The organism is Streptomyces sp. NPDC002403 (assembly GCF_053593015.1).
Window position 1 is genome coordinate 1 of sequence record NZ_JBSFBQ010000035.1, and the last position, 57,671, is coordinate 57,671.

General features: G+C 69.8%; 47 protein-coding genes, 2 tRNA genes and 2 pseudogenes (1 of these 51 running past the window's edge). 29 read left to right on the top strand and 22 right to left on the bottom strand.

Features of this window, described 5'->3' with window-relative positions; genetic code table 11:
• Positions 1 to 224: 224 nt before the first annotated feature.
• Positions 225 to 539 (bottom strand): annotated as a pseudogene (locus tag ACWCPY_RS29870) (IS701 family transposase); the annotation flags it as partial.
• 388 nt (positions 540 to 927) lie between these two features.
• Between ACWCPY_RS29870 and ACWCPY_RS29875 the strand changes: the two are divergent.
• Entirely contained in the window at positions 928 to 1,539 is a 612-nt protein-coding gene (locus tag ACWCPY_RS29875; RefSeq protein WP_451270116.1) for a tetratricopeptide repeat protein, read from the top strand.
• Between the two features lie 138 nt (positions 1,540 to 1,677).
• Entirely contained in the window at positions 1,678 to 1,968 is a 291-nt protein-coding gene (locus ACWCPY_RS29880; protein ID WP_451270230.1) for a hypothetical protein, read from the top strand.
• 5 nt (positions 1,969 to 1,973) lie between these two features.
• On the opposite strand, the gene ACWCPY_RS29885 is transcribed toward ACWCPY_RS29880, so the two are convergent.
• The 3 genes from ACWCPY_RS29885 to ACWCPY_RS29895 form a co-directional block, all read right to left on the bottom strand.
• On the bottom strand, positions 1,974 to 3,563 hold the full coding sequence (locus tag ACWCPY_RS29885) for an ABC transporter substrate-binding protein (protein ID WP_451270117.1): 1,590 nt from the start codon (positions 3,561 to 3,563) through the stop codon (positions 1,974 to 1,976).
• Between the two features lie 761 nt (positions 3,564 to 4,324).
• Positions 4,325 to 4,411 (bottom strand) — tRNA-Ser (locus ACWCPY_RS29890).
• Positions 4,412 to 4,537: 126 nt separating this feature from the next.
• Complete coding sequence (locus tag ACWCPY_RS29895; protein WP_451270119.1) at positions 4,538 to 6,016, bottom strand: S1C family serine protease; 1,479 nt, start codon at positions 6,014 to 6,016, stop codon at positions 4,538 to 4,540.
• 278 nt (positions 6,017 to 6,294) lie between these two features.
• Between ACWCPY_RS29895 and ACWCPY_RS29900 the strand changes: the two genes are divergently transcribed.
• The 3 genes from ACWCPY_RS29900 to ACWCPY_RS29910 all read left to right on the top strand — a co-directional run bounded on the left by ACWCPY_RS29900 (position 6,295) and on the right by ACWCPY_RS29910 (position 9,070).
• A complete protein-coding gene (locus ACWCPY_RS29900; protein ID WP_451270121.1) occupies positions 6,295 to 7,128 on the top strand; it encodes a glycerophosphodiester phosphodiesterase in 834 nt (277 codons plus the stop codon).
• Between the two features lie 53 nt (positions 7,129 to 7,181).
• Positions 7,182 to 7,862: an ATP-binding protein gene (locus tag ACWCPY_RS29905; RefSeq protein WP_451270123.1), complete on the top strand. Its 681-nt coding sequence runs from the start codon at positions 7,182 to 7,184 to the stop codon at positions 7,860 to 7,862.
• 242 nt (positions 7,863 to 8,104) lie between these two features.
• Complete coding sequence (locus ACWCPY_RS29910) at positions 8,105 to 9,070, top strand: DUF5926 family protein (RefSeq protein ID WP_451270125.1); 966 nt, start codon at positions 8,105 to 8,107, stop codon at positions 9,068 to 9,070.
• Positions 9,071 to 9,839: 769 nt separating this feature from the next.
• Here ACWCPY_RS29910 and ACWCPY_RS29915 read toward each other — a convergent pair.
• Positions 9,840 to 10,562: a bifunctional DNA primase/polymerase gene (locus ACWCPY_RS29915; protein WP_451270127.1), complete on the bottom strand. Its 723-nt coding sequence runs from the start codon at positions 10,560 to 10,562 to the stop codon at positions 9,840 to 9,842.
• Between the two features lie 631 nt (positions 10,563 to 11,193).
• Here ACWCPY_RS29915 and ACWCPY_RS29920 point away from each other — a divergent pair.
• Positions 11,194 to 12,564: a PP2C family protein-serine/threonine phosphatase gene (locus ACWCPY_RS29920; RefSeq protein WP_451270129.1), complete on the top strand. Its 1,371-nt coding sequence runs from the start codon at positions 11,194 to 11,196 to the stop codon at positions 12,562 to 12,564.
• 111 nt (positions 12,565 to 12,675) lie between these two features.
• Complete coding sequence (locus ACWCPY_RS29925; protein ID WP_451270131.1) at positions 12,676 to 14,139, top strand: aminopeptidase P family protein; 1,464 nt, start codon at positions 12,676 to 12,678, stop codon at positions 14,137 to 14,139.
• Between the two features lie 27 nt (positions 14,140 to 14,166).
• Here the strand turns inward: ACWCPY_RS29925 and ACWCPY_RS29930 are convergent, their stop codons facing one another.
• Positions 14,167 to 14,703 (bottom strand): ATP-binding protein, encoded by a 537-nt coding sequence (locus ACWCPY_RS29930; RefSeq protein WP_451270133.1) that lies wholly within the window; start codon positions 14,701 to 14,703, stop codon positions 14,167 to 14,169.
• 212 nt (positions 14,704 to 14,915) lie between these two features.
• Between ACWCPY_RS29930 and ACWCPY_RS29935 the strand changes: the two genes are divergently transcribed.
• From ACWCPY_RS29935 to ACWCPY_RS29975, 9 genes are all read left to right on the top strand, one after another.
• Entirely contained in the window at positions 14,916 to 15,716 is an 801-nt protein-coding gene (locus ACWCPY_RS29935) for a hypothetical protein (protein WP_451270135.1), read from the top strand.
• 149 nt (positions 15,717 to 15,865) lie between these two features.
• On the top strand, positions 15,866 to 16,603 hold the full coding sequence (locus tag ACWCPY_RS29940) for a YcnI family copper-binding membrane protein (protein ID WP_451270137.1): 738 nt from the start codon (positions 15,866 to 15,868) through the stop codon (positions 16,601 to 16,603).
• Positions 16,604 to 16,648: 45 nt separating this feature from the next.
• Complete coding sequence (locus tag ACWCPY_RS29945) at positions 16,649 to 17,302, top strand: SCO family protein (RefSeq protein ID WP_451270139.1); 654 nt, start codon at positions 16,649 to 16,651, stop codon at positions 17,300 to 17,302.
• A complete protein-coding gene (locus ACWCPY_RS29950) occupies positions 17,299 to 17,748 on the top strand; it encodes a copper chaperone PCu(A)C (RefSeq protein WP_451270141.1) in 450 nt (149 codons plus the stop codon). Before ACWCPY_RS29945 ends, ACWCPY_RS29950 begins: the two co-directional genes overlap by 4 nt.
• A gap of 14 nt (positions 17,749 to 17,762) precedes the next feature.
• The gene (locus ACWCPY_RS29955; protein WP_451270143.1) at positions 17,763 to 19,706 is read left to right on the top strand and encodes a copper resistance CopC/CopD family protein; all 1,944 of its coding nucleotides are present in this window, start codon (positions 17,763 to 17,765) and stop codon (positions 19,704 to 19,706) included.
• 8 nt (positions 19,707 to 19,714) lie between these two features.
• Positions 19,715 to 21,025 carry an iron uptake transporter deferrochelatase/peroxidase subunit gene (gene efeB / locus ACWCPY_RS29960; RefSeq protein WP_451270145.1) on the top strand — a complete coding sequence of 437 codons (1,311 nt, stop codon included), beginning with the start codon at positions 19,715 to 19,717 and terminating at the stop codon, positions 21,023 to 21,025.
• Positions 21,026 to 21,052: 27 nt separating this feature from the next.
• Positions 21,053 to 21,988, top strand: coding sequence for a prephenate dehydratase (gene pheA / locus ACWCPY_RS29965; RefSeq protein ID WP_362441482.1), 936 nt, complete (start codon positions 21,053 to 21,055; stop codon positions 21,986 to 21,988).
• Between the two features lie 653 nt (positions 21,989 to 22,641).
• Positions 22,642 to 23,931 (top strand): serine--tRNA ligase, encoded by a 1,290-nt coding sequence (gene serS, locus ACWCPY_RS29970; protein ID WP_451270147.1) that lies wholly within the window; start codon positions 22,642 to 22,644, stop codon positions 23,929 to 23,931.
• Entirely contained in the window at positions 23,928 to 24,731 is an 804-nt protein-coding gene (locus tag ACWCPY_RS29975) for an HAD family hydrolase (protein WP_451270149.1), read from the top strand. The genes serS and ACWCPY_RS29975 overlap by 4 nt, the downstream gene beginning before the upstream one ends.
• 45 nt (positions 24,732 to 24,776) lie before the next feature.
• Here the strand turns inward: ACWCPY_RS29975 and ACWCPY_RS29980 are convergent.
• From ACWCPY_RS29980 to ACWCPY_RS30005, 6 genes and pseudogenes are all read right to left on the bottom strand, one after another.
• Positions 24,777 to 24,864 (bottom strand) — tRNA-Ser (locus tag ACWCPY_RS29980).
• A 289-nt stretch (positions 24,865 to 25,153) separates the two neighbouring features.
• On the bottom strand, positions 25,154 to 25,852 hold the full coding sequence (locus ACWCPY_RS29985) for a hypothetical protein (RefSeq protein WP_451270232.1): 699 nt from the start codon (positions 25,850 to 25,852) through the stop codon (positions 25,154 to 25,156).
• A 324-nt stretch (positions 25,853 to 26,176) separates the two neighbouring features.
• Entirely contained in the window at positions 26,177 to 26,896 is a 720-nt protein-coding gene (locus ACWCPY_RS29990; protein WP_451270151.1) for an ABC transporter permease, read from the bottom strand.
• Between the two features lie 30 nt (positions 26,897 to 26,926).
• A complete protein-coding gene (locus ACWCPY_RS29995) occupies positions 26,927 to 27,838 on the bottom strand; it encodes an ABC transporter ATP-binding protein (protein ID WP_451270234.1) in 912 nt (303 codons plus the stop codon).
• Positions 27,835 to 28,743 carry an ABC transporter permease gene (locus ACWCPY_RS30000; RefSeq protein ID WP_451270153.1) on the bottom strand — a complete coding sequence of 303 codons (909 nt, stop codon included), beginning with the start codon at positions 28,741 to 28,743 and terminating at the stop codon, positions 27,835 to 27,837. The genes ACWCPY_RS29995 and ACWCPY_RS30000 overlap by 4 nt, the downstream gene beginning before the upstream one ends.
• Positions 28,736 to 29,723 (bottom strand): annotated as a pseudogene (locus ACWCPY_RS30005) (ABC transporter ATP-binding protein); the annotation flags it as partial. The gene ACWCPY_RS30000 and the pseudogene ACWCPY_RS30005, both read right to left, overlap by 8 nt.
• A 289-nt stretch (positions 29,724 to 30,012) precedes the next feature.
• On the opposite strand from ACWCPY_RS30005, the gene ACWCPY_RS30010 reads away from it, so the two are divergent.
• The 6 genes from ACWCPY_RS30010 to ACWCPY_RS30035 all read left to right on the top strand — a co-directional run bounded on the left by ACWCPY_RS30010 (position 30,013) and on the right by ACWCPY_RS30035 (position 36,332).
• The gene (locus ACWCPY_RS30010) at positions 30,013 to 30,864 is read left to right on the top strand and encodes a M24 family metallopeptidase (RefSeq protein WP_451270155.1); all 852 of its coding nucleotides are present in this window, start codon (positions 30,013 to 30,015) and stop codon (positions 30,862 to 30,864) included.
• Between the two features lie 5 nt (positions 30,865 to 30,869).
• Positions 30,870 to 32,642 (top strand): SDR family oxidoreductase, encoded by a 1,773-nt coding sequence (locus ACWCPY_RS30015; RefSeq protein ID WP_451270236.1) that lies wholly within the window; start codon positions 30,870 to 30,872, stop codon positions 32,640 to 32,642.
• A complete protein-coding gene (locus tag ACWCPY_RS30020; protein ID WP_451270157.1) occupies positions 32,639 to 33,616 on the top strand; it encodes a MerR family transcriptional regulator in 978 nt (325 codons plus the stop codon). Before ACWCPY_RS30015 ends, ACWCPY_RS30020 begins: the two co-directional genes overlap by 4 nt.
• 148 nt (positions 33,617 to 33,764) lie before the next feature.
• Complete coding sequence (locus tag ACWCPY_RS30025) at positions 33,765 to 34,307, top strand: RNA 2'-phosphotransferase (RefSeq protein ID WP_451270159.1); 543 nt, start codon at positions 33,765 to 33,767, stop codon at positions 34,305 to 34,307.
• Between the two features lie 137 nt (positions 34,308 to 34,444).
• A complete protein-coding gene (locus ACWCPY_RS30030) occupies positions 34,445 to 35,344 on the top strand; it encodes an LLM class flavin-dependent oxidoreductase (protein WP_451270161.1) in 900 nt (299 codons plus the stop codon).
• A 121-nt stretch (positions 35,345 to 35,465) separates the two neighbouring features.
• The gene (locus tag ACWCPY_RS30035) at positions 35,466 to 36,332 is read left to right on the top strand and encodes a Cof-type HAD-IIB family hydrolase (RefSeq protein WP_451270163.1); all 867 of its coding nucleotides are present in this window, start codon (positions 35,466 to 35,468) and stop codon (positions 36,330 to 36,332) included.
• A gap of 44 nt (positions 36,333 to 36,376) precedes the next feature.
• Here the strand turns inward: ACWCPY_RS30035 and ACWCPY_RS30040 are convergent, their stop codons facing one another.
• The 5 genes from ACWCPY_RS30040 to hisC form a co-directional block, all read right to left on the bottom strand.
• Entirely contained in the window at positions 36,377 to 38,080 is a 1,704-nt protein-coding gene (locus ACWCPY_RS30040) for a sensor histidine kinase (protein ID WP_451270165.1), read from the bottom strand.
• A gap of 147 nt (positions 38,081 to 38,227) precedes the next feature.
• On the bottom strand, positions 38,228 to 41,785 hold the full coding sequence (gene cydD, locus ACWCPY_RS30045) for a thiol reductant ABC exporter subunit CydD (RefSeq protein WP_451270167.1): 3,558 nt from the start codon (positions 41,783 to 41,785) through the stop codon (positions 38,228 to 38,230).
• Positions 41,786 to 41,892: 107 nt separating this feature from the next.
• Positions 41,893 to 42,894 (bottom strand): cytochrome d ubiquinol oxidase subunit II, encoded by a 1,002-nt coding sequence (gene cydB, locus ACWCPY_RS30050; protein ID WP_451270169.1) that lies wholly within the window; start codon positions 42,892 to 42,894, stop codon positions 41,893 to 41,895.
• 18 nt (positions 42,895 to 42,912) lie between these two features.
• Positions 42,913 to 44,421, bottom strand: a complete 1,509-nt coding sequence (locus ACWCPY_RS30055) for a cytochrome ubiquinol oxidase subunit I (protein ID WP_451270171.1) — start codon at positions 44,419 to 44,421, stop codon at positions 42,913 to 42,915.
• A 292-nt stretch (positions 44,422 to 44,713) separates the two neighbouring features.
• Positions 44,714 to 45,793: a histidinol-phosphate transaminase gene (gene hisC / locus ACWCPY_RS30060; protein WP_451270173.1), complete on the bottom strand. Its 1,080-nt coding sequence runs from the start codon at positions 45,791 to 45,793 to the stop codon at positions 44,714 to 44,716.
• A gap of 373 nt (positions 45,794 to 46,166) precedes the next feature.
• Between hisC and ACWCPY_RS30065 the strand changes: the two genes are divergently transcribed.
• From ACWCPY_RS30065 to ACWCPY_RS30075, 3 genes are all read left to right on the top strand, one after another.
• On the top strand, positions 46,167 to 47,279 hold the full coding sequence (locus ACWCPY_RS30065) for a LacI family DNA-binding transcriptional regulator (RefSeq protein WP_451270175.1): 1,113 nt from the start codon (positions 46,167 to 46,169) through the stop codon (positions 47,277 to 47,279).
• A 173-nt stretch (positions 47,280 to 47,452) separates the two neighbouring features.
• A complete protein-coding gene (locus ACWCPY_RS30070) occupies positions 47,453 to 48,511 on the top strand; it encodes a metallophosphoesterase (RefSeq protein ID WP_451270177.1) in 1,059 nt (352 codons plus the stop codon).
• Between the two features lie 182 nt (positions 48,512 to 48,693).
• A complete protein-coding gene (locus ACWCPY_RS30075; protein WP_451270179.1) occupies positions 48,694 to 49,518 on the top strand; it encodes a hypothetical protein in 825 nt (274 codons plus the stop codon).
• 110 nt (positions 49,519 to 49,628) lie between these two features.
• Here ACWCPY_RS30075 and thiC read toward each other — a convergent pair whose 3' ends face one another.
• Positions 49,629 to 51,404, bottom strand: a complete 1,776-nt coding sequence (gene thiC / locus ACWCPY_RS30080; RefSeq protein WP_451270181.1) for a phosphomethylpyrimidine synthase ThiC — start codon at positions 51,402 to 51,404, stop codon at positions 49,629 to 49,631.
• 196 nt (positions 51,405 to 51,600) lie between these two features.
• Between thiC and ACWCPY_RS30085 the strand changes: the two genes are divergently transcribed.
• On the top strand, positions 51,601 to 52,923 hold the full coding sequence (locus tag ACWCPY_RS30085; protein WP_451270183.1) for a YibE/F family protein: 1,323 nt from the start codon (positions 51,601 to 51,603) through the stop codon (positions 52,921 to 52,923).
• Positions 52,924 to 53,004: 81 nt separating this feature from the next.
• Here the strand turns inward: ACWCPY_RS30085 and ACWCPY_RS30090 are convergent, their stop codons facing one another.
• The 4 genes from ACWCPY_RS30090 to ACWCPY_RS30105 form a co-directional block, all read right to left on the bottom strand.
• Positions 53,005 to 53,442: an SsgA family sporulation/cell division regulator gene (locus ACWCPY_RS30090; protein ID WP_072488197.1), complete on the bottom strand. Its 438-nt coding sequence runs from the start codon at positions 53,440 to 53,442 to the stop codon at positions 53,005 to 53,007.
• Positions 53,443 to 53,543: 101 nt separating this feature from the next.
• Positions 53,544 to 54,314 (bottom strand): IclR family transcriptional regulator, encoded by a 771-nt coding sequence (locus ACWCPY_RS30095; protein ID WP_451270185.1) that lies wholly within the window; start codon positions 54,312 to 54,314, stop codon positions 53,544 to 53,546.
• 243 nt (positions 54,315 to 54,557) lie between these two features.
• Positions 54,558 to 54,770 carry a DUF5326 family protein gene (locus tag ACWCPY_RS30100; protein WP_072488273.1) on the bottom strand — a complete coding sequence of 71 codons (213 nt, stop codon included), beginning with the start codon at positions 54,768 to 54,770 and terminating at the stop codon, positions 54,558 to 54,560.
• Between the two features lie 168 nt (positions 54,771 to 54,938).
• Positions 54,939 to 55,256 carry a cupin domain-containing protein gene (locus tag ACWCPY_RS30105; RefSeq protein WP_072488196.1) on the bottom strand — a complete coding sequence of 106 codons (318 nt, stop codon included), beginning with the start codon at positions 55,254 to 55,256 and terminating at the stop codon, positions 54,939 to 54,941.
• A 68-nt stretch (positions 55,257 to 55,324) separates the two neighbouring features.
• On the opposite strand from ACWCPY_RS30105, the gene ACWCPY_RS30110 reads away from it, so the two are divergent.
• The 3 genes from ACWCPY_RS30110 to ACWCPY_RS30120 form a co-directional block, all read left to right on the top strand.
• Positions 55,325 to 55,702, top strand: coding sequence for a phage holin family protein (locus ACWCPY_RS30110; RefSeq protein WP_451270187.1), 378 nt, complete (start codon positions 55,325 to 55,327; stop codon positions 55,700 to 55,702).
• Positions 55,703 to 55,769: 67 nt separating this feature from the next.
• Positions 55,770 to 57,002, top strand: a complete 1,233-nt coding sequence (locus ACWCPY_RS30115) for a cystathionine gamma-lyase (protein ID WP_451270189.1) — start codon at positions 55,770 to 55,772, stop codon at positions 57,000 to 57,002.
• A gap of 100 nt (positions 57,003 to 57,102) precedes the next feature.
• A protein-coding gene (locus ACWCPY_RS30120) for a LysR family transcriptional regulator (RefSeq protein WP_451270191.1) crosses the window boundary here: on the top strand, positions 57,103 to 57,671 show its 5' portion. Its footprint extends 328 nt past the window's final position; 569 of the gene's 897 nt are visible here — the first part of the coding sequence; it begins with the start codon at positions 57,103 to 57,105; the stop codon falls past the right edge of the window.

The following is a 57,671-nucleotide window of genomic DNA, read 5'->3' on the forward strand; positions in this document are numbered from 1 at the left end:
CCGAACGAGACCCACACCGTGAGCCTGGAGTGGCCCGCGGGCGCGGGAGACATCAAGGGCGCCTACACCGACGTCCAGGTCTACCCCACACACACCACCGACTAGTAGCGCTTCGTCAGGTTCTGGGTCCGGGTCCGTTGCGGGGCAGGGTCGGTCGCAGATGGTGCAGGTGCCGGTCCAACTCCTCAACAGGTCCTTGAGGAGGTCGGGAACCTGGTGCAGGGTCAGGCCGGCGTGTGGACTTTCGGGTCGAGCCGCCTGAGGGTGAGGAATGCCCGGGCGGCGGTGACGAGGGTGACGTGACGGTGCCGGCCGCGCCAGGTGCGGCCTTCGAAGTGGTCCAGGCCGAGGCCGTGTTCGGGCTCGCGGTAGTCGTGTTCGATGCGCCGGCGCTTCTTCGCCCACCGCACCGGCTCGGCGGTCGGAGCCCCGGGCGGCAGGTTCGACATCCAGCAGCCCGTCGGGGTGTCCCGGCCGGCCGAGCGCTCGACCGGCTCCGTCGAAGCGGGCGGGACGTCGTTCCACCGGTTGCGTCCGCCGCGTGCCGCTTCAAGCGGGTCACCGGCCACGAACCCCTCGCTCCCGCCCTCGATGACGTCGTCCTGGTGACGCCCAAACGGTGTCACCGGCCGCGCCCACGCGGAACACTGCGCCGGAACATGCCATCCGTAGGACAAGGGAAGCATGAGGGCAACGGCGCGTGGCCTCACGGGAGCCACTACTGAGGGGAAGGGCCGCGACATGCAGGGATGGCCGATCTACCTGGCTCTGCTTCTAGTCATCTCCCTGTGGGCAGGCCGCCAGTGGTCGGAGCGGCGACAGGTGCGTCAGCTCACGGGAGAAGTGACCGCCGAGCCGCCCGTTCCCACACCTGACCGGCCTGAGCCGGTGCTGCGCGCAGCGGCGGCACGGGGGGAGGCACGGGCCATGCTCGAACTCGGCGACCTGGGCCTGCTCGCGCGAGACGCGCCCCAGGCGCTGTCATGGTGGACGAAGGCATTGGAGGCGGGCGACGATCTGGCGGCCTACCGCCTTGCCGATCTCCACCAGGCACTCGGTGACACAGAGAAGGCCTCGCTCCACTTCCGGCGCGCCGTCGAGGCCGGAGTGCCCGGAGCCGCGAACGACTACGCCATGTTCCTGATCGGTCAAGGCGACGACGCCGGCCATGGACAACTGCTGCGCGCCGCCGAGGAAGGCGACGCGTCGGCCATGTACAACCTCGCCTACCTGGCGGCTGAACGCGGCGACCAGACCGAGAACGAGCGATGGAGTCGAGCCTGTGCCGAGGCCGGACACCCCGGCGGAGCATTCTCCCTGGGCCTCCTCGCCTACGAGCGCGGTGACCTGGAGGCGGCGGAGACCTGGTACCGCAAAGCAGCCGGGGCACAGCACTCGGATGCCATGTTCAACCTCGGAAACCTTCTGCGCGAGCGGGGAGACCTCGTCGGCGCGGAACACTGGTACGTTCGCGCCGCTGCGGCAGGCATTGCGGAAGCCGCCGAAAACCTCGTCCTCCTGCGCCGCACCAGCGGCTGACCGCACAGTGCCACCGGGGTCCGCACATGGCCGAGAGCGGCGCGGGCCCCGTCGTCGTCTCGCCGAACGGCGCCTCTTGGGGTGCTGCTCGTAGACATTGAGGCCGACCTGGTCATCCGGGGCGGTCACCACGTGGTGATGGCGGAGAAATTGTTCCCCGTGGCTGAACTAGCGCGTGCCCTGGCGGGCTGGCTGGACGGCGACCGCGATGACTTCGAGTTCGACTCGATGTCCTGCGCGGAATCGGGCGAGGTGCGGGATCGCGGGACCTGCCGAGGGATGGCGAGTCGGCTCCGTCTCCGCGCCAGGCGTGTGGACCTCGCCGGTTGGCTGGGATGTGCTCGTGGCGGAGATCGCACAATTCGTGAAGGCCGTCCGCAAGGACATGATCGAGCCGTCAGTGCAACGGTGTTCGCACCCCTCAGGTGATCACCTCAGTCGGCGGTGCTGAGTTCCCAGAACCGGAAGACGGTCGAGGTGTCCAGACAGTTCTGCAGGCCCCGGACGTTGTCCTTGGCGACCGCGTACTGCTTGCCCTGCCAGAGCGGCAGGAGCGGCAGCTGACGCGCCACGATGTCCTGGAGCTTGATGAACGGCGTCCGGGTGTTCGACCGGTCGGTCATGGACGAGGTCTGCGGGATGATCTGCTTGGTGATGTCGTTGTTCTCGTAATTGTTCGACAGGACATTTCCGTCGCCGAAGAACGGCTGGGTGAAGTTGTCGGGGTCGGGATAGTCCGGCACCCATCCCTTCACGTAGACGCCGTACTTGCCCTCGGCGATTCCCTTCTCGTACTCGTTGAAGGGGACGGACCTCATGCTGGCGTCGAAGAGCCCGCTCTCGTTCAGCTGGTCGGCGATGGTCTGGAGTTCGTCGTCGGTGGCGGGACCGTATCGGCTCGGCGTGGACCAGAGGGTGATGCGCACCTTGTCGGTGATTCCGGAGTCCCTCAGGACTTCCTTCGCCTTCTGCGGCTGCGGGCTGTCCCCGTACGTATTGAAGAAGGAGTTGCCGTGCCCGGTGATACCGACCGGGACGATCGAGTAGAGCGGGGTCGCCGTGGACTGGTAGACCTTGCTGACCAGGGCGTACCGGTCGACGAGATAGGCCATCGCCTTGCGCACGGCGAGCTTGCCGACCACCGGGTCGGAAACGTTGAAGACCATGTGCTGGACTTCCGCGCTGCTGCCCTGGACGACGTCGAGGCCGTCCTTCTCGGCGGTGGGCGAGGTGTCCAGGGCGGCTATCGTCTTGGCGGTGAGACCGCGGTACGCGATATCGACGTCGCCCTTCTCCAGGGCTGACTTGAGCGCCTGCTGATCACCCTGGAAAAGCTTCATCGTCACGCCGGAGTTCTTCACCTCGGCGGTGCCGTGATAGCCGGAGTAGACCGAGAACTCGGCCTCCGACTTGTCTATGGAGTCCAGCTTGTAAGGACCGGAGCCAACCGTTTTGCCGCCCTTGAGCAGACTGTCCTTGGGATACACCCGGCGGTCCACGATGGAGCCGGCACCCGATGCGATCTTGCTGGGAAAAGTCGCGTCGGGCACCTTGAGCCGGAACACGACGGTCTTGTCGTCCGGGGTGCTGATCGACGAGATGGTGGAGAGCAGCGGCGCGGGGCCCGCCGGGTCGTTGATCTTGATCGCCCGGTCGAAGGAGTACTTGACGTCCGCCGAGGTGAGGCTGTGGCCGTTGCTGAACTTCAGCCCGTCGCGCAGGGTGCAGGTGTAGGTCTTGCTGCCGTCCGAGAATCCGCACTCGTCGGCGGCCTCCGGCACCGGTATGGAACCCCCGGGCGGGAAGCTCAGCAGCGACTGGAAGACGTTGTTGAACAGCAGCCAGGAGCCAGGGTCGTACCCCGCGGCCGGATCCGTCGCCAGGATGCCGTCGGACATGCCGACGACCATCGTGTCCTTGCTCTCGAACGGCCAGATCTGGTCTTCGGAGCCGCAACCCGCCAACAGCACCGCCGCCAGTCCCCCGGAGATCAAGGTGGCCGACCGCCTCGTACGAACCTTCACAGAACGTGCCTCATACTCTCGGCCGGGAACGTGGGGGTCCCCGGACAACCGGATCAGGTCAGGAACAACTGCGAACGTCGCGGCCGTCCAGCACTGTCAGCCCGGCCGTGCGCGGTGGTGCGGTCCGACAGCCTGCCTGGACATGGTGTTCACCAGGGTTCTTCGTAGTGACTGACTACCAAATGGCAGTTGATGAACGATGGAGCGCAAATCATGATCGGTCTCGTGGTGCTTTGACAATCTAGTAGGACGGGCGCCACGTGGTGCCACATCCCGCGACAAAAATCGTCACCCACAGCCCGTGCCACCGGCGTGAATGGCTGGTATCGATCCGTGCCGATCGACCGGCCGCACCGGCCGTCACCGCTGCACCCCTGGTCAGCGAACGGCCCTCGGATAAACGGGACTTGGGTCACACCTCCACGGGGCCCCCGATCTCCTCCAGTCCGTCCGGAACCTTGCGTACCGCAGCGGCGCCCGTACACAGGAAACGCACAGCGGAACGTCCCCGGCCGGCCTTCCGGTCGGGGACGTCCATCTGCGGTGCGTGGCGGAACGGCTCGGCCCGCGGTTCGGACGGGTCGGCCCTCGGCCACGGCCGCGCAGCACCCCCAGGAGCACTCCCGGCACGAACGACCGGACCAGAGCGCCGATGGGGATCCCGCCGACCAGGTACCGGACGGGTGCCTCCACACCCCCGCCCCGGCCCGGAACGCGAGAGCCTCCGACCGATGCTGCTGGTCGGAGGCTCTCAACCACTGCGGTGGGTGTGGGATTTGAACCCACGGTGACATCGCTGCCACGACGGTTTTCAAGACCGTTCCCTTAGGCCGCTCGGGCAACCCACCCCTGCTCCGTCCACCTGTGACGGAGCGCCTACAGCGTACCGGTAGTCGGCCGTCGTCCGGATGCGTGGGAGGGCCCAGGGGTGCGGGGCCCTCCCGGTACCGGGTGCGGTGGCCGATCGGGGCCGGTCAGTTGTCGCCGCTGCGCTCCCCGAGGGTGACCTCGGCCGTCGCCGTCCGGCCGTCGCGCTGGTAGGTCAGCGTCACGCGGTCGCCGGGCTTGTGGGTCCAGATCTCGCCGATCAGGGTCGGGCCGCTGTCGATCACGGTGTCGTTGAACTTCGTGATGACATCGCCCGCCCTGAGGCCGGCCCGGTCCGCGGGGCCGTCCTTCGACACCGCCTCCGTACCGCCCGCGCCCCGGTCGGAGATGACCGCGCCGCCGGTCTTCTCGTCCATGGTGACCGTGGCGCCGATCACCGGGTAGACCGGCTTGCCGGTCTTGATCAGCTGCTGGGCGACGTTGGTCGCCTGGTTGATCGGGATCGCGAAGCCCAGGCCGATGGAGCCCGCCTGGGTCTGGCCGACGCTGCTGCCGGTCGACTGGATGGCGGAGTTGATGCCGATGACCGCGCCGCGCGCATCGAGCAGCGGACCGCCGGAGTTGCCCGGGTTGATCGAGGCGTCGGTCTGCAGGGCGCTCATGTACGAGTTGCTGCCGCCGGAACCGTCGCCGGAGGCGACCGGGCGGTTCTTCGCGCTGATGATGCCCGTGGTGACCGTGTTGGACAGGCCGAACGGGGCGCCGATCGCGATCGTGGAATCTCCGACCGCGACCTGGTCCGAATTGCCGAGGGACAGCGGGGTGAGCCCCGACGGCGGGTTCTTCAGCTTCAGCACGGCGACGTCGTAGCCCTGCGCCCGGCCGACGACCTCGGCACCGTACTTCTTGCCGTTGGAGAACGTCGCCGTGAGCTGGCCGCTGTCCGCCGCGGAGGCCACCACGTGGTTGTTGGTGAGGATGTGGCCCTCCTTGTCGTACACGAAGCCGGTGCCCGTACCGCCCTCGCCGTCGCCGCCCTGCGCGTCGATGGTGACCACGCTGGGCAGCGCCCTGGCCGCCACGCCGGCGACCGTGCCGGGATCGCGCTTGAGGTCCTGCGGGTTGCCGGAGGCCGAGACCGTGGTCGAGCCGGAGGTGTTGCGGTCGGCCGCCCAGTAGCCGAGGGCGCCGCCGATGCCGCCGGCGACCAGCGCCGCGGCGGCCACCGCCGCCACCAGGCCGCCCATGCCCCGCTTGCGTCGCGGGGCCTCGGGACCGTACGGCTGGGGCGGGGGCGGGGCGCCCCAGACCGGACCGCCACCGCCGCCGCTCGCACCGTGGGAGGCGTACGCGGGCACTGCGGGAGGCGGCGGCCAGTTGGCCTCGGCGGCCGACTGCGGTCCGTGGGGTGCCTGGGGTGCGTGCGGAGTGTGGGGAGGCGTCGCCGGGACGGAGGCCATGGGCGTGGTGGCCTGGGCCGTCGGTTCCTCGGCCGGGGCGGGGGCCGGCGCGGGCGTGCTCCCGGGGGACCCCTGAGGAGCGTCGGCCGGCACGGGAGGTACGGACGGAACGGACGGAGCGGCCTCGGCCGCAGTGCCCTCGTTGCCCTCGTTCTCTGTGCTCACAGCTCTTTACTCCTCGGTTCCACATCAATATTCGGCAAGAGATCCGCTGTGTACGTGTCCGGTGACAGCTTTTCCCAAGGCACGTCAGGCCACTGTAAGCAGGACCTGTGCATCTGCACACCAATCTTTACATCGGGCAAAACGATCCCCCGGTGCAAGACGCACCGCAGCACGCGGCGCAGTCCCGGCCCGGACGCGGCACACGCACGGCGCAGGGGTACGCGGATCCGTCCCGCGACGTGTGCACAGTGGCCGCCCGGCGGTGACACGATGAATCGGTGACCCACGCACGACAGCAATCCACGCACCGTCCGGCCCAGGTCGTCGCACACCGGGGCGCGTCCGACGACGCCCCCGAGCACACCCTGGCCGCGTACCGGAAGGCGATCGAGGACGGCGCCGACGCCCTGGAGTGCGACGTACGGCTCACCGCCGACGGCCACCTCGTATGCGTACACGACCGCCGGGTGAACCGCACCTCCAACGGCCGCGGCGCCGTCTCCGCCCTGGAGCTCTCCGCGCTCGCCGCCCTCGACTTCGGCTCCTGGAAGGACCGCGAGGAGTCGGAGTCCCCGGACTGGGATCCGGTGCCGGGCGAGCTCACCTCCGTACTCACCCTGGAACGGCTGCTCGAACTCGTCGTCGAGACCCGGGCCGCCGGGCGCCCGCTCCAGCTGGCCATCGAGACCAAGCACCCCACCCGCTGGGCGGGCCAGGTGGAGGAGCGGCTGCTGCATCTGCTCAAACAGTTCGAGCTCGACGCCCCGCCCGTCGGCGGCCCGTCACCGGTACGCATCATGAGCTTCTCGGCGCGCTCCCTGCACCGCGTCCAGGCAGCGGCCCCCACCCTGCCCACCGTGTATCTGATGCAGTTCGTCTCGCCACGGCTGCGCGACGGGCGGCTGCCGGCCGGGTCGCGGATCGCGGGGCCGGGGATGCGGATCGTACGCAACCACCCCGGATACATCGAACGGCTGCACCGCGCGGGGCACCGTGTCCATGTCTGGACGGTGAACGAACCGGAGGACGTCCAGCTCTGCGTCGACCTGGGGGTCGAAGCAATCATCACGAACCGCCCGAAACAGGTTCTGTCACAACTGGGACGCTCTTAACATCAGTTACACGGAGTACACCGGCGCATTCGAACCGTATTCGATCGTTACGAGTGCGTCACCGGCAGTCCATTGGCCGGTTTCCGGTCCAGTCCAGGAGGGCATCCACTCCGTGGCGTGGGGCAAAGGAGGTCTCGGGGGTGGCGTTGGTGGTGGCACAGGAAGTGCCCACGTCGTCGAGCATGGCCGTTCCCCATGGCCCTGCGGGCGTGGGCCAGGCGCGGCACCGGATGCGCGAGCAGTTGCGCAGCCACGGGGTGTCGGATTCGGTCGTCGACGATGCAGTACTGATTCTTTCCGAACTGCTCAGCAACGCCTGCCGGCACGGCAGGCCGCTGGGCCGGCACACCGATGTGGGTGACGGCGATGTCCGCGCCGCATGGCGGGTCGACAGGAAGGGCGGGCTGACGGTCGAAGTGACGGACGGCGGCGGTCCGACCCGTCCGGTTCCGGCCACACCGTCGGTGACGGCGCGCGGCGGTCGCGGGCTCAACATCATCAACGCGCTCGCCGACGAGTGGGGCGTGCGCGACAGCTCGTCAGGTGAAGTGACCGTCTGGGTCCTCGTCAACGAGGGGCACGGGCAGGTGTCCGGGGTGCCGGGCAGACCGGCCGCGCCGGCCGTTTCGAGATCGGCCGTTTCGAGACCGGCCGTGTCCGGGGCGGGCGTGTCCGGGGCGGGCGTGTCGCTCGACGGGCTCGGCTTCGCGGACGCCTTCGACGACGTGAGCTGACCTTCCGGCACGGACACCGGCAGCGGTGGCGGCGGGGCAACGGTCACGGTCACCGTCACGGCATCGTCGGGGCATCGGTCATCGGCCACCGGTCAGCGCCGGGACATCGGGGCGTGTGCGCACGGAGCGGTGCGTTCCGCACTCCGTACCGCCGGACGTGCGGGCGCGTGTGTCCCACACGCGACAGGGGCGGCTAGGCTCGCGGCCCAGACCGCACTGTCGCAAACGGGAGAAAGCCCACCATGGCCAAGAAGCGCCCTCAGACCAAGGCCGGGAAGCAGCAACTCAAGGATGGCGAGATCCCGGTGGTCGGGGCTCGCGAGCCCTGCCCGTGCGGTTCGGGCCGCCGCTACAAGGCATGCCACGGCCGCGCCGCCGCCCACGCCGTGACCGAGCTCGTCCACCGCCCCTTCGAGGGTCTGGCCGGCGAGTGCGACTGGGTCGCGCTGCGCGAACTGGTGCCCGCCGCCACGGTCGAGCTGACACTGAAGGGCGGGCTGCCCGAGGGCGTGCCCTCGGTGACGCTCGCGACCGTCCTGCCGATGGCCTGGCCGGCGCTGCGCCGCGACGACGGTTCGGTGCTGCTCGCCCTGCAGAACGACACCCCCTCCGGTGACCTCAGCCGGGACCTCGCGGACATCCTGCGGCGGGCGCTGGAGGCCGAGCCCGGTTCGCCGGTGGCGGCGCAGCGCGTGCCGGCCGACGCTCCGCGGCTGCAGGATGTGCTCGACCCCGACGCGGCGTTCGAGCCCGTCGTCCACTCCGGCTTCGAGTTCTGGGTCCCGGACGCGGAGAACGCCACGCCCGAGGTGTCCGCCTCCCTGGAGCGCGCGAACGAGGCGGCGATCCCGACGACGCGGCTCGCCGGTGTGGACGCCGCCTACTGGTGCGAGACGCCGGAGAAGAACCACCTCCGCTGGGTCATGCCGCACGCCGAGGAGCAGCTCCTCGACGCGCTCGCCCGGCTGCACGCCGCCGGCACCTCCTCGCTGGGCGAAGGGACCAGGCTGGTCGGCTCCTTCCGGGCGCACGGGCTGATGGTCCCGGTCTGGGACCTGCCGAGCGGAATGGGTGCCGAGGAGTGCGAAAAGCCCGCGGCCGAATTCGCGGAGCGGCTGGCCGAGGCACTCGCCTCGGACGCACCGCTCACCGCGGAGGAACGGCGGGCCCGCGGCGGTCTCACCAACCGCCAGGTGACACTCAGCTGACCGTGACAACCCCCGGGTCCATCGGACCCATCGGGTGACTCGCGTCACAACTCGCGGTACTCGCAGGTAAATCCCTGTCCGAATACGCGAGATCGAATTTGCGAACGGCAGATCTCTTGTTACCGTTCTAGAAGCCCGGTCGCTGGTGCATCCCCCGTCGCCAGCGATCGGGCATCCTCATTTCCGGATACGGCGCACAGCGCGCAACGCGGCGCACGCGCCCGCGCACGAGCCCCTCGCCGGTACGCCCCCGCCTCATCGAGCACTGCGGGCCGGTGACCGCCCCGCCGCCACCGGCACCTTCATATGGCCCCCGACCACCACCGGAGCCCCTACGCCCGCCGCGCCGGCGAGCCGGGGCGGGGCCCGACCGGCCCCGGACAGATGCCGGAATCCGGAAGATCTCCACGGAATATCCCGCCCCGAACCCACTCGAATACATATTCGATAAACCCGTCCCGGGCACTCCGGAAAGGCCATCAGAAAGCCTTACGCCGCCGGACTTTGCAGCGGCAGGCTTTGCATTGCGCGACATGGGCCGGGATCACATAAGGATCACATCCGGATCACAGCCGAAGCCCGTACCCGCCACCCGGATAACGAACGCCGGATATCGATCACCCGGCCCATCACGCGGCCCCGCCCGTCGGCTTCGCATGCGTTTCTGACGGTCCGCCGGACATTCCGGTGGAATGCGGGGCCGGACGGCTCATCCCATTACTCCGATGGCGGGCACGATGCGCGCCCGCCATCACCGACCACCGCGCCGTCAGTACGCCAGCCGGCTGCCGCCGTCCGGGGCGCCGCTGCTCGCCTCGACCAGCGCTTCCAGTACCGCGCCCACATCCGGCAGCCATGGCGCGGTGGGCACCGCAGCCGGGCCCCTTCCGCGCGGACGCGGCCCGGGCTCCGGCGAAGGAGCCCGCTCCCAGCGCACCTGCCCCGCCCCCACCTCGGACGGCGGAAGGACGAGATAGCCGCCCTCGCCGTGGAAACGCAACGAACTGGGCACCCAGTCCTGGGCGTACAGCAGCTCACCGAGCCGTTCGAGGTCGTACGGGGCGACCAGCAGGGACCACCGGGTGGGCGTCGCCACCACGGGTCCGAGCCGTACGCCCATCCGGTCCAGCTCGACGAGCGCCCGGGCGGCGGCCACGGCCGGCAGGCTCAGCGCGCACGGGGCACGCCCGCCGGTGGCCAGGAGGATCGGGGCGGTGGGCCGGTTGGCCCACCACCAGCGCACCATGCGCTCGTCGGTGGTCGCCGCGAGGAGACCGGGGTCGAAGGGGTGTGCGCCGGGCACGGCGCACTCGGGATCGGGACAGGCGCAGCCACGGCCGCGGCCCCCGCGGCCTCCGGCCGCCTCCGATCCCACTCCGGGAAGCACGGGCCACTGCCATGCGGTGGCACAGGTCAGGGCCGCATCGAGCCGAGCGGGCCTTCCCCTGCGCCGGAACCGGAGCCTGCGTCGCCTTCCGAGGATCTCGCGCATGAGCGCTCGTTCCTTTCCGTTGAACGCCGAGGGTCCACATCACACCACGTGTGAGTTGCTGTACGTGTGCATCACTTCACTGTGCGTACATGCTCTTCAAGTCTGCGGTACGGGTGGGTCGTCGGTACCGAGCATGGGCCTGGCCGGGTCGAGCGGTGCGAGACGGGTCCGGACGAGCAGGTCCGGACCAGCATGGCGGGGAGCGGCGCAGGGATCGCGCCTGCCGTCCCGAGGTGCAATCCCCGCCACTCAGGGGTGGGGGTGCGGCCGTCACAAGAGAGGACGTCCGGGCCGCCTGCCGGGTTCCGGGGCGATCAGAACTGCCCCCGGCCTTCATCGATTACGTACCCAGCATGCCCGAAATGACGCTCTCTTGAGGACTTCACCCCGAGAACACCCCCTGTCGAGCACGCCCAGTCGACCGCAAATACCCGTCGCAGGGTGCAATTTTTGGCCAACTTGACGGTCTCTTGGACACCACATTTACCGTGGGGACAATGCTGGACATCGCCTCACTTGTGCGTGTACATGTGGTGCACGTGTACATGCGGATGCACTGATAGCGGCGCAGAATGACATGGGGGTTTGCGATGCTATTCGACAGAAAGCACTGGTCGGAAAGCCGACGACCATGAGCGCCCCACACCTGCCGAAAGTGGCTGGAATCAATCCCACAGTTCCGGTTTCAGATCACACTGCCGGGTCCCTGCCCGAAGTGACGTCCGCCCCGGGAGCCTTCATCCAGGACCGGCTCGCCGGCTGGGTCTCCGACCTCACCACGCTGCACGAACTCACCGAGCGGCTGGCCGGAACCGGCACGCTCGACGACGCGCTCCATGAGTTCCTGGACGCCGGAGCCACCCTGGTCGGCGCCCGCCGCGGCCTGGTCGTCCTCGAACCGTCCGACCGCCGCGGCCCCGTCAGCACCACCGGCCTCGGGCTCGCCCACGCCGAGCTCGGACTGATCGAGACGGTGCCGCGCACCGCCACTTCCTACGGCCGGATCCTGGAAGGGCTCCCGGACACCGAAGGAGCGCTGACCACCCCCGACCTGCCCGGCGACACCGGCCTGGACCCCCGCCGCCGCGAAGTCGCCGCCCGGCTCGGATACGCCGCCAGCTACGCCGTACCGATCACCGCCGAGGCGACCGGCAGGCTCGGCGCCGCCGTCTGGCTGTACGACGAACCCGCCGAACCACTGGAACGCCAGCGCCATCTCGCCGGCCTCTACACCGGGTACGCCGGTGAACACCTGGCCAGGCTGCTGGAGCTGGAGCGGGCCAGGGCCGATGTCGCCACCATCACGGAGGAACTGCTGCCCAGCCGGCTGCCCCGGGTCGCCGGTGTCCAGCTGGCCGCCCGCCACCGCCGGGCGCCGCAGGGCGGCGGCGACTGGTACGACGCGCTGGCACTGCCGGAGGGCGCGCTCGGTCTCGCCGTGGGCTCGGTGAACGGCTCCGGGCCGAGCGCCCTGGCCGCCATGGGACGGCTGCGGGCCGGGCTGCGGGCGTACGCGGTGATGGAGGGCGAGGACCCGGTCGCTGTGCTCTCGGATCTGGAACTGCTGCTGCGGCTCACCGAACCGGCCCGCACGGCGACCGCGCTGTTCGCCTACTGCGAGCCGGCCGAGCGCAAGATCCTGCTGGCCGGCGCGGGCCACACTCCGCCACTGCTGATCGGCGACCGGCGGACCGAGTTCGTCGAGACCTCGGTCTCCGCGCCGCTGGGCATGCTCGCCTGCTGGGAGGCGCCCAGCGTGGAGATCGTCCCGGCGCCCGGAGAGACCGTACTCTTCTGCACCGACGGACTGCTGCGCCGTACCGGCGACTCGACGGACCGGGCGTTCGCCCGGCTCCACTCCGCGGCCGCCTCCGTGCCCAAGGCGGTGCGCCAGGACGCCGGAGCCGTGGCCGACCATGTGCTGCGCACCGTCCTGCCGGACGGACTCGACCGCGGCAAGGACGCGGAGGACGTCGTCGTCCTGGCCGCGCGTTTCGACTGACGCCCCGCGCGATTCCCCGGCCCGGCCGTGTAACAGGTCTTCCGGCCCTGTGCCCCCTTCCGTACGCCCGTACGATGGACGGGGTCCAGTGTCGTATCAAGGAGACAAATCGTGGCTGAGGAGCTCACCCCGGAGAACCCGGAGACCGAGGAAGAAGAAACGGTCAAGCAGCGGAAGAACGGCCTGTACCCGGGCGTCTCCGATGAACTCGCCGCGAACATGAAGTCCGGTTGGGCCGATACCGAGCTGCACGGCCTCGAACCGATCGCCCAGGCCGCACACACGGCCGCCCGCCGCGCCGCGCTCTCCGCGCGCTTTCCCGGCGAACGGCTGGTCGTCCCCGCGGGCAACCTGAAGACCCGCTCCAATGACACCGAGTACGCCTTCCGCGCCTCCACCGAGTACGCGTACCTCACCGGCGACCAGACCCAGGACGGCGTCCTCGTCCTGGAGCCGACCGAGGACGGTCACGAGGCGACCATCCACCTGCTGCCGCGCTCCAACCGCGAGAACGGCGAGTTCTGGCTCGACGGCCAGGGCGAGCTGTGGGTCGGCCGCCGCCACTCCCTCGCCGAGGCCGAGCAGCTGCTGGGCATCCCGGCGAAGGACGTGCGCGAGCTCCCCGCCGCGCTGACCGAGGCCACCGGCCCGGTCCGCAACGTCCGCGGCCACGACGCCGGCATCGAGGCCGCGCTGACCGACAAGGTCACCGCGGAGCGCGACGAGGAGCTGCGCGTCTTCCTCTCCGAGGCCCGCCTGGTCAAGGACGCCTTCGAGATCTCCGAGCTGGAGAAGGCCTGCGACGCCACCGCGCGCGGCTTCGAGGACGTCGTGAAGGTCCTCGACAGGGCCGAGGCGACGAGCGAGCGCTACATCGAGGGCACCTTCTTCCTCCGCGCCCGCATCGAGGGCAACGACATCGGCTACGGCTCGATCTGCGCGGCCGGCCCGCACGCCACCACCCTGCACTGGGTGCGCAACGACGGCCCGGTCCGCTCCGGCGAGCTGCTGCTGCTCGACGCCGGCGTGGAGACCAACGACCTCTACACCGCCGACGTGACCCGCACCCTTCCGATCAACGGCACGTTCACGCCGCTCCAGCGGAAGATCTACGACGCCGTGTACGAGGCCCAGGAGGCGGGCATCGCCGCCGTCAGGCCCGGTGCCGACTACCGCGACTTCCACGACGCCGCGCAGCGGGTGCTCACCGAGAAGCTCGTCGAGTGGGGCCTGCTGGGCGACCTGTCCGTGGACAAGGTCCTGGAGCTGGGGCTCCAGCGCCGCTGGACCCTGCACGGCACCGGTCACATGCTCGGCATGGACGTCCACGACTGCGCCGCCGCGCGCACCGAGACGTACGTCAACGGAACGCTGGAGCCCGGTGTCTGCCTCACGGTCGAGCCCGGTCTGTACTTCCAGACCGACGACCTGACCGTGCCCGAGGAGTACCGGGGCATCGGCGTCCGGATCGAGGACGACATCCTCGTCACCGAGGACGGCAACCGGAACCTCTCCGACAAGCTGCCGCGTCGGGCCGACGAGGTCGAGGAGTGGATGGCCCGGCTCAAGGGCTGATCCGGAACGCGCCGGAGGGCGCCCTGCTCAGGACACCATGAGCAGGGCGTCCTTCCGCCATTTCAGGACCTTGTCGAAGCTGACGACGGCACCGCTGCCGGGGCGGTTGCCGAAGTGCACATGGTCGGCGAGCTGCTCGATCAGACACAGCCCCCGCCCGTCCTCGGCCGTGAGCGGCGGGTACTGCTGGGGTCCGTGCTGCCGCGCCGCGGCGCGAAGGGGGCCCCGGGCGGGAAAGCCGGGGCCCGAGTCGGCGACCTCGATGCGGCACTTCTCGCCGTCCAGGTAGGCGGTGACCCGGTACTGCCCGGAGGCGGCCCCGGGCAGCTCGTCCCACACGTCCCACGGGTCCTGCGGAACACCCTGGTCGGCCCAGTCGTCCCCGGCCCTGTGATCACCGCCGTGCTCGACGGCGTTCGCGCAGGCCTCGCTGAGCGCGACCGACAGATCGAAGGAGATGTCCGGGTCCACGCCCGCGGTCTCCATGGTGCCCAGCAGAAAGCGGCGGGCCAGCGGAACGCTCGCAGCCTCGCGCCGCAGATGGAGGGACCACCAGATGCTCATGCTCCAGCCTCCTGGCCGCGGCTCGACATACCGATACCTATTGCCGCCCGGCGCCACGAGTAAGCACAGACCGGATGTGAGACCGCTCATTCGGCGGATACCAGCTCTCCGTACACCCGTGTATGTCCGCCCGGCCGGCCCCGCCGGACGAATGGCGACCTTCCGGACCTGCCGTACCGGGCCCGGGGACTCGGTGCGATGATGGCCCCGCCATGTCTATGCCTGTCGCACGCGCCGGAGCCGGTCTGCGGCTCCTGAGGGCCGCGGTGTTCACCGCGGTCTGCGTCGCGCTGTCCGCGGCAGGTCACTCCCTGGCTTCCTGCGCGGCCGTCCCCTGGTGGACCCTGCTCGCGGGATTCCTGGGGACGTTCGCGGCGGTGGCACCGTTCGCCGGACGCGAGCGTTCGCTGCCGTCCATCGCCGCCGCGCTGGCCGGCGGACAGATCGCCCTGCACGCCCTGTTCGGCATGGGCACGCACGGCACCCCGGTGAACACCGCGACGGGCGACGACTCGCTGATCCGGTTCGCGGCGAGCCTCGTGTGCGGGGCCGGACCGGCGCAGCTGAGCGCCGCCGAGGCACACCGCATCGTCACCACCGCGGGCATCGACCCGGCGTCGGTGACGGCCGGCGACCACCACGTGGCCGCCGCGTCCGGCACGGATCCGGCCGCTCTCGCCGCCCTGCTGCCCGACCTGCCCATGCTGCTCGGCCACCTGCTGGCCGCGGCGGCCACCGGCTGGCTGCTGCGGCGCGGCGAGATCGCCCTGTTCCGGCTGGTCCGGCTGTCCGCGCACGGCGCCCAGCAGATCGCGGCCGGGGCCCGGCTGCGCGCGCTGCGCGCGGCGCTCGCTCTCGTCACCGCCCTGCGCGCCGGGCTTCCCGGCAACCCGACGACCGGGCCGCTCACCCTCCGTACGGCGGTCGACGCCCCGCCCCCCGCCACCGGGGACCCCCTGCAGCACCAGGTGATCAGGCGCGGTCCGCCATCCGCGTACGCGCTCGCGGCCTGACGCGACACCCTCCACCCGGTGTACGGACCACTCCGTGCGCTGCCCGGTCGGCACATGCACGCCGTTCGGGGGGAAGAGGTGTCGTGATGCCGGCGCGCACCCGCGCGCCGGACCACCTTTCCTTCGTGCTTCGTGGAGTGATCCCTGTCATGAACGTTTCCCGCATCGCCCTCGCCGGCGGCCTCGCCGCGTCCACCGTCCTGCTCCTCGCCGGTACGGCCTCCGCACACGTCAGCGTGCAGCCGCAGGGCGAGGCCGCCAAGGGCGGTTACGCCACCGTCAACTTCAAGGTCCCCAACGAGCGCGACGACGCCTCGACGACCAAGCTCGAAGTCAGCTTCCCGACCGACCACCCGCTGGCCTCCGTCATGCCGCAGGCCGTACCCGGCTGGGACATCGAGGTCACCAAGAGCAAGCTCGCCAAGCCGATGGAGATGCACGGCCAGAAGATCAACGAGGCCGTCTCCAAGGTCACCTGGACCGCCACCGGCGACAAGGACGCGCGCGGCATCCGCCCCGGTGACTTCCAGCAGTTCCCGCTCTCCATCGGCCAGCTCCCCGAGGACGCCGACCAGTTGGTGTTCAAGGCCATCCAGACGTACGACAACAAGGAAGTCGTCCGCTGGATCGAGGAGCAGAAAGCCGGCGCCGACGAGCCCGAGAGCCCGGCGCCCGTCCTCGCACTGACCGCGCCGGCCACCGGCGAGCACGGCTCGGCCGCCGACGCCAAGGGCGCCGGCGCCGAGGCGGCGGACAAGCAGACGACAGCCGCCTCGGACGCGTCCTCCAGCGACACCACGGCCCGCGTCCTCGGCATCGTCGGCATCGTCATCGGCGTGGCCGGGGTGGCCTTCGGCGTTCTCGCCGGCCGCCGCCGCACCGCGTGAACCACAGCTCCACCCGTCCCACCGACCCTCAGGAACCAGTGCTCCATGCCTAAGAAAACGGTGCTGGCCGCGGCGTTCGTCGCCGCGGCCGCGCTCACCCTGTCCGCCTGCGGCAGCAGCGACGACAGCGCCAAGAAGCCCATCGCCGACGTTTCGGTCGAGGCGAAGACCAAGGCGGCGACCGTCCTGGACCAGCCGTTCACCAAGCCTGCTCTCGTCCTCACCGACACTCACGGCAAGAAGTACGACCTCCGGGAGCAGACCAAGGGCAAGCCGACCCTGATCTACTTCGGCTACACCAACTGCCCCGATGTCTGTCCGCTCATCATGAGCAACATCGCCATCGCCAAGAAGTCGCTGCCCAAGGCCGACCAGGACAAGCTCCAGGTCGTCTTCGTGACCACCGACCCCGAGCGGGACACCCCGTCCTCGCTCGGCAGCTGGCTCAAGTCCCAGGACGCCTCCTTCATAGGCCTCACCGGCGACTTCCCCACCATCCAGGCGGGCGCACGCCAGATCGGCATCGGCATCGACGCTCCGAAGAAGGAGAAGGACGGCACGGTCGTCTCGATGCACGGGTCCCAGGTCATCGCGTTCTCCCCGAAGACCGACAAGGGCTACCTCGTCTACAGCGAGGACACCTCCCCCGACGACTACACCAAGGACCTCCCCAAGATCCTCAAGGGGGAGAACCCGTGAACCGCCGCACCGCCCTCGCCGGTGTCGTCGCCCTCACCGCGGGGCTGACGCTGGCAGGTTGCTCGTCCTCGGACAGCAAGCCTGAGCTGAAGGTGACCGGCGCGTTCATGCCGCAGCCCGTCAGCGACATGGCGGCCGGATTCCTCGTCGTGAAGAACAGCGGCGGGGCGTCCGACCGGCTCACCTCCGTCACCAGCACGCTCTCCGACGACGTCACGATCCACGAGACGAAGAACCAGACCATGCGCATGGTGACGTCCTTCGACATACCCGCGGGCGGCGAGCTGGATCTGCAGCGCGGCGGTAGCCACATCATGTTCATGAAACTCAAGCAGCGGCCCGAGCAGGGCGAGAAGGTGTCCGTGGAACTGCACTTCGAGAAGGCCGACCCGATAAAGGTCGACCTTCCCGTGAAGGAGACCACCTACAACCCGAAGAAGCAGTGAGGGACTGACTCGTCATGACAGCCACCGCCCCGCACTTCGGACCGCCCCCGTCCCCTCCCACGACACGCCGTCCACTCGCCGCGGCCGCGCTCCTCGCCGTCCTCGTCGGCCTGGTGTTCGGCGTGTTGCTGGGAGGCGCGGGCCCCGCGTCCGCGCATGCCGCACTGACCGGGAGCGATCCGCAGGACGGGGCGGTGGTCGCCACCGCCCCCAAGGAGGTCACGCTCACCTTCTCCGAGCAGGTCGCCCTCGGCGACGACTCCATCCGGATCCTGGACCCCGCCGGCAAACGCGCCGACACCGGCGCCGCACCACGTGATCTGCAGAGCGGCTCCACGGTGAAGTACGGCGTATCGCTGCACTCCGGCCTGCCCGACGGGACGTACACCGTCGCCTGGCAGGCCGTCTCGGCGGACAGCCACCCCGTGTCCGGCGCCTTCACCTTCTCCGTCGGAGCACCCTCGAAGACCGCCGTGGCGCTCCCGGCGGAGCAGGCCGGTGGCGGCCTCGTCGGCACGCTGTACGACATCGCGCGCTACGCCGCGTACGCCGGTTTCATCCTGCTGGCGGGCGGCTCCGCCTTCGTACTGGCCTGCTGGCAGCGCGGTGCCGGAGCCCGTCCGCTCCAGCGCCTGGTGGCACGCGGCTGGATGACCCTCACCGTCGCCACCCTGGCCATGCTGCTCCTGCGCAACCCGTACACCGGATCCGGGAAGCTCGCGGACGCCTTCGACCTCGACGGGCTGAAGGCCGTGCTCGACACCAAGCCCGGCGCCGCACTGGTCTCCCGGCTGCTGCTGCTCGGCGCCTCCGCGCTCTTCGTCGCCGTGCTCTTCGGGGCCTACGCCAAGCGCGAGGACGAGCGCGAGAAGAGGGACCTCACCTTCGGACTGGCCATCGGCGGCACGGTGATCGCGGCCGGGATCGCCGGGACATGGGCGCTCGCCGAGCACGCCTCGACCGGAATCCAGCCCGGCATCGCCATGCCGGTCGACGTGCTCCACCTGCTGGCCGTCGCCGCCTGGCTCGGTGGTCTCACGGCCCTGCTGGTCGCGCTCTACCGGACCCCCGACATCGATGCGACGGCGGTACGGCGCTTCTCCGGCATCGCGTTCGGCAGCGTGATCGTGCTCGCCGCGACCGGCATCTACCAGTCCTGGCGCCAGGTCGGCACCTGGTCCGCGCTCACCGGCACCGGATACGGGCAGCTGCTGCTCGTGAAGGTGGGGCTGGTCGCCGTCCTGATCGTGATCGCCTGGTTCTCGCGGCGCTGGACGGCTCGCCTGGTCACGGGCGGGGGCAGCGCGGCAGCGGAGTCCGGGAACGAGGACGAGGACGGAAAGCGGTCTTCTGCACAGGCGCCGGAGAAGGCCGAGGACGACCCCGCGCGGGCGGCCCAACTCGCCCGGCAGCGGGCCGCCGTGGCCACCGCCGAGAAGAAGCGGATCCGCGATGCCGACCCCGACCGGTCCGGGCTGCGCCGGTCGGTGCTGGCCGAAGTGGGCGTCGCCGTGGCGCTGCTGGCGGTGACGACCGTACTGACCTCGACCGAGCCGGCGCGTACCGAGGAAGAAGCGGCCCGCGCGTCCACGGCGGTGGCCGCCCCCGCGAACGAAGGCCCGGTCAGCCTGAAGCTGCCCTTCGACACGGGCGGCGAGAAGGGCAGGGGAACGGTGCGGATGGAGATCACCCCCGCCCGTCCCGGAGCCAACGAACTCCATATCTGGATCGACGGTGCCGACGGAAAGGCCATGGACGTCCCCGAGGTGAAGGTCGCCTTCACCCTGGAGTCCAAGGACATCGGCCCGCTGCCCGTGCTCCCCGCCCGGCTGACCGAGGGCCACTGGACCGCCGAGGGCGTCCAGATCCCGATGGCGGGCAACTGGAAGGTCGCCGTGACCGTACGTACGTCGGACATCGATCAGACGACCATCGACAAGAACGTGAAGATCGGTTGAGCAGGATCGTGAGCGCAGACAACGACAGGAAAGCATCCGGCAGCGGGGACGACGGTGTCCGCGGCAACGCGGGCATCTCCCGGCGCCGGCTGATCGGCAGCGCGGGCGCGGCCGGTGCGACCGGGCTGATGCTGGGCGCGGCGGGCGGCGCCACCGGCTTCGCCGCGACCCGGCCCGCCGAGCCCGCCGCGCTGACCGCGGTCGGCTCCACCCGGGTGATGTTTCACGGGAAACATCAACCGGGGATCACCACTCCGCTTCAGGCACGCGGCCATCTCGTCGCCTTCGACCTGGTGCCCGGTGCCGGACGCAAGGAGGCCATCGCCCTGATGCGCCGGTGGTCGGCCACGGCCGAGCACCTGATGGCCGGCGAGCCCGCCGGGAGCGGCGCGGCGGACGGACCGGACCACGACACCGGGATCGCGCTGGACGCCGGACCGTCCTCGCTGACCGTCACCTTCGGCTTCGGCCGGACCTTCTTCGCACGCACGGGCCTGACCGACCGCCGCCCGCCGGGGCTCGACCCGCTGCCGCCCTTCTCCTCCGACCGCCTCGACGCGGAGCGCTCCAACGGTGACCTCTGGGTCCAGATCGGCGCGGACGACGCCCTTGTCGCCTTCCACGCACTGCGTGCCGTGCAGAAGGAGGCCGCCCCGGCGGCCAGGGTCCGCTGGCAGATGAACGGCTTCAACCGCGCCCCCGGCGCCACGGCCCAGCCGATGACCGCCCGCAATCTGATGGGCCAGGTCGACGGCACCAACAACCCGAAGCCGGCCGAGAGCGACTTCGAGCGCCGCGTCTTCGTCCCGGGCGGAACCGAGGCGGCGTACGACTGGCTCGCGGGCGGCTCGTACGCGGTCGTGCGCCGGATCAGGATGCTGCTCGACGACTGGGAGAAGCTCCCGGTGTCACGGCAGGAGCAGGTCATAGGGCGCCGGAAGAAGGACGGCGCTCCGCTGAGCGGCGGCACCGAGACCACCGCGATGGACCTCGACCGGGCGGGCTCCGACGGCAAGCTCCTGATCCCGGACAACGCCCACGCCCGGATCTCGTCCCCCGAGAAGAACAGTGGTGCGGCCATGCTGCGGCGCCCCTTCTCGTACCACGACGGCATCTCGGCGGACGGCATCCCGGACGCCGGTCTGCTGTTCATCTGCTGGCAGGCGGATCCGCTGCGCGGGTTCGTTCCGGTGCAGCGCAAGCTGGACCGGGGCGACGCCCTGTCGCCGTTCATCCGGCACGAGGCGAGCGGCCTGTTCGCGGTACCGGGCGGTGCGGCGGACGGCGAGTACGTGGGGCAGCGGCTACTGGAGTCCTGAGCCACCGGGGCGCATTAGGGTGACGGTATGTCCGCCACGCGCTACGCATATCTCGGCCCCGAAGGCACCTTCACCGAGGTCGCCCTCCGTACGCTCCCGGAAGCCGCCACCCGCGAACTCGTCCCGATGGTCTCCGTACCGGCGGCTCTGGACGCGGTACGGAGCGGGGCCGCCGCGGCGGCCCTCGTACCGATCGAGAACTCCGTCGAGGGCGGCATCACCGCGACGCTCGACGAGCTGACCACCGGCGAACCGCTGATGATCTACCGCGAGGTGCTGCTCTCCATCACCTTCGCGCTGCTGGTGCGGCCCGGCACGAAGCTGTCCGACATCAAGTCGGTCACCGCGCACCCGGCCGCACAGCCGCAGGTGCGCAACTGGATGGCCGCCCATCTCCCGGACGCCGTGTGGGAGTCGGCGGCCTCCAACGCGGACGGGGCCCGGCTGGTGCAGGAGGGCCGGTACGACGCCGCCTTCGCCGGCGAGTTCGCGGCGGCGACCTACGGCCTCGAACCGCTGGTGACCGAGATCCACGACGCGGTGAACGCGCAGACCCGCTTCGTCCTGGTGGGACGCCCGGCCCGGCCCGCGGCGCCGACGGGCGCGGACAAGACCTCGGTGGTGATCTGGCTGGGCGAGGACCACCCCGGTGCGCTGCTCGAACTGCTCCAGGAGTTCGCCGTGCGCGGGGTGAACCTGATGCTGATCCAGTCGCGGCCGACGGGAGCCGGCATTGGGAACTATTGCTTCGCGGTGGACGCCGAGGGGCACATCGCGGACCGCCGGGTCGGCGAGGCGTTGATGGGGCTGAAGCGGATCTGCCCGAAGGTGCGGTTCCTGGGTTCGTACCCGCGGGCAGGGGTGGCGTTGCAGGACGTACGGCCGCTGCGCGCGGGGACGTCGGACACGGAGTTCACGGAGGCCTCCGACTGGCTGGCCAGGAACCTGGACGGCCGGGGCTGACGGACGGAGCCGGGGAGACCGGGCCCGCCGGAGGCCGACGGAGTCGGTCAGGAGCCGGGCCCGCCGGGAGTTTCTGGTCTCGGCACGCCCTCGTCGCTGGTCCTATCTCCCGATCTTCGGTATCCACAGAGTTATCCACAGGTGCGGTTCTCGACCTGGGGACAAGTCGACACCCTCGTGCGACATGGTCGACATATTGGTCCAGTCGGCCCAGATGCATCCACAGGCCGGCAGGCCACCCGGGCCACCCCGTCTCACCCCAATTCCATTGATCAACTCTTTAGGACGGTAAATTCCCACCCGAACGAGCGTCTGAAGCGGGTTTGAACGGGAAATCCGCGAGCCATCGGGCGGCTTTCGGAATGACCTCTTCCGGCATCCACAGAACTTCCTCACAGCCTGTGGATAAGTTTCGGAAGCCCAGGGGCCTGTGGACAAGTAACGATCAACTGCCGCCCGGAGCAAGGGGGATACGTCAAGACGAGTGAAGCCATCTGCCCCATTTAGGCGAGTAGGCTCTTTTTATTGACGATCGGGATCCACCCCGGCCGCACAATCTCCCTCAGCATTGCCAATTCAGGCAATTAGGGCAAAGTGACACGCTCGGCAATATCGGTTCGAGCGGAGTAAGTGCACACCGGTAGCCTGGAGGGGTGATTGACCTTCGCCTGCTCCGTGAGGACCCCGACCGTGTTCGCGCCTCCCAGCGCGCCCGTGGAGAGGACGTCGAGCTCGTCGACGCCCTTCTCTCCGCCGACGAGCGGCGCAGGTCGTCCGGTGTCCGCTTCGACGAACTCCGCTCCGAGCAGAAATCGCTCGGCAAACTCATCCCCAAGGCCTCGCCCGACGAGCGCGCCGAGCTGCTCAAGCGGGCCGAGCAGCTGAAGGCCGACGTCAAGGCCGCCGACGCCGCACAGGACGAGGCCGACGCCGAGGCCAAGAGCCTGATGCTCCGGATCGGCAACATCGTCCACGAGGACGTGCCGGTCGGCGGCGAGGAGGACTTCGTCGTCCTGGAGACGCACGGCACGATCCGTGACTTCGGGGCCGAGGGCTTCGAGCCCAAGGACCACCTGGAGCTCGGCGAGAAGCTCGGCGCCATCGACATGGAGCGCGGCGCCAAGGTCTCCGGCTCGCGCTTCTACTACCTGACGGGCGTCGGCGCGCTGCTGGAGCTGGCCCTGGTCAACGCGGCGATCGCACAGGCCACCGAGGCCGGCTTCGTCCCGATGCTGACGCCGGCGCTGGTCCGCCCGCGTGCCATGGAGGGCACCGGATTCCTCGGCCAGGCCGCGGAGAACGTGTACCACCTGGAGAAGGACGACTACTACCTGGTCGGCACCTCCGAGGTCCCGCTCGCCGCGTACCACATGGACGAGATCATCGACGCCGAGAAGCTGCCGCTGCGCTATGCGGGCTTCTCGCCCTGCTACCGCCGCGAGGCCGGCACGTACGGCAAGGACACCCGGGGCATCTTCCGGGTGCACCAGTTCGACAAGGTCGAGATGTTCTCGTACGTCGACCCGGCGGACGCCGAGGCGGAGCACCGCAGGCTCCTCGACTGGGAGAAGCAGTGGCTCACCGCTCTTGAGCTGCCGTTCCAGGTGATCGATGTCGCCACCGGCGACCTGGGCGCATCGGCCTCCCGGAAGTTCGACTGCGAGGCGTGGATCCCGACGCAGGGCAAGTACCGCGAGCTGACGTCGGCGTCGAACTGCAACGGATTCCAGGCCCGCCGCCTGTCCGTCCGGATGCGTGACACCCGCGACGGCAAGAAGGTCCTCCAGCCGCTGTCCACGCTGAACGGCACGCTCTGCGCCGTACCGCGCACGATCGTGGCGATTCTGGAGAACCACCAGCTGGCCGACGGTTCGGTGCGGGTGCCCGAGGTGCTCCGGCCGTACCTGGGCGGGCGCGAGGTTCTGGAGCCGGTCGCCAAGTGACCTTTCCGTACAGGCTCGTCGCGACCGATCTCGACGGCACACTGCTGCGTGGCGACGACACGGTCTCCGAGCGCACCCGTGAGGCACTGGCCGCGGTCACCGCGGCCGGTGCCGCGCACATCGTCGTCACCGGCCGGTCGGTCCCCTGGACCCGCCACATCCTGGACGACCTCGGCTACGAGGGGCTCGCCGTCTGCGGCCAGGGCGCGCAGGTCTACCACGCGGGCGAGCGCAAGCTGCTGACCTCGCTGACGCTGGACCGGCAGCTGGCCGGTCTCGCGCTGTCCAAGGTCGAGGCCGAGGTCGGCCCGCTGGCCCTGGCGGCGAGCCGCGACGGGCTCGACGGCGAGGTGATGGTCGGCCCCGGCTACCGGGTGCAGGAAGGTCCGCTTCCGGCCGTCTTCGTGGAGGACCCGGCCGAGCTGTGGTCCGCGCCCCTGAACAAGGTCTACCTCCAGCATCCCGACCTGGACGACGACGCACTGGCGAAGGCCGCGCGCGCTGCCGTCGGCAATCTCGTGGACGTGGTCATGGCCGGTCCGGGAGTGGTGGAGATCCTGCCGCTGGGGCTGAGCAAGGCGACCGGGCTCTCGCTGGCCGCGCGCCGGCTGGGCATGAAGGCCGCGGACACCCTGGCCTTCGGCGACATGCCGAACGACATCCCGATGTTCGCCTGGGCGCGGCGGGGCGTGGCGATGGCCAACGCGCACGAGGACCTGAAGGCCGTGGCCCAGGAGATCACCGCGTCCAACGAGGACGACGGCATCGCCGTGGTGCTGGAGCAGCTGCTCCGGTCGTAGAAGTGCGGACACGGGGTCGCGTGCCGGCGCGCGGCCCTGCTGCGGCGGAGGATGCGCGGATCGAACGCGCGCGGGGTCAACGGCCCCGACGACGGCTTAGCAAGCCGCTGCCTTACCACTCGGCCAATCCTCCGGGTGGGCGGCCGCGCGATGCGCGCAGAAGCCGCCCCGGGCGTTCTGCTCCGAGCGCGGCACGGTGGAGTCGTCGGTGACTACTCCGGCGCCTGCTCGGGTCCGCCCTGCGGGGAACTCGACGGACTCGGACTCCTGGTCATCGTCGCGCTCCTCTCCCGGTCTGTGGCGTGCCTGTCGGCGTGTGCTGTTCCTGTCGGCGTGTGCCGCACCGACAACTGTGCCGGGGGCAGCTCTTCGGCGCCACCCGTTTTCCGGGCCGTGCCGAAGAGCCGCGAACTCCTGCCGGATCAGCGTTGTTCGGTGTTGCGGCGGCTCAGATCCTTCAGTGTGCGGGCGAGTTCATCCGTCCTGCCGTCGATACGGACGATGTCCTCGGACATGTGGCCCAGCCGCACGCTCATGGCTCCGACGACCTGATGCGTGACGTCCAGCCTCCGGTCGAGGCTGTCGAGCCGGTGCGACATCCGGTTGAGGACGGGGCCGAGCTCCTGGAGCGCGGTGCCGACTCCGGCCAGGCAGCTCTCCACCCGGGTGACGCGGTGTTCGAGCGAGGCGTAGCCCGCGCGCAGGTCCTGCTCGGCGTCGAGCAGATATGTACGGACGCATCGGGCGATGTCGCTGTCGCGAAGAAGCATCGCGACGTTGAGGACGGTCCTGCGGGTGTAGAGGGTGAGCCGCGTGGCAGCCTGTGGATAACTTTCGCCCTCTGCACCACCCCATAGGGACAACATGTCCCTATGGAATTCCCGCAGTTCAGAGCCGCGCAGTAGCCTGAGCCCGTTCCCTTCGACCTCGACCCGGTGCCGCTGGGTGATCTTCTTGACGACCTCTGTGGATACTTCGAAGTACCGGGCCACATCCTCTGTGCGAAGGTGAATTCCGTCCGGGAGCATGACAAGGCTCTTGACCTTGTCGAGGACATCGACGCGCTCCATCTGCTCCACGCGCAGCGCGCGCGATTCGAGCAGGGCGACTTCTGTGGGCATGGGCATGCCTTCCGATCGTGAAACGACGACGGGCAGCCCTGTCCCGGGCCGGAGGGGCGGAGGACGCTCACGGTTGCCACTCACTCAATGACCGACCCGGCGGGTACTCCCTCGCCGGCATCGGCAATCCCTGTTTCACGAAAGCCACGACGCCACAGATCCCAGTTGCCTCCACGCACCCTGCTCAACGAACCGATAACCGTACAGTTACGCGTACGACTGTTCGAAATGCGTCAACCCCCGTCCGGAGGACGAGGGTTGACGGGTGCCGGAGCGGTCAGGAACGGGCCGCTCGGGAGGACGGGCCGGGAGGCGGACCCCCGGTCACTCCTCGCCGGCCAGCTTCAGCGTGCGCAGCTTCTGGCCCGCGTACCAGGTCGCCACCACCGTGACGGCCGCCAGCAGGACCGTCGCGGTCGGCAGCCCGACGTCGGAGGTGATCGCGCCCGCCCCGCCGACCTTCTCGGCGACCGCGAGGGACCACTGCTGGACGCTGAGCGTGCGTGCTCCGGGCACCAGGGTGCCGAACAGGGCCTCCCACACCAGCGCGTAGACGAGGCCGAAGACGACCGCGTGCCGGCTGACGGTGCCCAGCAGCAGGAACAGCGCGCTGTACGCGATCGAGGCGACCAGTGCCGCGATGGTGTAGGCCACCGCGATCTGCTGGCCGTTGCCGTTGAGGATCAGGCCCGCGATCAGCGTGGGGAGCGCGGAGAAGACCATCGTCACGGCGATGGCGACGATCAGCTTGGTGAAGATGATCGTCGGCCGCTTCACCGGCTTGGCCAGCAGATAGACGATCGAGCCGTCGTCGATCTCGGGACCGATGGCCCCGGTTCCGGCGATCACTCCGATCAGCGGCACCATCGTGGCGATGGCGAAGCCGCCCAGCACGTCCGAGGCCACCTGGTCGTCGGACCCGGTGAGCACCCGTACCGCGAAGGCGATGGCCACCAGCAGTGCGGGCAGGGCGAACAGGATGGCGGCCCGGCGCCGGCCGAGCAGGGCCCGGTAGGTGAGCCGGGCGACTGTGGGGTCGTACATGACGCTTCACAGCTCCTTTCAGGCCACTACTCAGGCCGCTACGAGATAGGAAAAGACCGATTCGAGGGACTCGTCGGACGGCGAAACGGTCAGAAGACGAATTCCGTGTTCCCGCGCGACCTTCGGCAGCAGTTCGGTGAAGCGTCCGAAGTCGACCGCCTGGATCCGCAGGGCCTGTTCGCCCAGGTCCACCTCGATGCCGGCCGTCGACGGGTCGGCGATCAGCGCGGCGGCGAGGGCGCGGTCGTCGCTGGAACGTACGAGATAGCGGTGCGGGCGGTCCGTCATCAACCGGCGGATCTTGCGGAAGTCGCCGGACGCCGCGTGCCGTCCCGCCACGATCACCTCGATGTGGGAGGCGAGTTGCTCGACCTCTTCGAGGATGTGGGAGGAGAAGAGCACCGTACGGCCCTGTTCCCCCATCTGCCGCAGCAGCTCCATCAGCTGCATCCGCTGGCGCGGGTCCATTCCGTTGAACGGCTCGTCGAGCAGCAGCACCGACGGTTCGTGGACCAGGGCGGACGCCATCTTCACGCGCTGGCGCATGCCCTTGCTGTACGTCGAGATCTTGCGGTCCTGCGCGTACTCCATCTCGACCGTGGCCAGCGCCTTCCGCGCCTCCGCTTCGCCGAGCCCCTGGAGCTCGGCGTTGGCGACGACGAACTCGTAGCCGGTCAGGAAGTCGTACATGGCCTCCCGCTCCGGCACGATCCCGATCTGCCTGTACACGGCTTCGTTGCGCCAGATCGCCCGGCCGTCCAGCGTGACCGTGCCCGTCGACGGGGCGAGGAAGCCGGCCATCATGTTGATCAGCGTGGACTTTCCCGCACCGTTGGGGCCGAGCAGACCGGTGACTCCCGGGCCCACCGTCATGCTCACGTCGTTGACGGCGACCACATTGCCGAACCAGCGCGAGGTGTGGTCGATCTCGATGGTGGTCACAGCCCGACCCTCCGGTAGCGGCGCATCAGTACGGCGTACGAGCCGGCGACGAGCGCGAGAACAACGATCAGATAGACCAGGCCGGCCCCGACTCCCGGGCCTTCCCCTCCGGGGAAGGCCGAACCGGCCCCGAGGAACGCGGTCTGCACTCCGTCGATCAGCGTGATGGGGGAGAAGAGCCCCAGCCACTCGATGGCCCCGGAGGAGCCCGTCTGCCAGGCGATGGCCTGGACCGTGGAGACCGCGCCGTAGGTGATGGTCAGTACGGCGATCACCGCGGCGACGCCGAAGCCGCGGCGCGGTGTCAGCGCGGCCATCACCAGGCCGAGTGCGGCGAAGAGCACCGAGAGCAGCGCCACCGATACCAACCCCTGTCCGAATCCCTTGGTCTGGTCGGCGAAGTCGAACTTCCCGAGCAGCGCGCCCGCATAGAGGATGAGGAGCGGTGTACCGGTGAGAATGAAGAGCGCGGACGCCATGGCCGCCAGCTTGGCCAGGACGTAGTCGACCCGCTCGATCGGCCGCGAGAAGTACAGCGGCACACTCTTGAACCGCAGGTCCCTGGAGACCGACTGCGGTGCCTGTGCGGCGAGGAAGAGGCCGATCAGAGCCTGGAGATAGATGGCGAACGAGGTGTACTTGATCGGCAGGGCCGTCGTTCCGGGGGCGGCGATGGCGACGGCGACGATGATCGCCGCGATCATGCACATCACGCCGAAGAGCAGCATCGGCAGCACCTTGGACTTGGCGGAACGGCCGAGTCCGAACGCACCTCGCAGGGACTGCGAGTAGAGCGAGCGCCGCGCATAGCCGCGGCCCAGCCGCGGGCCGTCGTAGGAGCGGTACCCGATGTTGTGGATGCGGGAGGTCTCGCTCCCGGCCACGGTCCCGGTCTCGGTACTCATCACGACCGCTCCCCTTCTGCTGTGCTGCGTTCCGCGGACGCGGACGCGTTCTGCGCCACGGCTGCGGACGCGGACGCCCCGTCGGTACGGAAGACCTCGGCGATGTGGTGGCGCCGCTGTTCCATCCGTACGAGGCCGAGTCCGAGCCCGGCGACACTGTCGCGCACGATGTCGTACGTCTCCTCGCCGGTCGCCTCGACCAGCAGGATGTGGCCCGCGCCGGGCAGCCCCTGTGCGTCGAGCCCGTCCTGGCCGATGAACTTCACGCCGGCCCGGCTGAGGACCTGGCGCAGCGCGTCGGTGCCGTCCGGGTGGGTGTCGCTGTCGGTGACCTCGACCGCGAGGGTCGCAGTGGTCTGTGTGAAGTCGCTGGTGGAGCTGGAGCGCAGGAGTGTGCCGCCGTCGATGACGACGACATGGTCGCAGGTGCGTTCCAGCTCGCCCAGGAGGTGCGAGGTCACCAGGACCGAGATGCCGAAGTCGGTGTGGACGCGGCGGATCAGTCCGAGCATCTCGTCGCGGCCGACGGGGTCGAGGCCGTTGGTCGGCTCGTCGAGCAGGACCAGCTGCGGGTCGTGGACCAGCGCCTGTGCCAGCTTCACTCGCTGCTTCATGCCGGTCGAGTAGCCGCCGATGGGGCGGTAGCGCTCCTCGTAGAGGCCGACGTGCCGGAGCGTGTCGGCGGTACGTTCACGCGCCGCCGTCGGCGGCAGCCCGGACATCCGCGCCATGTGGACGACGAACTCGGTGGCCGAGACGTCCGGCGGCAGGCAGTCGTGCTCAGGCATGTAGCCGACCCGTTCCCGGATGGCGGCACCACTGGTGGCGACGTCGAGCCCGAGCACGGCGGCCCGGCCTTCGGTGGCGGGGGACAGACCCAGCAGGATCTTGATCAATGTGGACTTGCCGGCTCCGTTGGAACCCACCAGGCCGGTCACACCGGGGCCGATGTCCAGGGAGAGCCGGTCAAGTGCGGTCACCCGGGGGAACCGCTTGCTCAGGCTTTCGGTCGCGATCACAGTCACAGTCCGAAGGTAGTGGCGCGGGCCACATCAGTCGTCAGCCCTGGCGGCTGGATCGGCCTCCGACTCCAGATGTACGGACCCGTAGGGGGCCACCACGGGGTATGACATCCACGGCCGGGGAGGGGGTCCGGCCGAGTTGTCCACAGGTCTCCGCACACCCCTTGACGTAGCCGTCGGACATTGTCACATTCATCAGTGTCACGTTACGGGCACGTACCGCACACGGCAGGGAACGGACGGTGGCATGGCTTCGGCAGTGAAGGACGAAAGGGCCCCGGATCTGCGGGGGTTCAGAGAAGTGCAGAGCCTCGCCTACGCCTGCGCGGAAGCGGTCGCGGGTCGGCTGCGGCCGGGGGTGACCGAGCGCGAGGCGGCCCGTATGCAGCGCGACTGGCTGCGTGAGCGCGGGGTGCGGGACTGGTTCCACCTCCCCTTCGCCTGGTTCGGGGACCGCACGGCGTTCGCCGGCTTCAGGATTCCCCTGCAGTTCTTCCCGACCGACCGGAAGCTGGAGCCGGGGATGCCCTTCATCCTCGACATGGCTCCGGTGTACAAGGGCTTCACGGCCGACATCGGCTACTCCGGCTGTCTGGGGCTCAACCCCCTGCACGACAAGCTGCTGGCCGACCTGGAGGCCCACCGCGAGCTGATACTGCGCGAGGTACGCGAGCGGCGTTCACTGCGCGAGATATACGAGGACGTCGACCGCCTGATGATCAGGCAGGGCTACGCCAACAGGCATCGCGCCTATCCCTTCGGCGTCATCGCCCACAAGGTCGACCGCGTTGCCGAACGCCGTTGGTCCCCACACGTGTTCGGCTTCGGCACCCAGTCCCTCAAGGGGCTGATGAGCGACGCGCTGCACGGGCACCGGGACGGCTGGTCGCCGCTGTGGAGTCCGTACCACTTCTCCGACCATCCGCCGCAGCCCGGCCTGTGGGCGGTCGAGCCGCATCTCGGATTCCGGGGCACGGGGGCCAAGTTCGAGGAGATCCTGGTGGTCACCGACTCCAAGGACCCCGAAGAGAGCGCCTTCTGGCTGGACGACGATCTGCCGCATGTGCGGCGCTGGGCCGAGGAAAGGGTGGCGGCATGAGTCTGCTGGATCTGCCGGGGGCGCGCGAGCGCCGGGTGCGTACGGGCGGAATCGAGCTGTGTGTCGCCGAGTTGGGCGAGGAGGGGCGGCCGACGGTCGTTCTGGTGCACGGCTATCCGGACAGCAAGGAGGTCTGGACGGAGGTGGCGAGCCGACTGGCCGACCAGTGGCACGTCGTGCTGTACGACGTGCGCGGTCATGGCCGGTCCACGGTCCCGAAGCCACTGCGCGGCGGCTTCACCCTGGAGAAGCTCACCGATGACTTCCTGGCCGTCGTCGACGCGGTGAGCCCGGACCGGCCGGTGCATCTCGTCGGGCACGACTGGGGTTCGGTGCAGTCCTGGGAGTTCGTCACGGTCAAGCGGACCGAGGGGCGGATCGCCTCGTTCACCTCGATGTCCGGCCCCTCGCTGGACCACTTCGGGCACTGGATCAAGCAGCGGATGACCCGGCCCACCCCGCGCCGGGTCGGCCAGCTGCTCGGCCAGGGCGCCAAGTCCTGGTACGTCTACATGCTGCATACGCCGGTCCTGCCCGAGCTCGCCTGGCGCGGCCCGCTGGGCAAGCGGTGGCCGCGGATGCTCCAGCGGCTGGAGAAGGTACCGGCGGGCGACTACCCGACGCCCTCGCTGCCCGACGACGCGGCACACGGCGCCTGGCTCTACCGCGACAACGTCCGCGCCCGGCTGAGCCGGCCGCGCACCGACGCCTACGCGCATGTGCCGGTCCAGCTGATCACGCCGACCGGTGACGTCTTCCTCTCGGAGAAGCTCTACGACCAGCTGGAGCTGTGGGCACCGCAGTTGGTGCGCCGGTCACTGGACGGCAAGCACTGGGTGCCGCGCACCAGGCCGGACCAGCTCGCCGCCTGGATCAGCGAGTTCGTCGCCGCGAACGAGGCCGCGAAGGAGAACGGCGGCCCGGTGCAGGACATCGCCCCGACCGGGGCGTACGCGGACAGGTTCGGCGGCCGGCTCGTCCTGGTGACGGGCGCGGCAGGAGGCATCGGCCGGGCCACCGCCTTCGCGTTCGCCGAGGCGGGTGCCCGGGTGGTGGCCGTGGACCGGGACGCGGAGGGAGCGGCCAGGACGGCCGAGATGGCCCGGCTGATCGGCTCCCCGGCCGCCTGGGGCGAAGCGGTCGACGTCAGTGACGAACAGGCGATGGAGAAGCTCGCCGAGAAGGTCGCCGCCGAGTACGGAATCGTCGACGTCCTGGTCAACAACGCCGGGATCGGTCTGTCCGGCTCCTTCCTGGACACCACGAGCGAGGACTGGAAGAACGTCCTCGACGTGAATCTGTGGGGGGTCATCCACGGCTGCCGGATCTTCGGCAGGCAGATGGCCGAGCGCGGCCAGGGCGGCCATATCGTCAACACGGCTTCCGCCGCGGCCTATCAGCCGTCCCGGGCGCTGCCCGCGTACAGCACCTCCAAGGCGGCCGTGCTGATGCTCAGCGAATGTCTGCGGGCCGAGCTCGCCGAGCGGTCGATCGGGGTCAGCGCCATCTGCCCCGGCATCGTCAACACGAACATCACCGCGACGACGCGCTTCGCCGGTGCCGACGCCGCGGAGGAGAAGCGCCTGCGGAAGCGGACCGGCCGGCTGTACGGCCTGCGCAACTACCCGCCGGAGCGGGTCGCCGACGCGATCCTCAAGGCGGTGGTGCGCAACCAGGCCGTGGTGCCGGTGACCCCGGAGGCCCGCGGTGCCCGGCTGCTGTCCCGGTTCAGTCCCGGCGCGCTGCGCGGGATCGCCCGGCTGAAGCCGCCGCTGTGAGCGGCCCCGGGCGGTCGTCGGCGGCGGACCGGCAGGCCGCCGCCGAGTACCGGATCGAGGACCTGGCGCACGCGAGCGGGGCCACGGTCCGCACGATCCGCGCCTACCAGGACCGCGGTCTGCTGCCGACACCGGAGCGGCGCGGCCGGGCCAATGTGTACCGGGACACCCATCTCGCCCGGCTCCGGCAGATCGCCGATCTGCTGGACCGCGGCTACACCCTGGCCAGCATCAAGGAGCTCCTGGACGCCTGGGACACCGGCCGCGGACTGGGCGGGGTGCTCGGGCTGGTCGCCGAGGTGCACGGCCCCTGGACGGACGAACAGGCCGACCGGATCACCCGGGACGAGCTGGATCTGAAGTTCGGCGGCACGTCGGACGACGAGGCGGTCGCCGAGGCGGTGGAGCTCGGTGTGCTCGAACCGGTGCCGGGCAGGGACGGGGAGTTCCTGGTGCCGAGCCCCCAGGAACTGGCCGTGGCGGTCGAGTTGCATGCGGCGGGTGTGCCTCTGGGAGCAATCTCCGGACATCTGAGGGAACTTCGCGGCCAGGTCGAGCAGATCGCCTCCCGCTTCCTGGAGTTCACCACCGAACACGTCTTCGCGCGCTATCTGGGCCATCGGCCGCCGAACGACTCGGACGCGGCCGAGGCGGCTGCCATGGTGCGCAGGCTGCGTCCGCTCGCCCAGCAGACCGTGGATGCCGAACTGGCCCGTGCGATGAGGACGTTCGCCACCCTCCATCTGCACCACCATCTCGGCGCCGGCACCCCGCTCAGTGCGGATTCCCCGTCACTCGCGCCGCAGAGAGTAGATCTTCCGCCGGAGACAATCCGGGCCGTTCAACAGCTGGTTGGGCCGGAGAACGTCTCGGCCTTCGTCGCGGCGGCGGCGGAACGCGAAGTCCAAGCAAGGACATTGGACTCACTTGTTTCATCTAACGTCATTCCGGGGCAAGTTGGTCAAAACAGTTGATTTTGCCTTGACTTGTCCACAGAATCGCCAATTAGCCTGTGGATAAGTCAAACTGACTGTGGATCAAACCTCTGGACGAAAATTACTTCGGCACATCGTGAGCGAAACCCGGATGCACCGGGGAGGCCCTCGCGGGCACCCTGGCGGCATGGATGAAAGACGCACCGTCAAGGTGTCCAAGTACCTTTCGAAGCACCTGCGCCATCAGCCGGAGCGGATCGGCATCACGCTCGATGCCAACGGCTGGGTGCCGATCGACACGCTGCTGCGCGCCACGGCCCGCAACAACTTCCCCCTCACCCGGGCCGAGCTCGACCATGTCGTCGCTGTCAACGACAAGCAGCGCTTCGCCGTCGAGAACGGCCGGATCCGCGCGAGCCAGGGTCATACGGTCCCGGTGGATCTCGCCCTGCCGCCGGCCGAACCGCCCGCGTACCTCTACCACGGCACGGTGGGCCACGCGCTGGGCTCGATCCGGGGCGAGGGCCTGCGGCCCATGAACCGCACGCACGTCCACCTCTCGCCCGACCGCGAAACGGCGACCAGGGTCGGCGCCCGGCGCGGCCGCCCCGTCGTCCTGTCCGTGGACGCGGGAGCGATGCACCGCGCGGGCCACGTCTTCCACGTCAGCGCCAACGGCGTCTGGCTCACTGCCGCCGTGCCACCCGAGTTCCTGCGCTTCCGCGACTGACCCGCGGCACCCTGGCCCGGCATCCTGTCCGGCGCCCCGTGCCGCGCGCTGTCGCGCGCCCGTGCCCTGCCGCGCCGGAACATCGCACATACGCACGAACCGACCCCGGCGCTTTCCGGCCCCGTATGGTCGTATCCATGCGTCTGAGCACTGTGATTCTGCCGATCCACCGCTGGAGCGAGGGCCAGAAGCTCTGGCAGCGCGCCGAGGAACTGGGGTTCCACGCCGCCTACACCTACGACCACCTCGCCTGGCGGACCTTCCGCGACGGCCCCTGGTTCGGCGCCCTGCCGACCCTCACCGCCGCCGCCACGGCGACCGAGCACCTCCGTCTGGGCACCCTCGTCACCTCCCCCAACTTCCGGCACCCCGTCACGCTCGCCAAGGAACTCATCACGCTCGACGATGTCTCCGGCGGGCGCCTCACCCTCGGCATCGGCGCCGGCGGCAACGGTTTCGACGCCACGACCCTGCGCCGCGGCGACGAGGAGCCGTGGACGCCGCGCGAGCGGGCCGACCACTTCGACGAGTTCGTACCGCTGCTCGACCGGCTGCTCCGTGAGCCCTCGGTGTCGTACGAGGGCACGTTCTACTCGGCGAACGAGGCCCGGAACATCCCCGGCTGCGTGCAGCGGCCCCGGCTGCCGTTCGCGGTGGCGGCGACCGGCCCGCGCGGGATGAAGCTCGCCGCCCGGTACGGCCAGGCCTGGGTCACCACGGGCGACCCGAAGCTGTACGAGACGGGGACCCCCGCGCAGTCCGTGGAGGCCATCCGGGGACAGCTCACCAAGCTGGACACGGCCTGCGAGTCGATCGGCCGGGATGCCGCCGAGCTGGACAAGGTCCTTCTCACCGGCTTCACCCCGGACCGCCCGCTGCAGTCCTTCGACGCCTTCGTCGACTTCGCGGGCACCCACTTCGCGCTCGGCTTCACCGAGATCGTCATCCACCTGCCGATCCCCGACTCCGACTTCGCGGCGGACGAGAAGGTCTTCGAGCGCATCGCCACCGAGGGCCTGGCCCAGCTCGGACACTGACCGACCCGTCCCGGGAACCCGCTGGCATATGCACCAGGCATGTTCACCTGGTCAGGGGCGTGCATCCTCAGATGTGCGCCCCTCCGCACGCCCGTGCACTCTCGTGCGCGAGAATGGGCGGGTGACCTCAGCTACCGACTCGCCTTCGCCTGCCGCAATCCGGCTGATCGCCACCGACCTGGACGGCACCCTGCTCCGTGACGACAAGACGGTCTCCGACCGTACGGTCGCCGCGCTGGCCGCTGCCGAGGAGGCCGGTATCGAGGTCTTCTTCGTCACCGGACGCCCGGCCCGCTGGATGGATGTCGTCAGCGACCATGTGCACGGCCACGGCCTGGCGATCTGCGCCAACGGCGCGGCGGTCGCGGATCTGCACGCCGGCGGCGAGCTGGTCAAGGTCCGCCCGCTGGAACGCCCCATCGCCCTCGATGTGGTCCACTCGCTGCGCGCCGCCGCTCCCGGCACCACCTTCGCCGTCGAGCTGGCCACCGGCATCCACTACGAACCGGACTACCCGCCCTTCCACCTGGACCCGTGCGCCTCGATCGCCGCCGCCGAGAAGCTGCTGCACGAGGAGGCGCCCGGCACCGGCGTCCCGGTGCTCAAGGTCCTCGCCCACCACTCCGAACTGACCCCGGACGACTTCCTCGACCTGGCCCGTACGGCGGCAGCGGACCGGGCCTCCATCACCCGGTCCAGCCCCACGGCCCTGCTGGAGATCAGCGGTCCCGGGGTCTCCAAGGCCAGCACGCTGGAGCTCTGCTGCGCCGAGCGCGGCATCTCGCCCGCCGAGGTCGTCGCCTTCGGGGACATGCCCAACGACGTGGAGATGCTGAGCTGGGCGGGCACCTCGTACGCGATGGGCAACGCCCACCCGGCCGCGTTCGCTGCCGCCACCGGCCGGACCGGCACCAACGGCGAGGACGGCGTCGCGGTCGTCATCGAGCGGATCATCGCCGAGCGTCTGGCGTCCGGCGCCGGACGCTGAGCCCCTCCGGAGAGGGAATGCCGCCCGGCCCGTCCCGCGGGCCTTCAGAGGGGCGCCTCCCACACCACAGTCGTACCGCCTCCGTCCTCCCCGATCCCGGGTCCGAACCAGCTCGCGCCGCCGAGCGACTCCGCCCGGCGCGCCAGGTTCCGCAGCCCGCTGCGCCGGCCGCCCGCCGGGATGCCCACCCCGTCGTCGGCGACCGACAGCCGCACCGCGTCCCGCCCGTCGGGCAGTGTGACGGTCGCGTCGACGACCACGTCGATCAGCGATGCCTCGGCGTGCCGGAAGGCGTTGGACAGCGCCTCCCGCAGCGCCGCGATCAGGTTCTTGCCGGTCAGCTCGCCGACCAGTGAGTCGACCGGGCCGAGGAAGCGGTGCGAGGGCTTGAAGCCCAGCGGGACCGCCGCCATGTTGATCTCGCGCAGGACGCGGGTGCGGAGCCCCGACGGCGCCTCGGCGGGTTCCTGCTGCAACGCGAAGATCGCGGTGCGGATCTCCTGGATGGTCACGTCCAGTTCGTCGACCGCCCGGCCCACCCCGGTCTGCACCTCGGGCACCACCGACCGGCGCTGGGCGCTCTCCAGCATCATCCCGGTGGCGAACAGCCGCTGGATGACCAAGTCGTGCAGATCACGGGCGATCCGGTCCCGGTCCTCGTAGACGGCGAGCCGCTCCCGGTCCCGCTGTGCCTCGGCCATCATCAGTGCGAGGGCGGCCTGCGAGGCGAACTGGGTGGCGAGGGTCCGCTCCGCCTCCGTGAACGGTCGGCCGCCCCGGCCGCGGGGGGTGGCGAGCGCACCGAGCACCCGCCCGCCGCTGTGCAGGGGCAGCAGCATGCTCGGTCCGTAGCGATGGGCCAGACCGGTGACCATGCGGGGGTCGGTGGCCGAATCGTCCACGAAGACCGCCTCGCCGCCCAGCAGCTTCGCCGCCACCGGGCTGTCGGGCCCGATGATCACCCCGAGCGAGGAGGAGGGGTCGTCCGCGGAGACGGCGACGATCTCCAGCCCGCCGTCCTCGGTGGGCAGCAGCACGACCCCGGCGGCGGCGTCGGCGAGCCGCCGGGCCTGTTCGGCGACGACGGAGAGCGCGTCGTCGGCGTCCCCGCCGGAGAGCAGGGCGGTCGTCACGGCCACCGACCCGTCGATCCACCGCTCTCGCTGGCGCGCCGCCTCGTACAGCCGGGCGTTGCCGATGGCGATCCCGGCCTCCGTGGCAAGCACCCGCACCATGTGCAGGTCGTAGTCGTTGAACTCGCCGCCCTCCTTCTCGGCCAGGTAGAGGTTTCCGAAGATCTCTCCCTGCACGCGGATCGGGACGCCGAGGAAGGTCCGCATCGGAGGGTGGCCGGGCGGGAAGCCGGCGAACCTCGGATCGGCCGTCAGATCGGCGAGCCGCACCGGGACCGGGTCGTGGATCAGCGCGCCGAGCAGCCCCCGGTGCCCGTCGGGGCGGTGGCCGATCTCCTCCGCCACCTCGTCCGGCACCCCGTACGTGACGAAGTCGGAGAGCCCCTCGCCCTCCTCGTCGACGACGCCGATGGCGGCGTAGCGGGAGCGGGTGAGTTCGGCGGCCGTCTCGCAGATCCGGTCGAGGGTGGAGTGCAGTTCCAGGCCCGCGCCGACGGAGCGCATGGCCTCCAGCAGTTGCGGGATGCGGGCGGTGATCTCGGTGGACAGGCCCTGCAGGCTGCGGGTCGCCTGGGTGGCGGCTTCGAGTGAGTCCTTCGGGTCCTGCTCCGGCATACCCCGAGAGTAGTTAGTCCTGATTGGGGAGGAAAGTCGGCTGCCGTACCGCCCGGCTCGCCCCCGACGGCTGCCGTACCGCCCGGCTCGCCCCCGACGGCTGCCGTACCGCCCGGCTCGCCCCCGACGGCCGTCGAGCCGCCCGGCTCACCCCCGCGCGCCCACGGCTTCCTCCGGCACCCGCGTGATCTCCCGCGCACCCCTCGCTCCGCCGGGCAGCCGCTCGGTCTCCCGCTCCCGCTCCAGCATCCGCCGCAAGGGGCCTTCCCCGGTGGCGAGATCGGCGTACGGACCGCGCTGCACGATCCGGCCGGCGTCCAGCACCAGCACCTCGTCGACGGCTTCGAGTTCCTCCAGACGATGGGTGATCAGCACGGTCGTGCGCCCCTCGGTGGCGGCCAGCAGATCCGCCGTCAGGGCGTCCGCGGTCGCCAGGTCGAGATGCTCGGCGGGCTCGTCCAGGACGAGAACGGGAAAATCGGCGAGGATCGCCCTGGCCAGGGCGAGGCGTTGGCGCTGTCCGCCGGAGAGGCGTGCGCCGTGCTCGCCGACGAGGGTGTCGAGCCCGTCGGGCAGCGCCTCGGCCCAGTCGAGCAGCCGGGCCCGGCCGAGAGCGGCGCGCAGTTCCTCGTCCGTCGCGCCGGTACGGGCCAGCCGCAGGTTCTCCCGGATGGAGCTGTCGAAGACATGGGCGTCCTGGGCGCACAGCCCGACGTACCGCCGGACCGTGTCACCCTCCAGCGCACCGGCCTCGACCCCACCGATCCGGTACGTCCCCGCCCGCGCGTCCAGGAAGCGGACCAGGATCTGCGCGAGGGTCGTCTTCCCGGAGCCGGAGGGCCCGACGACGGCGATGCGCCGGCCGGCCGTCAGCGTCAGGTCGACGGTGTCGAGGGCGTCCCGTTCCGCTCCCGGGTAGCGGGCCGACAGCCCCCGTACCTCCAGCGGGAAGGGCGACGCGGGTGCCTCGGCCGGGCTTCCGGGTTCGCTCACCGGCAGTGGCGCGTCCAGCACCTCGAACACCCGCTCCGCGCTCCGCTCGACCCGCCTGCGGTACTGCGCGGCGAGCGGCAGCCCGGTCACGGCCTCGAAGGCGGCCAGCGGGGTCAGCACGACCACCGCGAGTTCCACGCCCGCGAGCCGCCCGTCGTGCACGGCGGGAAGGGCGACGAGTGCGGTGGCGACGACTGTGAGGCCGGTGATCAGGGTGATCAGGCCGGCGCCGAGTGCGGTGGCGGTGGCCGCGCGGGCGGCGATGCGGGTCAGTACGCCGTCGGCCTCGCGGGCCCGTTCCGCGCGGGCGGGCAGGGCACCCGCGACGGTGAGCTCGGCGGTCCCGCCGAGCAGGTCCGTGATCCGGGTGGCCAGTTCGGCGCGGGCGGGGGCGAGCCGACGTTCCGTGTGGCGGGAGCACGCGCTGCTGACCAGCGGCACGGCGACCCCGGCCAGCAGCAGCCCGGCGGCGAGCACGACGCCTGCGGCCGGCAGCAGCCAGCCGACGAAACCGGTGGCCGCCGTTCCGACGACCACGGCGGTCCCGGCGGGCAGCATCCAGCGCAGCCAGTAGTCCTGCAGGGCGTCCACGTCGGCGACGAGCCGGGAGAGCAGGTCGCCGCGCCGCGTCCGGCGCAGTCCGGCGGGCGCGACGCGCTCCAGGCCCCGGTAGACCGCGACGCGCAGCTCGGCGAGCATCTTGAGCACCGCGTCGTGCGACACCAGGCGCTCGGCGTAGCGGAAGACGGCCCGCCCGAGCCCGAAGGCTCGGGTCGCGGTCACGGCGACCATCAGATAGAGCACCGGCGGCTGTTCGGAGGCGCGGGCGATCAGCCAGCCGGAGACGGCCATCAGCCCGACGGCCGAGCCCACGGCGAGGCTGCCCAGCAGCAGCGCCAGTGCCAGCCGGCCGCGCTGTGCGCCCGCGGCTTCCCGGACCCGTGCCAGGACCCGGCCGGAGCGGGCCGCGGTGTCCCGCAGCACCTCGGGCTCCGGTGCCTCCTCGTTCCGGCCGGACCGGGCACCCTCCGGGCGCGGCGCGGTCGCGGCCGTCCCGTTCCCCGCCGGCCGCGGCGTCGCGGACGGTTCGAGGGTCACCACCCGGTCCGCCACCGAGAGCAGCGCCGGGCGGTGCACGACCAGCAGCACGGTCCGTCCCGCCGCCAGCCGCCGTACCGCCTCGACGATCCCCGCTTCCGTCTCGCCGTCCAGGCTCGCGGTCGGCTCGTCGAGCAGCAGCAGCGGGCGGTCGGCGAGGAAGGCCCGCGCGAGCGCCAGCCGCTGCCGCTGTCCGGCGGAGAGGCCGGCGCCGTCCTCGCCGAGCAGCGTCCGCTCCCCGTCGGGGAGTTCGGCCACGAAGTCCTGCGCCCCGGCGTCCCGCAGCGCGGCCGTCACCGCGCCGTCGTCGGCGTCCGGCCGGGCCAGTCGTACGTTCTCCGCGATGGTGCCCGCGAAGAGATACGGGCGCTGCGGCACCCAGGCGATCCGCTCCCGCCACTTCTCGGGCGCGAGCGCCGCCAGATCGACGCCGCCGATCCGTATCCGTCCCTCGTCGGGTGCGGTGAAGCCGAGCACCACATCGAGCAGGGTGGACTTCCCGACGCCGCTCGGGCCGACCAGGGCCACGGTCTCCCCCTCGTCCACCACCAGCGAGGCCCCGTCCAGCGAGGGTTCGGTCCGGCCCTCGTGCCGTACGGTCACCCCCTCCAGCTCCAGCCGCAGCACACCGGGTACATCCGCCGTGCCGGCCTGCCGGGGCTCGGTCTCCAGGACCGCGAAGATCTCCTCCGCGGCCGAGAGCCCCTCGGCGGCCGCGTGGTACTGCGCTCCGACCTGGCGGATCGGCAGATAGGCCTCGGGTGCCAGGATCAGCACCACCAGGCCGGTGTAGAGGTCGAGTTCGCCGTGGACCAGCCGCATGCCGATGGTGACGGCGACGAGGGCCACCGACAGCGTCGCCAGCAGTTCCAGGGCGAAGGACGACAGGAACGCGATCCGCAGGGTCCGCAGCGTGGCGCGGCGGTACTGCGAGGTGATCGTACGGATGGACTCGGCCTGCGCCTTGGCGCGGCCGAAGACCTTCAGCGTCGGCAGTCCGGCGACCACGTCGAGGAAGTGCCCGGAGAGCCGGGACAGCAGCCGCCACTGGCGGTCCATCCGGGACTGGGTGGCCCAGCCGATCAGGATCATGAAGAGCGGGATGAGCGGCAGCGTGACGACGATGATCGCCGCCGAGACCCAGTCCTCGGTGACGATCCTGGCGAGGACCGCCACCGGGACGACCACCGCGAGACCGAGCTGCGGCAGATAGCGCGCGAAGTAGTCGTCGAGCGCGTCGACGCCACGGGTCGCGAGCGCCACCAGGGAGCCGGTGCGCTGTCCGTTCAGCCAGCCGGGGCCGAGCGCCGCGGCCCGCGCCAGCAGCCGGGCGCGGAGTTCGGACTTGACCGCCGCGCTGGCCCGGTACGCGGCCAGCTCGGTCAGCCAGGAGACCAGCGCCCGGCCGAGCGCGACCGCGGCGAGCAGGATCAGCGGGGTCCGCAGCCCGGAGACCGTCAGCCCGTCCTCGAAGCCGCCCACCACCACTTCGGCGATGAGTATGGCCTGGGCGATGACCAGCGCGGCGCCGACGACTCCGAGCGCCACCACGGCTGCCAGGAAGAGGCGGGTGGCACGGGCGTAACGGAGCAGACGCGGGTCGATCGGTTTCACGTGAAACAGCCCCTAGCGAGCTCGGTCGTTGGATTGGGGTCCACCCGGCGGATCAGGGCCGGCGTCGCGCCCCCGGCCGTGATCCGCCGGTCAGGTCCCGGCTGCGGTCAGTGCGCCTCGGCGATGTGCTGCGTACCGATGCGCTTGCGGAACACCCAGTACGTCCAGCCCTGGTACAGCAGGACGATGGGGGTGGCGATCCCCGCACACCAGGTCATGATCTTCAGTGTGTACGGGGTGGACGAGGCGTTGGTGACCGTGAGGCTCCAGGCGTCGTTCAGCGAGGACGGCATGACGTTCGGGAAGAGTGTCAGGAAGAGCATGGCGACCACGGCCGCGACGGTCACCCCGGAGAACGCGAACGACCAGCCCTCGCGTCCCGCCGCGATCGTGGCGACCGCGGCGACCAGCGCCACCACGGCGATGATCATCGCCAGCAGGCTCCAGCCGTCCCCGTTGTCGAGCTGGGTCCAGATCAGGAAGCCGAGCGCGAGCACCGCGGTGACGATCCCCAGCTTCAGCGCCAGCCTGCCGGCCCGCTCCCTGATGTCCCCGGCCGTCTTGAGTCCCGCGAACACGGCGCCGTGGAAGGTGAAGAGGGCGAGCGTGACCAGTCCGCCGAGGATGGCGTACGGGTTGAGCAGGTCCCAGAAGGTGCCCACGTACTCCATGTCGGCGTCGATCTTCACGCCGCGCACGATGTTCCCGAAGGCCACGCCCCAGAGCACGGCCGGGATCAACGAGGTCCAGAAGATGGCGTGTTCCCAGTTGGTCTGCCACTTCTCACCGGAGCGCTTGGCCCGGTACTCGAAGGCGACCCCCCGCACGATCAGACAGACCAGGATGAGCAGCAGCGGCAGGTAGAAGCCGGAGAACAGGGTGGCGTACCACTCGGGGAAGGCGGCGAAGGTCGCGCCGCCCGCGGTGAGCAGCCACACCTCGTTGCCGTCCCAGACGGGCCCGATCGTGTTGATCAGGACTCGTCGTTCCTTGCGGTCGCGGGCCAGCAGCTTGGTGAGGACGCCGATTCCGAAGTCGAATCCCTCCAGGAAGAAGTAGCCGGTCCAGAGGACGGCGATGAGTACGAACCAGACGTTGTGGAGTTCCATCTCTCAGCTCCTCTGCTCTCAGTAGGAGAAGGCCATCGGCCGGTCGGCGTCGTCATGGTCGCCGCCGATCTTGGTGGGCGGGTTGAGGTCGGCCTCGGTGAGCTCCGGCGGACCTGCCTTGATGTACTTCACGAGCAGCTTGACCTCGACGACCGCGAGCACGGCGTAGAGCAGGGTGAAGCCGATCATCGAGGTCAGCACCTCGCCCTGCGAGACACCGGGGGAGACCGCGTCGCGGGTCTGGAGCACTCCGTAGACGACCCAGGGCTGGCGGCCCATCTCGGTGAAGATCCAGCCCCAGGAGTTGGCGATCAGCGGGAAGAGCAGCGTCCAGAGCGCCAGGATCCAGTAGCACTTGGCGAACTTCGGGCTGAGTGCCTTGTTCTTGAAGAGGACCAGGTTCGGCACTTCGTCCTCACCGGTGCGCAGTCCCGGCGGCAGCATGAACTTCTTCCGGGTCAGCCACAGCCCGAGGATGCCGAGGGCGAAGGAGGCCATCCCGAAGCCGATCATCCAGCGGAAGCTCCAGAACGCGACCGGGATGTTGGGCCGGTAGTCGCCGGGGCCGAACTTCTCCTGCTCGGCCTTGTTGATGTCGTTGATGCCGGGGACGTACGAGGTGAAGCTGTCGTCCGCGAGGAAGGACAGTATTCCCGGGATGGAGATCTCCACGGTGTTGTGGCCCTTGGCCACGTCGCCGACGGCGAAGACCGAGAACGGCGCACCCTCCTCGCCCTCCCAGAGGGCCTCGGCGGCCGCCATCTTCATCGGCTGCTGCTTGAACATGACCTTGCCCAGCTGGTCGCCGCTGATGGCGGTGAGCAGTCCGGCGATGACCACGGTGACCAGGCCGAGCCGCAGTGAGGTCCGCATCACCGGGATGTGCTTCTTGCGCGCCAGGTGGAAGGCGGCGATGCCGACCATGAACGCGCCGCCGACCAGGAAGGCCGCGGTGATGGTGTGGAAGAACTGGGCGAGTGCGGTGTTCTGGGTGAGCACGTGCCAGAAGTCGGTGAGCTCGGCGCGACCGCGTTCCTTGTTGATCCGGTAGCCGACCGGGTGCTGCATCCAGGAGTTGGCCGCCAGGATGAAGTAGGCGGACAGGACGGTCCCGATGGAGACCATCCAGATGCAGGCGAGGTGGATCTTCTTCGGCAGCTTGTCCCAGCCGAAGATCCACAGCCCGATGAAGGTGGACTCGAAGAAGAACGCGATCAGTGCCTCGAACGCGAGCGGAGCACCGAAGATGTCACCGACGAACCGCGAGTAGTCGGACCAGTTCATGCCGAACTGGAACTCCTGGACGATGCCGGTGACGACGCCCATGGCGATGTTGATCAGGAAGAGCTTGCCCCAGAACTTCGTCGCTCTGAGGTACTTCTCGTTGTTCGTGCGGACCCAGGCGGTCTGCAGGCCGGCGGTGAGCGCGGCGAGAGAGATCGTCAAGGGGACGAACAGGAAGTGATAGACGGTAGTGATACCGAACTGCCATCGCGCCAGGGTTTCCGGCGCCAGAGCCAGCTCCACGTCGTCTTCTCCTTACGTCGCCGTAATCACACCGGCAGTTTGCCCTTTAAATCCGACTGATCACGGGAGAAACAGGACACGCTTGTGAACGCGTTCACATTCACAAGCATTATGACGCACAGACTTTCGCGACGTTCGGGCGGGGTACCCCTCTTGGGACGTTCCGATCAATCTGCCCGAACCAGACGCCCCGGGAGCACCGCGGACCCCGGGGAACGAGAAGGCCCCGTACCTCGTCGACGAGGTACGGGGCCCGGATCCCCTGATCGCGCGGACGGACCGCGCGACCGCCCTACAGCTCCTTGCGGTACGACTCGGCCACCTTCAGGAACAGGTCGTTCGCCTCGTCCTCCCCGATCGTGACCCGCACCCCCTCACCCATGAACGGCCTGACCACCACTCCGGCCCGCTCGCACGCCGCGGCGAAGTCGGCGGTGCGCTCCCCGAGCCGCATCCAGACGAAGTTCGCCTGGGAGTCCGGCACGGTCCATCCCTGACCGGCCAGCGTCCGCTGCACCCGCTGACGCTCGCACACCAGCGAGCCCACCCGCCCCAGAAGTTCGTCCTCGGCACGCAGCGAGGCGACCGCCGCGTCCTGCGCGAGCTGACTGACCCCGAAGGGCACCGCCGTCTTGCGCAGCGCCGCCGCCACCGGCTCGTGGGCCACGGCGAAGCCGACCCGCAGCCCCGCCAGGCCGTACGCCTTGGAGAAGGTCCGCAGCACCGCCACATTGGGCCGGTCCCGGTAGATCTCGATGCCGTCCGGCACCTCGACGTCCCGGATGAACTCCCGGTACGCCTCGTCGAGCACCACGAGGACATCACCCGGCACCCGGTCCAGGAACCGCTCCAGCTCGGCCCGGCGCACCACGGTGCCGGTCGGGTTGTTCGGGTTGCAGACGAAGATCATCCGGGTGCGGTCCGTGATCGCGTCCGCCATCGCATCGAGATCGTGCACCTCGTCGTCGGTCAGCGGCACCTTCACCGAGGTCGCACCGCTGATCTGCGTGATGATCGGGTACGCCTCGAAGGAGCGCCAGGCGTAGATGACCTCGTCACCCGGGCCCGAGGTGGCCTGGAGCAGCTGCTGCGCCACACCGACCGAGCCGGTCCCGGTGGCGAGGTGCGACAGAGGCACACCGAAACGCTCGGCCAGCTCGTTCATCAGGCCGGTGCAGGCCATGTCCGGGTAGCGGTTGAAGTTCGCGGCCGCGGCCAGGGCGGACTCCATCACCCCGGGCAGCGGCGGGTAAGGATTCTCGTTGGAGGACAACTTGAACGCGACCGGTCCGCCGGCCGCGGCCGGCTTGCCCGGTACATAGGCGGGGACGCCGTCCAGCTCGGCGCGCAGCTTGGGGCTCGTCTCGCTCACCGCAGGTCCTCCTCGACCGTCTCTGTACACATCAATACTGCTCACCTTATGAGGATTGGGCGCGGCTGCGAATGGCTCCGGGCGCCCAATCGTCCGGTGCGACCGGGAATGGGGGGAGCGCTTCCCCCTCCGGCGCGCGCCGGTGGCTCACTCCGTGGCGCGCGTCCCTCGAAGAGGTGAGATGAGACCTCTTCGAGACATCGACCATTTGGTAGGCCCATCGACTCCGGCACATGACACACTACGGTCAGGCCCGTCAACATCCTTGGTTTTCAAGGCATTTGACCGTTAATGATCATGCAAAAACGTGCCTGTCAACGAGTGAATATGCGACCGGGCCAACCGCCCCTCCGAGCCCTACTATCGGCTCGCCATGACAGCAGCAGGGAAGCACCAGGTGAGCCGGACGGACACACCCCGGCGCGGCGGCCGGCAGGGACGAGCGGGAATCCGGGATGTGGCCGCCGCCGCCGGAGTCTCCATCACGACCGTCTCCGACGCGCTCAACGGCAAGGGCAGGCTCCCGGACGCCACCCGCCGCCATGTCCGCGAGGTCGCTGAGCGCCTGGGCTACCGCCCTTCCGCCGCGGCCCGCACCCTCCGTACCGGCAAGTCCGGCCTCATCGGCCTGACCGTGACGACCTACGGGGACGAACCCTTCACCTTCACCGAATTCGCGTACTTCGCCGAGATGGCCAGAGCGGCCACCTCCGCCGCGCTCGCCCGCGGCTACGCCCTCGTCATCCTGCCCGCCACCTCACGCCACGACGTCTGGTCGAACGTCGCGCTCGACGGCACCGTCGTGATCGACCCCTCCGACCAGGACCCGGTCGTCACCGAACTCGTGCGCCAGGGGCTGCCCGTCGTCTCGGACGGCCGCCCGGCCGGCACCCTCCCGGTCACCGCCTGGGTCGACAACGACCACCGGGCCGCCGTGCTCGACCTGCTCGACCATCTCGCCGCCGCCGGGGCCCGCCGCATCGGCCTGCTCACCGGCACCACCACCGACACGTACACCCGCCTCTCCACCAGCGCGTACCTCCACTGGTGCGAGCGCGTGGGCCAGGACCCGGTGTACGAGTCGTACCCCGCCCACGACCCGTGCGCGGGCGCGGTCGCCGCCGACCGGCTGCTCGCCCGCCCGGACCGGCCCGACGCCGTCTACGGACTCTTCGACCCCAACGGCACCGATCTGCTGGCGGCGGCCCGCCGGTACGGCCTGCGCGTCCCCGAGGACCTGCTGCTGGTCTGCTGCAGCGAGTCCACCGTGTACGCGACGACCGAGCCCCCCATCACCACCCTCTCGCTCAAGCCGCGCAGAATCGGCACGGCAGTCGTCCAGCTTCTGATCGACGCCATCGAGGGCGTGGATCAGGACGGACCGGTGGAGCAGGTCATACCGACCGAACTCATCGTGCGGACCTCCTCGCAACGCCGTCCACCCCGCACCACGGTCAGCGCACCCCGCTCGCCGGCAAGGGATTGATCAGGCGATTTCGGACCAATCGGCTGGTGAACCCGACGTGCGTCCGGATTCACCACCCCTGGTGCGTCACACAGCACGATCCACATTCCTATGATGGGCGCACGACACCGCGGACCGCCCCGACCAGCAGGGCCCGTCAGGTGTACGGCGGCGCGACGGTGGTGGAGGGGTCGATGACACAGGGGGCCGGTCAGGAACCCGTGGTGCGGACTGCGACGTTGCGCGACTTCCGCGTACCGCCCTATGCCCAGACCCCGGTGCCGCCATCACCACCGCACCCGGGCAACGCCGTGCCCGGCGGCGAGCCGCCGGAGGGGTACACCCCCACCGAGCGCGATCTTCCCGTGATCAACCGCGGTGACACCCTGCAGGTGGCGGCCGTCCCCGACCCGCGCCCCGTCCCGGACCAGGGCCTCGGCCCGCTGTACGTGGTCGGCGACGTCCACGGCTATCTGGACGAGCTCCACGCCGCCCTCGCCGAGCAGGGCCTGATCGACGCCGACGGCAAATGGTCGGCGGGCAACGCCCGGCTCTGGTTCCTCGGCGACTTCACCGACCGGGGCCCCGACGGCATCGGGGTCATCGACCTCGTGATGCGCCTGTCCGCCGAGGCCGCGGCCGCGGGGGGCTACTGCAAGGCCCTGATGGGCAATCACGAACTGCTGCTCCTCGGCGCCAAGCGGTTCAGCGACACCCCGGTCAACTCCGGTGCGGGCACCGCCACGTTCCAGGCCGCCTGGCTGCTCAACGGCGGCCAGAAGAACGACATGGAGCGGCTCCAGGACGTCCACCTCCAGTGGATGTCCCGGCTCGACGCGATCGTCGAGGAGGACGGGCATCTACTGATGCACTCCGACACGACGGCCTACCTCGAATACGGCACCACCATCGAGGACGTCAACGACACGGTGCACGCCATCCTCACGCGTAACGACGCCGATGAGTGCTGGGACCTCTTCCGCAAGCTCACCAAGCGGTTCGCCTTCCGCGACGAATCGGGTCCGCAGGCCGTCCGGGAGCTGATGGCCGCCTACGGCGGACAGCGCATCGTCCATGGTCACAGCCCCATTCCGTACCTCCTCGGAGAGGTCGGTTCGGAGGACGGCGAGGACAGCTCCGGCCCCGTGGTCGAGGGTCCGCACGTGTACGCGGACGGGCTCGCCATCGCCATGGACGGCGGAGTGACCATGGCCGGAAAGCTACTGGTCGTCCAACTGCCCCTGCATGACTGACGTTCTTCCGGGAAGACGCTCCCAGGAACTGAACACGCCGAACACCGGGCCTATTTACGGAAACCCCCTGTCACCCCGTGCCGTGGGCGCTCTACCATCGGCGTATCAGTAGCAGGCTCTCCTCCGTTTCCGCCCAACTGCCCCTCCTGAGCGGGCATTCAGGCCCGACGGAGCATCGGGGGATGCACATGAACAGCGCTCCGCACCTGCTGGCCGAGGACCGACCCGAGTACGAGCGGATCCTCGACGACGCACTGCGCCATGCCCATGAACGGCCGGATCTGGCCGCGGTCGGCGAGAGACTCAACGCCGTACAGCTCCGCACCATGGCGCTGGACGCCACGGAGTTGATCACCTCCACGGCCGCCACCGAGTACAAGCACTATGTACAGGCCCGGCAGGAACTGCGCAGCCCCGCCGAAGGGGAGGACCGGGACGCAGGCCCAGGATCCGTCGCCGCCCGCCCGCATCGGTCGGGAGCCGGCATAGGAGCCGTGGTCACGGTCCTGGCGCCGGTGCTCGCCGGCACCGCCGCGTTCATATTCCTGCTGGCCGGCTATCTGCTGAGGCTGCTCGACCCGCCGCCGTCGTTCGCCTCCACCATGGTCTCCGCCGGCTGGTTCTTCGCAGCGGTCACGGCCGCAGCCATCCTGGCCGCCGCCGCCGGGCTGCTCATCACCGCGCTGCGCAACGGCTCCGACTCGCAGCCCGCCGACGACGAGGAGGACGAACTGCCGGAGGACGTGGCACGGGCCAGGGAGGCGTGGCGCCACGCCCTGCTGGAGCGCGGCATACTGCCGTTCCTGCGGGACGCGCTCGCCGACCCCGAGGCCGCTCCCGCCGCGCGCACCCCGCTTCCCTCCGCGAACCGCATCCCGAAGGTCGGCTACAGCCGGCCGGACTTCTCCAGCCCGGGCGACGGCCCGGCGGCGGGCCCCCGCCCCACGTTCACCTCACCGGACTTCACCAGCCCCGACTTCGGCGGCCCCGAGCACGAGCTGGACTGACCGGCTCCCCGCGGGCGAACGGCGGGACCGTTCGCTCCGGAGGCCGGAGCCTCCGGAGCGAACACCCGGGCCTGTCCGGCCATGGCCCGCCGGACAGGCCCGAGCCCGGATCAGTCCGCGATCGGCAGATAGACCCGGTTGCCGGACGCTGCGAACTCCTTGGACTTCTCCGCCATGCCCGCCTCGATCTCCGTCTGCGAACCACCGTGTTCGCGCCGGATGTCCTGGGAGATCTTCATCGAACAGAACTTCGGTCCGCACATCGAGCAGAAGTGCGCCGTCTTCGCCGGCTCGGCGGGCAGCGTCTCGTCGTGGAACTCCCGCGCGGTGTCCGGGTCGAGAGCCAGATTGAACTGGTCCTCCCAGCGGAACTCGAAGCGGGCGTCCGAGAGCGCGTCGTCCCAGTCCTGCGCCCCCGGATGCCCCTTGGCGAGGTCCGCCGCATGCGCCGCGATCTTGTAGGTGATGACGCCGGTCTTCACATCGTCCCGGTTGGGCAGGCCGAGGTGCTCCTTCGGCGTGACGTAGCAGAGCATCGCCGTCCCCCACCATGCGATCATCGCCGCGCCGATACCCGAGGTGATGTGGTCGTACGCCGGCGCGACATCGGTGGTCAGCGGGCCGAGCGTGTAGAAGGGCGCCTCCTCGCAGATCTCCTGCTGGAGGTCGATGTTCTCCTTGATCTTGTGCATCGGTACATGGCCCGGGCCCTCGATCATGGTCTGGACGCCGAACCGCTTGGCGACCGCGTTCAGTTCGCCCAGCGTGCGCAGCTCGGCGAACTGCGCCTCGTCATTGGCGTCGGCGATCGAGCCGGGACGCAGCCCGTCGCCCAGCGAGTACGTCACGTCGTAGCTCGCGAGGATCTCGCAGAGCTCTTCGAAGTGCTCGTACAGGAACGACTCCTTGTGGTGCGCGAGGCACCACGCCGCCATGATCGAGCCGCCGCGGGAGACGATGCCGGTCTTGCGGCGGGCGGTCAGCGGGACGTACGGCAGGCGCACGCCGGCGTGAACCGTCATGTAGTCGACGCCCTGCTCGGCCTGCTCGATGACGGTGTCCTTGTAGATCTCCCAGGTGAGTTCCTCCGCCCGGCCGTCGACCTTTTCGAGGGCCTGGTAGAGCGGAACGGTGCCGATCGGCACGGGGGAGTTGCGCAGAACCCACTCACGGGTGGTGTGAATGTTGCGGCCGGTGGACAGATCCATGACGGTGTCGGCGCCCCAGCGCGTCGCCCACGTCATTTTTTCCACCTCCTCCTCGATGGAGGACGTCACCGCGGAGTTGCCGATGTTGGCATTGACCTTCACCAGGAACCGCTTGCCGATGATCATCGGCTCGATCTCGGGGTGGTTGACGTTGGCGGGCAGCACGGCCCGGCCGGCCGCGATCTCCTCCCGCACCACCTCGGGCCCGACGTTCTCCCGGATCGCCACGTATTCCATCTCCGGAGTGATCTCGCCCCGGCGGGCGTACGCGAGCTGGGTCACCGGCCGCCCGTCGCGGCTGCGGCGCGGCAGGCGCGGGCGGCCGGGGAAGACCGCGTCGAGGTTGCGCAGCCCGCCGCGCGGCGGGGTGTGCTTGAGCCCGTCGTCCTCGGGGCGGGCGGGGCGGCCCGGGTACTCCTCGGTGTCGCCGCGGGTGACGATCCAGTTCTCCCGCAGCGGTGCGAGGCCGCGGCGGACATCGGTCTCGACGGTGGGATCGGTGTACGGACCCGACGTGTCGTACAGCGTCACGTCCTTGCCGTTGGTGAGGTGCACCTGACGGACCGGCACCCGGAGGTCCGGGCGCGAGCCCTGGACGTACCCCTTGTGCCAGCCGATGGACTTCCCGGCCTCGTCGCTCTGGTTCGAGGCAGGCGTGCGTGCGTCCGCTGTGGTCATGAGACCTACTCCCTACGCCGGCATTACCCGGTAACAGGTTCGGCGGTCGGCGCAGCCCTTCCCGTACGGACGTACGGATATCAGCGCCCTCTCAGCCCGGTGCTCCGAGCTCCCGCGTGTGCAAAGGTCCCTCCACGCTAGCGCCCCGTCCGGCGTGATGAACAGAGGGCCCGTCCCTTCTTGCGATGATCGGCCGGTGACGTCCCTCCATATCGACCACGAACCGCAGGGCCATCAGCACGGCCACTCGCACAGCCACGGCCCTGCCGCACCCGTCTCCAGACATCTGCGCAAGGTCATCGCGGCCGTACTGATCCCGTTCGCCGCCGCCGTCCTCGTCGGCCTGGTGGCGCTCTGGCCGGGCGGTGCGCCGGCGCACGAGCGGACCGGCGTCGGATTCGACCGGCAGACCCAGCAGGGAAAGGTGGTGAACATCGACATGGTGGACTGCAAGGAGGTGAACGCGGTCCAGACGCCCCTGGGCGGGGACACCACATCGCCCTCGGAAAGCAGAAGGGGACTGTGCAAGAAGGCCACGGTCGAGGTGACGACCGGTCACGACAAGGGCCGCACCTTCGTCGAGATCATCCAGCCCGACTCTCCGCGCCAGTTGCGCCAGGGTCAGGGCGTGGTGGTGTCGTACGCCCCTGACGCGCCCCGCGATCTGCAGTACTCGGTGACGGACGTCAACCGGAAGTTCCCGATGGCTCTGCTGGCCGGGATCTTCGCCCTGGTCGTGGTCGCGGTGGGCCGCATGCGCGGGGTGATGGCACTGGTCGCGCTCGCGGTGTCGTTCGCCGTGCTGACCCTGTTCATCCTCCCGGCCGTTCTCCAGGGCTCGAATCCGCTGCTCGTCGCGGTGGTCGGGGCCAGTGCCATCATGCTGATCGCGCTCTACATGTGCCACGGCCTGACCGCCCGCACCTCGGTCGCGGTGATCGGCACGCTGATCTCACTGCTGCTGATCGGACTGCTCGGGTCGCTCTTCATCGGCTGGGCCGGCCTGACCGGCAACACCGATGACAGCACCGGCCTCATCCACGGCCTGTACCCGCACATCGACATGAGCGGTCTGCTGCTGGCCGGTGTCATCATCGGTTCGCTCGGGGTGCTCGACGACGTGACCGTGACCCAGACCTCGGCGGTCTGGGAACTGCACCAGGCGAACCCGACGTTGGGCGTGCGTGGCCTCTACCGGGCAGGGATCAGGATCGGACGCGACCACATCGCCTCGGTCGTCAATACGCTGGTGCTCGCCTACGCGGGCGCCGCGCTGCCGTTGCTGCTGTTGTTCTCCATCGCGCAGAGCAGCGTGGGGACGGTGGCCAACAGCGAGCTGGTGGCGGAGGAGATCGTACGAACGCTGGTCGGCTCGATCGGACTGGTCGCCTCGGTGCCGGTGACGACGGTGCTCGCTGCGCTGGTCGTCTCCGCGGACCGCACAGGGCTCGGCGCGGAAGCCGGAGCTTCGGCACCCGTACGGGCCAGGAGAGGCCGTCGTCGTAGGACGAAGCCCTGATCGTCTCCGCCAGGTGAACAATTCACCCATTCGGCAGGCACCGTGTTCGACCGGCGAGCCGGTCGGCGGCGCCCGTTCCCGTCAGCCGGCGTTCTGTTCCTCGGCGAGGATCCGGCCCAGGGCGTCCTCCAGGTTGCCCTCGAAGTCACCCAGCGTGCACTCCTGCCCAAGCGGCACAAGCTTGTCGGTCCGGTCGAGAAACGCCACAAGTGGTGCCGTGCCGGCCCGGAAGAGGGCCCGGTCCTCGCCGACCTGAAGCCGGATGTGTACGTCGGAAAGTCCCTCGGGCTCAGTGGGTCCGATGTGCACATCACCGTCACCACTGGGGCTGTTGAGGCCGTCGAGCAGCAGCTCACGGCCGAATGCCCAGGTGACGGGGGCGTCACCTGGCAGATGGAAGGTCATCCGGATCGCATACGGATCGCAGACCTCGTACCGGAGCTCCACCGGGATCCGGAAAGAGAGTTCCTCGGAAACGAGGAAGCTCATCATGACCTCAGCTTGAACCGACTCGCGCATCGTTCAACCCCGCAGTAGATGAATCTGGCCAGGAATGATCCCCCGTGGCCCTATTGACGCCATCGTGGTGCACGCGATAGCAGATCACAAGGAGTGATTTTTCAGATACTGATAGAGAACACGAACGAACGCAAGAGGTTGGCCACTTCGCCACGTAGTTGTTCGACTGCGGGGAGCAACCGTCTCTCCTGCTCCAGGGGTACGGAAATCGCCATCGCGGCGGCGGTGAATCCGGCTGTGATCGGGATGGCCGCGCAGACCGTACCCAGGGCGTACTCCTGTCGCTCGATGACAGGTTCCATCCGCCCCATCGACCGCAGCCGTTCGAGGAGTGCCGCGCGGTCCTTCACCGAGTAGCGGGTCAGCGGACGCACGGGGTGACGGTCCAGGTGGTCCTCGCGGGCCTTCTCGTCGAGCTGACTCAGCAGGCACTGGCCGATCGCATGGGCGTGCCCGGTCTCCCGGAAGGAGGCCCATTCGTCGACGGCGGGATTGGCGGGGGTGTCGGCGACCGCGACGAGTTCGATCTCGCCTTCGCGGTAGACGGCGCAGTACACCGGCGCTCCGATGATGTCCCGCCAGCGGCCCAGCGACTCGGCCATCCTGCCGCGGCGATTCTGCAACGTCCCCTCGCCGACCAGGCGTTCCGCCGCGGTCCCCATGAGGAAGACGCCGTTCTCCCGGCGCAGATAGCCCTCGTGCGTCAGGGTGCGCAGCAGATGGTAGGCCGTGGGAAGAGGGAGCCCCGCCTCCCTGGCCAGTTGCTTCGCGGGCGCCCCGTCGCGATGAGCGGCCACGGCTTCCAGCAATCTCAGCGCTCGCTGCACCGAACCGATCAGCGTCGGGGCAGCGGTGCTCGATGCCGTGGTCAACAGTCACCCCCAGGCATGGTGACGGGTGGTCAGCCCGCCTGTGGGGGCCGCCCCCACGGGCTGCCGCATGGCTGGGGTCCGGAGACCGAACGCCGTACAAACCACGGGTCACTGTGGTGACAGGCTGTTAACTCCCATGCGCTGGCAGCGAACTGCCACTGTATCGGCCGGGTCCGCGGGGGGCGTCGTTTCGCCTTCCGCTTAGCTCACCTGGGCTAACGCCCCGGCCGGTCGCCGATCGTCCTACCAGTCGCCGCGCGAGGAGGACGACGACATGAACTTGCGTACGACGAAGATGAGCCCACCGACCAGGATCACGAAGACCAGGACCTTGAAGAGCACCTCGATCACGAACCCGAGCACGCTGGCGATCAGACCGCCGAACACGACGATCGCGATGACCGGCACCGCGATCCACTTCACCCACCAGGGCATACCGGCGAATATCTCCCGCACGGCCATCGTCCCTACCTCGTCTCCTTGAGTTCCTGCTTCGATGCCTGAGTTCCTGCTTCGATGCTAGAGGCGCGGAGGGGGCCGACGGGGGCCGCACAGCCCTTGAAGTCCCCTGATCGACCCCTGAGGGATCCCTGAGACCGGCCCCTCGCCCTCCGGTGGACCGGCTCAGCTCTCCGGCGGGGAGAAGACCACCATGACCCGCAGGTCCTCGGTGATGTGGTGGAACTTGTGGGCGACACCGGCCGGTACGTACACCACGCTTCCCCTGCCCACCTGCGTGGTTTCCATGCCGACCGTGATCGAGGCACGGCCGCTGACGACGAGGTAGACCTCGTCCTGGTTGTGCGGCTGCTGCGGGTCGAGCTCACCGGCGTCCAGCGCGTACAGGCCGACGGACATGTTCCGTTCCTTCACGAACTGCAGATACGCGCCGTCGTTGGCGGCCCGCTCCGCTTCCAGCTCGTCCAGTCTGAATGCCTTCATGGCCTGTGCGCCCCTTGCCTCTGCACTGCCGGTGTCCGCCACCGATCACGTCTGCCACGATCAGACACATGAAGAATTTCGTAGTCAAGACGATCGCCAACGCAGGTGCGCTGGCCGTGGCCATCTGGCTGATCCAGGACATCACGCTGAACGGTGGCAGCACCGGCCGCAAGGCGCTCACGCTGATCGTGGTCGCCCTGCTCTTCGGCCTGGTGAACTTCGTGGTCAAGCCGGTCGTGAAGCTGCTGACCCTGCCGCTCTTCATCCTCACGCTCGGGCTGATCACGCTGGTGGTCAACGCGCTCATGCTGCTGCTGACCTCGTGGCTGGCCGGGCTGTTCCACCTGAGCTTCCACGTCGAGGGCTTCTGGACCGCCGTGCTGGGCGGTCTGATCATCTCGATCGTGTCGTGGGCGCTGAACGTGATCCTGCCCGACGAGGACTGATCCGTGGCCTGCTGAAACAGTGCGGGCAGGACCGGTGGCACACCGGAGAGAGAAATGAGGGAGCGGTATGAGCACCATGGGTGACGGAACCCGGGCGGTACGGGCCGGGCTGCCCGAACCGGAGCAGTTCGAGCCCACTCTGCCCGGTCCGGTCTTCGCCGCGCACTTCCATCTCTCCGGTGAACCGACCGGTCCGTACACCTACGGCCGGGACACCAATCCGACCTGGACCCATCTGGAACGCGCCATCGGCGAGCTGGAGGCACCGGGGGAGCCCGTCGAAACCACGGTCTTCGCCTCCGGGATGGCGGCGATCTCGGCCGTGCTGCTGTCCCAGGCACGCACCGGCGACGTGGTGGTGCTGCCCGACGACGGCTATCAGGCCCTGCCGCTGGTGCGTGAGCAGCTGGAGGCGTACGGGGTCGAGGTGCGGACCGCGCCGACCGGTGGCGATGCCCAGCTGGCAGTCCTCGACGGCGCCAGGCTGCTGTGGATCGAGAGCCCGTCCAATCCGGGGCTCGACGTCTGCGACATACGCCGGCTCGTCGAGGCGGCGCACTCGGCCGGCGCTCTGGTGGCCGTCGACAACACCCTCGCCACACCGCTCGGCCAGCGCCCGCTGGAGCTGGGGGCCGACTTCTCGGTGGCCAGTGACACCAAGGGCATGACCGGACACGGGGACCTCCTGCTCGGCCATGTGACCTGCCGCGATCCGGAGCTGGCCGCGGGAGTGCGGCGCTGGCGCAAGGTGGTCGGCGCCATCCCGGGCCCCATGGAGGCCTGGCTCGCGCACCGCTCGCTGGCCACCCTGGAGCTGCGGATCGAGCGGCAGTGCTCCACCGCCCTGACGCTGGCGGAGGCGCTGGGCAAGCGGCCGGAGGTGACCGGGCTGCGGTACCCCGGGCTGCCCACCGACCCTTCGTATCCGAAGGCCGTACGGCAGATGCGGCGCTTCGGCTCCGTGGTGTCGTTCGTGCTGCCCGACCGCGAACGGGCCGAGCGCTTCCTGACCGAGCTGCGGCTGGTCGAGGACGCGACGAGCTTCGGCGGTGTGCGCTCCACCGCCGAGCGCCGGGCACGATGGGGCGGTGACGCCGTGCCCGAGGGCTTCATCCGTTTCTCGGTGGGCGCGGAGAACCCGGCGGACCTGGTGGCGGATGTGGAACGGGCGCTGGACGCGGCGCTGGGCCAGGGCCTTTCGTCTGGACCGGGCAGGCAAGGGCCGGGCGGTCCGAGCCTCCCCCCTCGTGGCTCGGACCGCCCCGGTTCCTCCTGCGAAGAACCGCCCGAACAAGGCTAGTTGACTCTCCGTCAGTGTCCAATCACGTTAGCGACAGAGACCTATCGACATATTTATAGTTGTACGGGTCCGAAGCGTCGTGAGGGTAGGAGGGCAGGACATGGACCTGGCCCTGCTGCGCACGTTCGTCACGGTGCACCGGGCCGGCTCCTTCACCAGGGCCGCCGCCCTGCTCGGCCTGTCCCAGCCTGCGGTCACCTCGCAGATCCGGACCCTGGAGCGGCAGCTGGGCCGCCCGCTCTTCCTGCGCAAGGCCCGCGGCGTGACCCCGACGACCATCGGCGACGAACTCGCGCACCGGGCGGCGCCCCATCTGGACGCGCTGATCGAGATCACCGAGACGGAGCTCGACGAGGAGTCGGGCGTACGGACCCTGCACCTGGCCGGACCGCCCGAGTTCACCTCGATGCGTGCCCTGCCCGCGCTCGCCCCTCTCGTCGGCCAGGGACTGGCGCTGCGCAGCTCCTTCTTCACCGGAGCCGAGGAAGTACTGGAGGGGCTGGCCGCCGGCCACCACGACCTGGCCGTCGCGACGGCCCGCCCGCGCGGCGGGTTGTTCTCCGCGACCCCGCTCTGCGACGAGGAACACGTGCTGGTCGCCGCGCCGCGCTGGGCCGGGCGCCTCGGGCCCGGGGCCCTGCGGCACAAGGGGCCCGTGGTGCTGGACCA

Excerpts from the sequence above, each read along its gene's own strand:
- ACWCPY_RS29990 (WP_451270151.1), bottom strand. The coding sequence starts at position 26,896 with ATGTACGACCCCACAGTCGCCCGGCTCACCTACCGGGCCCTGCTCGGC.
- ACWCPY_RS29930 (WP_451270133.1), bottom strand. The coding sequence starts at position 14,703 with ATGAGCATCTGGTGGTCCCTCCATCTGCGGCGCGAGGCTGCGAGCGTT.
- ACWCPY_RS29880 (WP_451270230.1), top strand. The coding sequence starts at position 1,678 with ATGGCGGAGAAATTGTTCCCCGTGGCTGAACTAGCGCGTGCCCTGGCG.
- ACWCPY_RS29920 (WP_451270129.1), top strand. The coding sequence starts at position 11,194 with ATGAGCGCCCCACACCTGCCGAAAGTGGCTGGAATCAATCCCACAGTT.
- ACWCPY_RS29945 (WP_451270139.1), top strand. The coding sequence starts at position 16,649 with ATGCCTAAGAAAACGGTGCTGGCCGCGGCGTTCGTCGCCGCGGCCGCG.
- ACWCPY_RS30000 (WP_451270153.1), bottom strand. The coding sequence starts at position 28,743 with ATGAGTACCGAGACCGGGACCGTGGCCGGGAGCGAGACCTCCCGCATC.
- ACWCPY_RS30110 (WP_451270187.1), top strand. The coding sequence starts at position 55,325 with ATGAAGAATTTCGTAGTCAAGACGATCGCCAACGCAGGTGCGCTGGCC.
- cydB (WP_451270169.1), bottom strand. The coding sequence starts at position 42,894 with ATGGAACTCCACAACGTCTGGTTCGTACTCATCGCCGTCCTCTGGACC.
- ACWCPY_RS29955 (WP_451270143.1), top strand. The coding sequence starts at position 17,763 with ATGACAGCCACCGCCCCGCACTTCGGACCGCCCCCGTCCCCTCCCACG.
- ACWCPY_RS30010 (WP_451270155.1), top strand. The coding sequence starts at position 30,013 with ATGGCTTCGGCAGTGAAGGACGAAAGGGCCCCGGATCTGCGGGGGTTC.
- ACWCPY_RS29985 (WP_451270232.1), bottom strand. The coding sequence starts at position 25,852 with ATGCCCACAGAAGTCGCCCTGCTCGAATCGCGCGCGCTGCGCGTGGAG.
- ACWCPY_RS30075 (WP_451270179.1), top strand. The coding sequence starts at position 48,694 with ATGCACATGAACAGCGCTCCGCACCTGCTGGCCGAGGACCGACCCGAG.
- ACWCPY_RS29940 (WP_451270137.1), top strand. The coding sequence starts at position 15,866 with ATGAACGTTTCCCGCATCGCCCTCGCCGGCGGCCTCGCCGCGTCCACC.
- ACWCPY_RS30115 (WP_451270189.1), top strand. The coding sequence starts at position 55,770 with ATGAGCACCATGGGTGACGGAACCCGGGCGGTACGGGCCGGGCTGCCC.
- ACWCPY_RS29875 (WP_451270116.1), top strand. The coding sequence starts at position 928 with ATGCTCGAACTCGGCGACCTGGGCCTGCTCGCGCGAGACGCGCCCCAG.
- ACWCPY_RS29935 (WP_451270135.1), top strand. The coding sequence starts at position 14,916 with ATGTCTATGCCTGTCGCACGCGCCGGAGCCGGTCTGCGGCTCCTGAGG.
- ACWCPY_RS30040 (WP_451270165.1), bottom strand. The coding sequence starts at position 38,080 with ATGCCGGAGCAGGACCCGAAGGACTCACTCGAAGCCGCCACCCAGGCG.
- ACWCPY_RS29910 (WP_451270125.1), top strand. The coding sequence starts at position 8,105 with ATGGCCAAGAAGCGCCCTCAGACCAAGGCCGGGAAGCAGCAACTCAAG.
- pheA (WP_362441482.1), top strand. The coding sequence starts at position 21,053 with ATGTCCGCCACGCGCTACGCATATCTCGGCCCCGAAGGCACCTTCACC.
- ACWCPY_RS30070 (WP_451270177.1), top strand. The coding sequence starts at position 47,453 with ATGACACAGGGGGCCGGTCAGGAACCCGTGGTGCGGACTGCGACGTTG.
- ACWCPY_RS30025 (WP_451270159.1), top strand. The coding sequence starts at position 33,765 with ATGGATGAAAGACGCACCGTCAAGGTGTCCAAGTACCTTTCGAAGCAC.
- ACWCPY_RS30090 (WP_072488197.1), bottom strand. The coding sequence starts at position 53,442 with ATGCGCGAGTCGGTTCAAGCTGAGGTCATGATGAGCTTCCTCGTTTCC.
- ACWCPY_RS29915 (WP_451270127.1), bottom strand. The coding sequence starts at position 10,562 with ATGCGCGAGATCCTCGGAAGGCGACGCAGGCTCCGGTTCCGGCGCAGG.
- ACWCPY_RS30105 (WP_072488196.1), bottom strand. The coding sequence starts at position 55,256 with ATGAAGGCATTCAGACTGGACGAGCTGGAAGCGGAGCGGGCCGCCAAC.
- thiC (WP_451270181.1), bottom strand. The coding sequence starts at position 51,404 with ATGACCACAGCGGACGCACGCACGCCTGCCTCGAACCAGAGCGACGAG.
- ACWCPY_RS30030 (WP_451270161.1), top strand. The coding sequence starts at position 34,445 with ATGCGTCTGAGCACTGTGATTCTGCCGATCCACCGCTGGAGCGAGGGC.
- ACWCPY_RS30065 (WP_451270175.1), top strand. The coding sequence starts at position 46,167 with ATGACAGCAGCAGGGAAGCACCAGGTGAGCCGGACGGACACACCCCGG.